Below are 57,671 nucleotides of genomic sequence, written 5' to 3' on the forward strand. Positions count from 1 at the left end.
CGTTCGACTTGCATGTATTAGGCCTGCCGCTAGCGTTCATCCTGAGCCAGGATCAAACTCTCCATCGTAAATATATATCACAGTCTCACGACTGCTTGCCCCATAAGGGGCTGTCTTATTGCCTAAATTAGTGCTTATTGCTGATGTCAATACGTCAAAGAACTTCTTCCCTTTCGGGTCGGCGGCCAACCGTTGTTGGCCTGTTTCATTGAATTGGACTGCAAAGGTAGTAGGTTATTTTTCCTTTGTCAAGACCCGCTTCAAAAGTTTTTTGGTTTTTTATTCCGCCTGCATAAAAGGGTAACTTATCTGTTTCGGCGGCACAAAGGTTTCCTTGATTGTTCGTGGAGATACCCAACGCAGCAGGTTGAGCAACGAACCCGCCTTGTCGTTAGTTCCTGAACCTCGGGCACCACCAAATGGTTGCTGGCCCACTACGGCCCCGGTCGGCTTATCGTTAATATAGAAGTTACCGGCAGCGTGCCTTAATTGTGTGGTAGCCTTCTCGATTATTTCTCTGTCTTTAGCGAATATAGAACCCGTTAGCGCATACGGTGACGTTTGGTCTACCAGCTTTTTGATTTGCTCAAATTCCTCTGGTTGATAGACATACACAGACAGCACTGGTCCAAAGATTTCTTCACACATGGTGCGGTAGGCCGGATCATCTACGCGCAGAATTGTTGGTTCGACAAAGTAGCCTTTTGAGTCGTCGTAGCTGCCACCGGCAATTACCTCAACCCCTTCGCTGTTCTTAGCTTCTTCAATGTACTGAGCTATTTTATCAAATGAGCGCTTATCGATAACGGCATTGATGAAGTTGGTAAAGTTTTCCACCCCACCCATTTTGCAGGTAGCCAGTTCAGTAACAAGCCTTTCCTTGAGTTGCGGCCACATGGTTGTGGGCACGTATGCTCGTGATGCAGCCGAACATTTTTGTCCCTGGTACTCAAAAGCACCCCGAATCAGGGCTACCACAACCTCATCTATGTCGGCTGATTCATGCACAAGCACAAAGTCTTTACCGCCTGTTTCGCCAACAATACGTGGGTAAGAATGATACTTATGAATATTGCTGCCAATTATCTCCCAAATTGTCTGAAACACTTTGGTGCTGCCGGTGAAATGGATGCCGCCAAAGTCCTGATGATTAAAGATAATCTCGCCGGCTACGGGACCATCTACATAAATCAGATTAATAACACCCTTAGGGAGCCCAGCTTCCTGGAGTACTTCCATAATCACCTTTGCTGAATAGATTTGCTGATAAGCAGGCTTCCAGACGACGGTGTTCCCCATCATTGCTGGAGCCGATGGCAGATTCCCGGCAATAGCCGTGAAGTTGAAAGGTGTTAAGGCAAAAACAAATCCTTCGAGCGGGCGGTATTCCTGCCGGTTCCAGACACCTGGCGATGAGTTTGGCTGCTGCTGGTAAATCTGCGTCATGAAATAGACATTAAACCGCAGGAAATCTATTAGTTCGCAGGCAGAGTCAATTTCTGCCTGGTACGCATTTTTAGACTGGCCGAGCATTGTGGCTGCGTTTATTTTAGCCCGGTATGGTCCGGCAATCAAATCAGCTGCTTTCAGAAAAATGCTGGCCCGGTGCTCCCACGACATGGTTTCCCAGGCCTCCTTAGCCTGTAATGCGGCATCAATGGCCTGCTGAATGTGTTCTGCGTCGCCTTCGTGGAAATACCCCAAGGTGTGTTGATGGTCGTGTGGGGGAGCAATCCGGATGGTTTTTTCGGTCCTAACTTCCTCTCCATTTATGTACATGGGAATGTCCTCTTCTCTGGAGCGCATGTCGGTCAGTGTTTTTTTGAGGTTCTCCCGCTCCGGTGAGCCGGGTCGATACTCCTTGACAGGCTCATTGACCGGCGTCGGAACATTGTAAAATCCGTACGTCATAGCTGGTTTTTAGTTTTAACAAAAATACAGATTAGGCGATGTCTTCGTTCACTCTTTTCGCGAGTAGGATTACTTTTAACCCCATCAGCATTTATGTTTCAGCAGGTTTTGCCGTAATTTGCTTAACTTTTCCAACACTTGTCATGCGCTTTTACAGTACAAACAATCCGGATGTAACGGTTTCGGCAGAAGAAGCTCTTTTTCATAGTATGCCCGCTGATAATGGGCTCTATATGCCCGCTGTTGTTCCCTACCGGAATGCTTCTTTCGTCGATCATATCGCAGAAGGCTCTTTAGCGGACATAGCGTTTGAGATTAGCCGCCTGTATTTTGGTGATACGGTTCCTGACCATGCCCTGGCTGATTTAGTGCAGCAGGCTTTTCCGTTTGATACGCCGGTGTATGAGCTTGAAAAAGCACGGAAGTATGTGCTTGAGCTATTTCATGGGCCCTCTCTCGCCTTTAAAGACGTAGGTGCGCGGTATATGGCGGCTTTTATGTCGTACTTCTCGCAGAAAACGGATAAGGAAATCAACATTCTGGTAGCTACTTCCGGTGATACCGGTGGCGCTGTAGCGATGGGTTTTCACAATGTTGAAGGTGTGCGTGTCTCTATTCTGTATCCGAAGAACCGGGTGAGTGACCTACAGGAGAAACAGCTTACTACGCTTGGTGGAAATATTCAGGCGTTTGAGGTGGATGGCTCTTTTGACGATTGTCAGGCGATTGTGAAGACGGCTTTTCTGGATGAAGAGCTAAATAAAGTGCTGTCGCTCTCTTCAGCTAATTCCATCAACATTTTCCGGCTTATTCCGCAGAGTTTTTACTATTTCCGGGCGTATGGGCAACTTAAGCAGGTCGGTACTCCTATTGTGTTCTCTACACCGAGCGGCAATTTTGGTAATCTGAGTGCCGGCGTATTGGCGCAGCGTATGGGATTACCCATTCGGAAATTTGTGGCCGCTACCAACCTGAATAACGTGGTGCCGAATTTCCTGGTGTCGGGATTATATGAACCTAAAGAATCGGTTAGCACCATTTCAAATGCAATGGATGTGGGTAATCCGAGCAATTTTGTTCGACTCTGTCACCTTTACGGCAATGACCTGGATACGATCAAGCAGAATATTGACGGGTATTTCTATACAGACGACGAGACAAAAATGGCGATGCAACAGATTTATCAACAGTATAGCTATATGGCCTGCCCGCATACCGCTGTTGGTATTAAGGGGCTGGAGCATTATCTTGAAAACGACGGTCAGGCCTGTGGTGTTGCGTTAGCTACGGCCCATCCGTCCAAGTTCAAACCGTTGGTTGAATCGGTATTAGGCCGGCCGGTAGACGTACCGGAGCGATTAGCCCGTCTGGCCGAACGCACTAAACAGGCCGTAGCTATTCCGGCGAATTTCTTCGCGTTTAAGGAAAGCCTGCTACAAACGGTAGCTTAGTTGATAATGTCACCCCGGAGTATACGGAAACGTTTTCTGGCATCGGCCACATGAATACTCCCTGGATACTCCTGGAGTAATTTTTGGTAAAGGGCCATAGCCGCCGGTTTGTCTTTCTTGCGTTCTTCCATAATGGTGGCGTACAGGAAGAGTGCATCGTCGCCAAGAATGTCCTGCGAATAGCCTGCTATAATTTTTTTCAGGTCGTCAATGGCTTCGTCATAGCGGCCCTGCTTCAGGTACGTATTGGCGCGTAACCAGATGATTTCATCGACGAGGCTGTGGTCTTTATACGTCACCTGCATTTTGTTTAGCTCAGCAATGGCCTGGTCTGTTTTGTTCTGGAACAGCATCAGGTCTATTGCTGCGTATTCCCGCATGGCTGCTTCGGTACTATCCAATCCGGTGTTATCCACAATAAGAAGGCTGAGCGATTCGGCATCATTGGCAATTTCGCGGGAAGTAGCCATTTTCAGGATGTCCAGCAGTTCTTTGGCCAGGACGAACTCGCCTTTGTAGTAATGCAGCTTGGCATTTTTCAGTTTGGCCTCATATCCCAGCAGTTCTTCTTTCTGCGACTTTTCAACTTGTGAGTACAACAATGTTGACTCCCAGGGCTCGCCCATCAGCAGATAGATGTCGCCCTTATCGATTTTACACTTATCCACAAAGTTCTTATCAGCCCTGCCCATTTCAATAGCCGTATTCAGGGCAGTGAGGGCCGAATCTTTTTCGTCGAGGTAATAGGCGTACAGATTGGCGGTATTGCGCAGCGCTTCCAGCGTTCTTGGGTTCAGGCCGATCTCCCGCAGCATTTTCTGGTAATCCCCAATTAGCTTGTGAATTTCCGACTTATCCACAGGATATGTGTATTTAACCTGCTCTTCGCGGGCGTTGATAACCATCCGGCGGGCAATTGGGTAAAGCTGGCCTTGTGGATACGTAGTCACGATGTACTCAAATGCATCGGCGGCCGTTTTGTAGTCTTTGCTGTTGAGCGCCATCTGGCCGAGGTCGTACACCCGCGAACCGTTCATTTTCATCCGGCGGTCCATTGCTTTTTCCTGGACAAGGGCCCGGCTAAAGCGTTGCTTCTGGAGCAGGTACCAACTCAGCACTTCGTTGTAGGCAAGTACGTTCGGGTTCTTCTGGATTTTTTCGTACACAACTTTCTCCAGTAAGGCTTCATCTTTGGAGTTTACGACGCTTTGCAGGCTATTGTAAACCACCTCCTTCTTCTCCCCCTGCTGCAGTACATTCAGCATTTCCTCGATGTACTTTTCTGTTGAACCTGTACTTCGGTATAAGGCCGCTAACTCTTCGCTGTGGGCACTTTCTTCTTTTGACACCATTCTGGCCGTCTCGTATGATTTAATTGCCCAGCGGGGCTCATCTACCTCTTTAAGCACTTCACCCAGGCGGGCCAGTCGATCGCCCGAATTTTTGGCGTCGGCAAAGGCAGCCGCAAAGGCGCTGTAGCTTTTAGTAGTGTCGGGTTGGTCTTTCAGCAGATAGCCGGTCAGTACATCGTAGTACAGCTTGTTGTCCTCATCGGCCTTGCCTTGCTTTTTCAAAAATTTGAGCGCTTCGTCCGACTTGTTGACGCGCTTGAGGCTATTCACATACCGGAAGAGCGTTTGCCAGGCCGCCCCCTTCCTGATCTGTTTGCTATATTCCAGGGCAGCTTTCTCAAAGTCGCCGTTCTTGTAATACTCGCCCGCCAAATCATCGGCACTTTGCGCAAACACCGTTAGTGAGGTCACCAACAGCAACAGATATGTGAGTATCCCCTTATTCATTTTATAATAAACTATCTTTTTAAACAAAAGCTATTATAAACCATTACCACTGTGGAAATGTGCATACTATGGTTATCCACCGAAGTTAACATTTAATTGTGGATTAAGTTGCATGCTTATCAACAGTGCTACTTTAGTTATCCACATACAACAAGTTGTCTTATAGGTACTTAATAAATTGTCCACATTTTTCTACTTATTCAATGGTTGACATGTGGACGAAAATTATGCACCAACCAGATGGTTGGATAACCTGTTTATTGAACGTTCAGAAACTGGAGTTTATGCTTTTATCCACCGGATAAAAATGTGGATAAGTGAATATACTAACTTTCATGAACAATTGGTGGGGATAACTGCCGAATTTATGCACATAGAAATGGGATTTATCCACATGGTTGTACACACAAAATTTGGCTATTTTTTATTTTGAATTGACCTTTTCCGAATACTCCAGATCGAAGCCTTCCAGTTGGAAATCGGCTTTTGCCTGTATGATGGCGGGGTAATAAATAATTGGCTCGGCTTCCTGTTTCAGTTGGTAATTACCCGTATCCCACCGGCCGTTTTTATTGCGGTCGATAATAAGTCGCAGGCGGTAGCGTCCGGGTTTAACATTGCGGAAGGTATAGGCTTTGGTGTTTAATACTCGGCTTACCACCTTGCCGGCTTCATTGACCAGTTCTACAATATAATTCGGAGCATCGGTAATTATTTCTCCCCTCAACAGACCAAAATCTTCGGCATTGAGAATCCGGTACGTTAGGGTGGTCTTCTTCAACGAGTCCTCCAGGACACTCATGAATGCGCCATCGTTCAGGGTAATCCGGATGTCTTTGCGGGCTGAACTAGTAATGGGGTACGTGAGAATCGACCGGCCGTTGCTCCACTGAATTTTACTCTCGTCGAATGGTTCCGTATTAGTACTATCACTTAAAATGGTAATGAATTGTTTGTTGATGCGCCCTACGGGTTTGGTGAAGGTGAGTGTCCAGTCAAACGCCTTTTCGACGGCTTCATTTTGTGCCGGGTCGGGTGTTACGGTAAAGGGCTCCGGTCTATCCCGCCGGCTTTGCCCCCGGAAAGAAAGGGTTTGTTTCAGTTCCGTTGTAGTACCTATTGAGTCGGTCACCGTAATAATGACCGGAATCGTATCTGGGGTAGCGCGGTTACGAAAGAATTTTAGCTGATTCGCTGAGGCCAGTGAAGATGGAATACTGTCTTCTTTCCGGCGGAAGGTTGCCTGATAGTTCTCGATACCTTTGTCCAGGGTTACGCCATAACTGTCCTGGCGGGATTCGGTCCGGCTGATTTTAGCGGGTGCGGTATTTTGGGAAAATAATTGCAGTTCGATACCGCTGATGTTGCCGGTGAGATTAATACTATCCTTTAAGAAGCCGATACGTTCGGTTTGCTGATTAAACAGAAAGTTGTTGTTGGCATCGTTGAACGCTAGTATCTCATAACCGCCGGCTCTAATATTCTCCATCGCAAAGTTTCCGCTGGTGTCGGTTTTGCTGTAGTAGATGGGTTTTTCTTTTGTGGCATTCAGCGTATCCCGTCGGGCATACAGACCTACCAGTGCATCGGCTACCGCATTTCCGGTTTTCAGGTCGGTTACTTTGCCACTTATGCTGAGGGAGTCGAGTTGACTGCCGGTACTGAAAACCAGTTTCAGATTGGTGGCCGGGTTCCGTTCCGTAGCGTCTTTAATCGCATCAGTGAAGCTTACCGTGTACGTTGTATTCTCCTTAAAGGGTTCATTAAACTTCAGGTAAACGCTCGTGGGCCGAATTTTGTAATTAAATGTATTGCCTGTGCCTGGCGTGACAATAACCTTTTGCGGCAGGTTTTCTACCGAAATGTATTCATTAAAGAAGAGTTCAATTTCCCTTCCTTTGAAATTTATCTGTTTATTAGTAGGGGTACTTTTTAGCAAAACAGGCGCCAGTGAGTCTTTCTTTCCTCCGGGTGGTTGCGCCACCTGCGCACACTGGTTGAAGAGAATGGGAAGGGTAATCAGAAACAAAAAATACCAGATTGAGCCGTTACAAAAACTCAGCCGGGAAGTGTTACTGGCGTTGGAAGACATAGGTTAAGCTTGAGTAGTTACCGGTGCGACGGGCGTTCAGATTGGATTTTAAACCGTTGATGACACTCTCGGCGTAATTGATTTTCCCATCCCGATATTTGGTGCTGAGCATGGAAATATAAAACGAGTCGAACAGCATAGGCTTGCGACCCACTTCTTTGAAGCCATTTTTCTCGACTAGCTTCCGCAGTGTAGCTGGGGAGAAGTGATACAGATGGCGCGGAACATCATAAGCGGCCCACCACTTTTTGTAGTACCCGGCATCCCAGGATTCAGCATTGGGTACGGCAATAATGAGGAATCCACCCGGCCGCAGCAGGGTATGGATCTGCTTCAACGATTCGTTTACCATCGGCACATGTTCCAGCACATGCCACATGGTAATCACATCAAAAGGCTGCCGGACTTCTATCTGATGAACATTCTCTTTGATGTGTTTTTGCAATCGCTTTTCCGCAATGATCTGGGCATCCTGGTCAGGCTCTACCCCGCTTACCTCCCACCCCGCTGCCTGGCACTGCTCCAGAAAACTGCCGGTTCCACACCCGACATCGAGTATGGAACCTTGGCCTTTGTTAACTCCTTTAATCAATTTTACCTTCTGCTGAAGCGTGTAGGTCCGGACAGTGCGGTACATCCGGTCGATTAGTCCGGCGCTACCGTCGGTGTGCGAGATGTAGTCCTGCGACTTGTAGTAGTGTCCGATGGAGCCAATATCCGGCCGTGGATTGGTCAGCAACAGATTACACGTGCTGCACTGCTGAATTTGGAATGGCTGGTTACTCACCAGGTAATCCTGACAGGTAAGGTAATCGGTGAAGGCGTGGTCTCCACAGGCCGGACACTCAGTAACGGTTTCGAGGCTCATTGATTAGCGGCCTAAGTAAACTAACAATACAGAAATATCGGAGGGACTAACCCCACTAATGCGGGTAGCTTGTCCGATGGTACCGGGCCGTTGCTTTTTCAGCTTCTCCCGTCCTTCGTGAGACAATGCCTTCAGGCGGTCGTAATCAAAAGCTGGGTTGATCTCCAGTCCCTCCCACCGCGATAGTTTATCGGCATTGATGCGTTCCCGATTCAGGTAGTCCTCGTATTTTATTTCTATAACGGCCTGTTCAAGGGCTTCGGTATCCAACGCCGGCAGGTCAGGTATAAAATTCAGGAGCGTTGGCGCTTCTTCCAAGCCAATTTCCGGGCGCTTCAAGAGTGAGAGCAAGGTGCTTTTTTCCCGTAACAGCGCACTTCCTTTTTCCTCCAGCCAGGTATTGATATCCTCTGGTTTTACTTTAGTTTCTTTTAGGTCTGCCAACAATCGGGCTGTATTTTCTTTCTTCTGTCGCAGCTTTGTTATCCGCTCTTCTGTAGCCAACCCAATCTTGTAGCCTCGTTCGGTCAGCCGAATATCGGCGTTGTCCTGACGAAGCAGTGTGCGGTATTCGGCGCGGGAGGTAAACATCCGATAGGGCTCCTCTGTGCCTTTTGTGGTTAGGTCGTCGATAAGAACTCCAATGTATCCTTCGGAGCGTTTAATAATAAACTCCTCTTTTTCGTAGACGTTGTTGTGGGCGTTTATACCGGCAATCAGTCCCTGGCAGGCGGCCTCCTCATATCCGGTTGTCCCATTGATTTGCCCGGCAAAGAAGAGATTAGTGACGAGTTGGGTTTCCAGCGTGAGCTTTAATTGTGTCGGCGGGAAGAAATCGTACTCCACTGCATAACCAGGACGGAACATCTTTGCGTTTTCAAAGCCCCGAATTTTGGTCAAAGCCCGATACTGAACATCTTCCGGCAACGAAGTTGAAAAGCCATTGACATACACCTCTACGGTCTCCCACCCCTCCGGTTCCACGAAAATCTGGTGACGGTCTTTGTCGGCGAAGCGGTTTATCTTATCCTCAATAGACGGGCAGTAGCGTGGACCTAAGCCTTTGATGCGGCCGGTGAACATGGGCGATTTTTCGAACCCTTCCCGTAAAACCTCATGTACGTTTTCGCTGGTATAGGTAATCCAGCAGCTACGTTGTTTGTCGAGTGGCTTTGTATCGAGGTACGAGAACTTGCCAGGATTTTCGTCGCCGGGCTGTTCTTCCATCACGCCGTAGTTTAAGCTGCGCCCGTCGATGCGGGGTGGAGTTCCGGTTTTCATCCGGCCAGACTCGAAGCCTAAGCTGAGGAGTTGTTCGGTTAATCCGGTAGCAGATCGTTCGGCGGTGCGTCCCCCACCGAATACTTTTTCGCCGATAAAGATTTTGCCGTTTAGGAACGTGCCGTTGGTAAGGACAACCGCTTTGGCTTCGATTTCCATACCCATAGCTGTTCTGACGCCACGCACGCGGCCATCTTTCACGATGACTTCGCTTACGGTATCTTGCCAGAAATCTACGTTGGATATTTGTTCGAGAGTGTTGCGCCATTCCTGCGCAAAAAGCATGCGGTCACTTTGGCAGCGGGGACTCCACATGGCGGGTCCTTTGGAGCGGTTGAGCATGCGGAACTGGATCATGCTCTTGTCGCTGATGATACCGGACTGTCCGCCCAGGGCATCAATCTCTCTTACTATTTGTCCTTTGGCTACGCCCCCCATCGCCGGGTTGCAGGACATTTGCGCGATGGTTTGCATATTCATAGTAATGAGAAGGACCCGTGATCCCATGTTGGCTGCGGCTGCTGCCGCTTCACAACCGGCGTGTCCTGCTCCTACTACAATTACATCGTATGCTGCAAACATTTTTGACGATTTTTGAAAAATGTTTCACGTGGAAACTTTTACAAAAATGTCAAAAAAGGAGAAAAGGTTCGTGAAGTTCTGTTAAATAAACTAAAACAAACCAGCCCATTAGCGTGTCACTTTTTGTAGGTACTTATTTGCTTCTTTCTTGTAATACTGATTGAAAGACGGATTCACTGTTCGCAACACTTCCGTTTGCTTCGACTGCTGTGGAACAAGGCTGTCCAGGTAAGAAGGATTACTGCGCTGCTGGCTCTTGGCAGCTTCAGCCTGCCGCTTAGGATCCTCTTCCTGTTGTTTAATCGCTTTCTCAGATTCCAGCAGACGAATCATAATCTCGCTCTGCCGATTCATGGTGTTCTGGTTAATGCGCTTATTCACCAAATCGGTTTCGGTTTCGTCCATCTTCTCCTGAAGCTCCTTCAACTGATTACCTAACTGCTTACCGAGTTCAGTGCCCTTGCTTTGCTCTTCAATTTCTTTCAGCATTTTACGAATCATGGCCTGCTCAGCCGCTAGACGTGAGAGTTCTTCTGACATACCGCGTCCACCTTTACCGCTCTGTTGCAACTGCTTCATGCGCTCGTTCAGCTCCTTTTGCATCTGGCCCATGCTCATCGATGGCTGCTGTCCTTTCTTATTGCCTTTGCTCTTACCCGGCATAGCCATTGAGTTCATTTGCGCCTGCATATTCTTCAGAACATCACTAAGCATCAGCGAAAGGTTGTTAATGGATGTCATTGCAAACTGCTGCTTACCGGTAGCCGGACCAAACCGACGTTCCTTCAACTGCTGAACGCTTTGGTCCATATAGTACTTCATATCCGTTAGTTCGCGGGTAACGAAGGACTGAATTTGAGGGACTCGGCCGGCTAAGGCAGTCAGGCTATCTTCAATAATTTTCGCGTCATCCTGAAGTTTAAGCTGCTCCTGCGATAACTTCGTAACACGAGGGTCCTGTGAATTAATACCCCGGAAATCTTTCATCACTTTCTCCTGCGAGAACGAAAGCGAAATCAGATTTTCCAGTAGCGCCCGCAGGTCATCAATGTTTTCCTGAAGTTCCTGCGCTTCGGCATTTGCCATAGATTCGGCCAGTTGCTGACTCATCTTCTTCATCGATTTCGCCGTTTTACTCTGCGATTCCGACGCCTTATTGTTCTGTTTTTGGTTCAGATTCTTTTGCGATTCTTTCATCTGCTCCTGAATCTCCTTCTGGGTATCCTCCTGTGTATCCGGCTTAGTCAGATCTTCTTTCTCCGCATTCTGTTCCAGTTCTTTCAACTGCTCAGCCGTTTTATTGAATTCCTCCGCGGCTTTTTCCTGCTGATTCTTCAGGTCTTCCTGCTTCTTATTATCTTCAGCGTTCTTGTTCTGCTCCGCTTCTTTTGCCAGTTGCTCCTGCTTCTCGGCCTGTTTTTCCAGGTTCTCGGCGATGTTGTTCAGCTTCTGCTCCATCTGAAGCTGCTTAAACATTTTCAGAGCCCGCTCCAGATCTTTCTCAAAATTGCGCTCTTTGCGACTTAGGCGGTCCAGCAATTCAGAAGCTTTTTCGTCCTGTTTCTTCTCCAGCAGGGACTTCAATTCTTCATAAAGCTTCTTCGATTCCGGGTCGAGCAACTCATTAAAAAGCTTCTGAAGCTGCTGTATTTTCTCCTGAATTTTGTTATTTTCGGAGAAGCGGTTCTGGATGTCGTTTGTCTGTTTGAACTGCTCCTGCAACTGCTGAATCTGCTGGATTAATTCCTCGCGCTTTTTCAGTACATCGGCTAGTTGCTTCTTGTCCTGGAAGTCGGTGCTCTTCTTGGTGCGCAGACGCTCTTCAATGCTATTCAGATCCTTCTTGATGCCCTGGGTTTTGTTCAGCGCATTCTCCATCTGCTGCTCTGCCTTCTGTGCCGATTGATCAATCTGCTTCTGTACCTCCTCGGGAGAGGGAACAGTGAAGTTCAACTGGGCCGTACGGGTAGACTTAGGGCCGTTAATGCCGTCATTATCCCAAACCTGCAGATAGTACTCCACACGGTCGTTTACCTGGAGCTTCAGGCTATCAAGAGCCCAGCCAAAGGAGTAATTCTGTGATAACGAGCTACGGTTGATTGGGATATCGCGGGTGATAGTGTTAGGTTTTTCTTTCCCCTCCCGTGTTACATTAGCTACCAGTCGCAGGCGGGTAAAGCCATAATCGTCGTTGATGGATCCTCCCAGCACAATATAGTTGTATGTGACGGTATCCTGCTTTTTCTCTACCGTTATCTGCGGGTAGCGGTCGGGAATGACCTGAATGTTATACCGCAAATTCGAGTTGTTGCTAGCAAACTTGTTCGCTAAATCAACTGAGTAGTTGATGTTCTGATTGATTTGACGGGTCAGAGAGAAGGCATTATCTTCTATCTTCCGAGCCACACCTACCGCGTTGCCGGGATGGAAACGGAGCAGCAACGAATCGGTATGGTCGGCGGTGAAGTTCCACGTGACAATTGTGCCCTGCGGGACAAGCAGATTACCCACGTTAGACAATTGTTCGGCCGGTTTATTGAGGTAAGCCGGATAAGTGAGCTTCACATCAAAGGAGAGCACAGAAGGTCGATCAATTAAGCCAATGGTGTATTTGGTTGATTTGTAACCCGATGCCTCCAATGAAAAATCAATATCGCGCTGAACGTTATCAAATGTATAGGAGAAGTTATTTCCTTTAGTATTCTCCAGCTTAAAGCGGGTACCGTCAACTACCAAATAGACCGTTTGCGGAACAGCATTGCCGGTTAATTGGACATCCAACTTAAAATCTTCATTTCGGTAGGCCTGAAGCTTGTCATTATTCACGACAAACTGGAAAGGGGCTTCCTCTACAAACTCCCGGTCGTATTGAACAATGCGGGCCGATGAGTTAGTAAAAAAGGATGGATTGAATAACAAAATAAATAAAATCAGCGCCATCGGTAACATCACGAACTTCAGAAAGCGCCGGTTTTTACTGAGCTCAATGGCGTTGGCAAACCGGTTGATGAGCAACTGCTGCGATCGCTGATTCAAGCTGGCGGTGAGCAGTTCGCCCTCATACGCAGTCATGTGTTTTAGCTGGAGCGTGTTAACCAGCTTATCCCCTACTTCCGGAAAAAAGCCTCCAATCTGCCGGGCGGCTTCTTCGTCCGACAGCGGCCTCCGCAAGCCATAAAGGCTCATTACCGGCTGCACAAGCCAGTAATAAGCTCCTCCGGCAATGAAAAGCAGGAAGCCGAAAAAGAAAGTTGCCCGCACGGGCGTGCTAAAGCGGCCGAAAAACTCAGCCGTGTTGATGAGCAGATAAAGCGAAAAAACCAGGGCCAGAAACATCAGGCTACCTTTGACCAATTGGTTCAGAAAGTAGCGCTTCTTATACTCCTCTATCCGCTGCAGGAGCGTAACGTACGAGTTGGTAGCTTCCATGATATGAGTATGGGATGTGTATTGGTAAAAGAGACAGATGTGGATAGCTTACTGAATTTGCTAGGATGCAAAATATTTAATCACATATGCCTTCAGCATATCTTCCTGAGCCAGCAAATCGGCATGGGGTACAGGACGCACTAATTGCCACTGCGGCCAGCCGTCGGGGTCGGTGCCGACCTGCTGGTAATATCCTCCGAGACTTAAAACCTTACAGACGGCAATGTGCATTAAATCCTGCTTTTGCTCCTTTGTAAAGTGACGAGGGCCTTTGCCCAGTTCCTGAACGCCGATGAGAAACAGAACCCCGTTTAGATCAGCCGGCCGTTTACCAACGATTCGCTGAATATGATCTAACAGTTGTTCCCATTCTTTCTCTATATTTACCTTCTCTTCCTGCTCCATTCGCACCAATCCAAATTATAGCTAAGTTACACTATTTAAGTCAATAACGATGGAGACCCTGCTACAGTTTATGAAGAGGGCGTGGAATAATTTCGTAGACCTCCTTTATCCTGTTTCCTGCCTCGGCTGTGGCGACAACCTGACCCCAAACGAGGAAGTTTTGTGCGTGCAGTGCCGGGTAAAATTGCCGGTTACCGACCTGTCAAAGACAAGAAATTCAGGGGTAGCGTTGCAATTTGCTGGAAAAGTGCCGCTCGATTTTGCCTACTCGTACCTGACTTTTTCCAAAAAAGGAATCGTTCAGCGGTTGATTCACCAGATCAAATACAAAGGGCGCAAAGAAGCCGGCGCGGTATTGGGCCGCTGGTTTGGCTATGAGCTAAAGGAAAAATGTGAAGAAATAGCGGAGGCAAACCTGCTCATTGGCGTGCCGCTGCACCCGGTCAGAAGACGCCAACGTGGTTTTAACCAGAGCGAATGGATTGCCAACGGTCTATCGGAAGCACTACAGATTCCGGTGAATACGACCGCCTTAAAGCGAACCCGATTTGAAGCCTCGCAAACCAAAAAAGGCAAGGGAGCCCGCTGGGAGAACGTACACGATGTGTTTGCTGTAGCCGATGCAGAAGCAATCCGGGGCAGGCGGGTTGTGCTGGTTGATGATGTTTTAACCACCGGCGCTACGCTGGAAGCCTGCGCTACGCAATTGCTGAATGCCGGTTGTGCGTCAGTAGGGATATTAACACTAGCGGCCGCCCGGTAAATCCGAACGGCCGCTGTATGCGTAAGCCTCTTAGTATTTCTTACCGATTCCGGCCACCGGCAATCATGGCGCACCGGAAACCGATGGTAGCTGTTGCTGAATCCTGATCCAGGAAACGACGCGTTCCCGGCGACAGCCAGTAGGCTACATCAGCCCATGAACCGCCTTTGTAGACACGAAGCTTATCGTCGATAACTGAGTTATTGCCTTTCTTATCGTAGTTCTTTGCTTCGTCCATATAACCGTTCCGACGGATCGGGTTCAGGTCGCTCACATCCATGTGTGACAGCGGACGATATACGTCATAGACCCATTCGTTTACGTTACCGGCCATGTTGTACAGACCGAAGTCGTTTGGCGGATATTCGTAGATTTCGGCGGTGATAATGGCTTTGTCATTAGCCCGGCCGGCAATACCGGCATAGTCACCACGACCACGCTTAAAGTTAGCCAGCATTTGGCCCTGTTTACGACCTTTCTTTGGATTCCGAACAGAAGAACCATCCCACGGATAAATTCGCTGGTTGGCCTGGTTTTCGTCCAGATATTGGGTTCCAATCAGCGCTTTAGCGGCATATTCCCACTCAGCTTCGGTCGGAAGGCGATAGTCGGGCAGAATAAGGCCACTTTCAAGGCCTAATTTCTGAGAAGGAGCCGCCGTTTCAGCAGTAGCAACGGCATTCCCTTCGGCCTGCTTCGATTTACGCTTCAGCGAAAATCCTTTCTTTTTACTACCCGAAGTGCCCTTTTTCGCCAAATCAGCGTTAATGGCATTTGTCCGCCAAACAGCGTAATCATTTGCCTGTACCCAGGAAACACCAACAACCGGATAGTAGCGGAAAGCCGGATAACGCAGGTATTGCGTCACGTACGAATCGTTAAACGAAAGTGGATTAGCCCAAACGGTCGTGTCGGGAAGCGCTGCTTTTACAAACTCTTCGGAAGAATCACGCGTGATCGCGTTTAGGTATTCCAGATAGTGAATGTTCGCGATTTCAGTTTCATCCATATAAAACGACTGGATGCTGACGGTACGCTCGCGGTTATCGCGGGAGTTAACCACATCTTCTTCCAAAGAGCCCATCGTGAAGCGTCCACCCTCAATAAAAACGAGGTTCGGACCTACCGGCTGCCCGTTAAATTTGGAAACCTGAAAGCCATCCTTTTCATTGTAGGCGATACCAGTTGCCGTACTCTTCTTACCAGGCTTCACACTGGTCGGGTGCTTTGATTTACAGGCAGCAAGCGCTACAACTGCCAAAAGCACATAAGCCATCTGTTGCAGGTGATACTTCTTGATCATTGCTTTTTGTGTACAAAAAATTCCAAGGTAGTAAAGTTAGCTGAAGTCCGTCAGTTTACCCAAAATTCCGCTCAGTTCATCAACAGCATAAATGTCGGAGTGGGTAAATACCAAACGGCTTTTCGTCTCTTTTAGTGAACATTTAGCCGGATGTTTTTTGATATAGTCGATTAACCGGCCAAATAGTTCTGATTTAAAGAACGCATCGCTCTCCGAAGAAACGAAGGTTCCTTTCATTATATTATTTTTGAGCGTCAGTTTTTCGAAGTGTAACTGCTCTGCTTTCCAGCGCACATTCACCATTTTTATCAGGTTTTCGACCTCCTCCGGCATCGGCCCGAACCGGTCGATAATTTCCTGCCTGAACTGCTCCAACTCAGTTGTCGTCTGAATATTATCTAAACGAGTATAAAGCGAGAGTCGTTCAGAAATATTGGCAACGTACTTTTCCGGTATTACTACATTCAGGTCAGTTTCGATTACCGTATCGGGCAGCGCAGGTTTCAGGTCTTCAGCTTTAGGCGAAAAAATATCCTTGAACTCGTTTTCGCGTAGCTCCTGAACGGCTTCGTCCAGAATCTTGTGGTACATTTCGTAGCCTAAATCATTGACAAACCCGCTCTGTTCAGCCCCCAACAGGTTACCAGCCCCCCGGATATCTAAATCCCGCATGGCAATTTTGAATCCTTCGCCCAGGTCGGAGAAATCCTCCAGGGTTTGCAGGCGTTTCCGGGAGTCGGAGCTGAGCGAAGAGGCTGGTGGGGTCAGCAGATAACAAAATGCTTTTTTATTAGAGCGCCCTACCCTGCCCCGCATCTGATGCAGATCGGAAAGTCCGAAATTCTGCGCCTGATTGATGATAATAGTGTTGGCATTGGGTATATCCAGACCCGATTCGATAATGTTCGTTGATACCAATACGTCGTACTCGCCTTCAATAAACAGGGTCATAACTTTCTCCAGCTTATCTCCCTCCATTTGACCATGCGCCACAGCTACGCGAGAGTCGGGAACGAGCCGTTTCACAATGTTGGCTATCGATTCAATATCGCTGATGCGGTTATGAACAAAGAAAACCTGACCGCCCCTGCGCAGCTCATAACTGATGGCGTCCCGCACAACGGCTTCATTGAACACATGTACTTCCGTGGTCACCGGTTGGCGGTTGGGCGGTGGGGTGGCAATAACCGACAGGTCACGGGCCCCCATCAGGGAGAAGTGCAGCGTACGCGGAATAGGCGTTGCTGTTAAGGTGAGTACATCCACCTCCACGCGCATTTCTTTGAGCCGGTCTTTGGTTTTTACGCCAAACTTCTGCTCTTCGTCGATAATCAGCAGACCGAGATCTTTAAACTTTACATCTTTGTTGACAATGCGGTGCGTGCCAATCAGGACGTTGATTTCGCCGGTCGATACCTTCCGTAGGATCTCTTTTATCTGCGTAGGTGTCCGGAAGCGGCTGATATAGTCAATCGTCACCGGAAAATCGGCCATGCGTTCGCTGAATGTTTTAAAATGCTGCATGGCCAGAATGGTGGTTGGTACCAGCACCGCTACCTGTTTGTTGTCGGTAACGGCTTTGAAAGCCGCCCGTATAGCCACTTCCGTTTTGCCAAAGCCCACGTCTCCGCAAACGAGCCGGTCCATCGGGTGCGGCTGCTCCATATCGTCTTTGACGTCGTTGGTAGCTTTAGCCTGATCGGGTGTATCCTCGTAAAGAAATGAGGATTCCAGTTCGGCCTGCAGGAAGCTATCGCGGGAGTAGGCAAAGCCAGGTGCCTGCCGCCGTTTAGAATACAGGGCGATCAGCTCTTTGGCTATGTCTTTAACCTGCTTTTTGACGCGTGATTTTTTGAGTTCCCACTCTTGCGAACCTAATTTGCTCATCATCGGCGGACCGCCTTCTCGTCCGCTGTATTTAGCGATCTTGTGCAAACTGTGGATGCTTACCAACAGAATATCGTTATCGCGGTAGATGAGCCGTATGGCCTCTTGTTCGCGGCCGCCAACGTCTACCTTCTCCATACCGGCAAACCGGCCGATGCCATGGTCGACGTGGGTGACATAATCGCCCGGCTGAAGCGTCTTCAGTTCGCGTAAGGTCAGCGCCTTTGATTTACTAAACTTGTCACGGATACGGTATTTAAAGTATTTATCAAATATCTGATGGTCGGTGTAGCAGGCAATCTTGAGCGTATCATCAATAAAGCCTTCCCGAAGGCCGATTTGCACCGTCTGAAACTTAACAAACGGGTCAATTTCCTCAAAAATGGTGCGCAGCCGCTCAAGCTGCTTGAAAGATTCGGCGGAAATAATATTAGTAAATCCCTTCGTTTGATTATCCGTCAGGGTATCAGCTAAGCGCTTAAAATCTTTATTAAAGGAAGGTTGCGGCTTGGATGAGTACGTGAGCCGGTTCTCGGTTTTGAAGTAGAACTTCCGCCCGAATTCAATGGAAGGCAGAGCTTTTACCTGATTTAAAAACGCCCGGCGGGTCTCAAACAGGTCCTCCGGGTTAAACACGACTTGTATGCCCCCGCTCCCTTCGAGCACTGCCGCCAGGCTCTTTTCGGCCCGTTCGAAGCTGTTCTCAATAATTTCGAGTGTAAACTCAATATCCTTATACCAAACGCAGGCGTCTTTGGGAAGAAATTCGAGGAACGGCTCTCGGGTTTCCTGAATCAGTTTGGTCTGAATATTCGGAATAATGTTGATAAAATCTACCTGGTCTGTAGATAACTGAGACTCCGGATTAAAGGCCCGGATGCTTTCTACCTCATCACCGAACAATTCGATGCGGTATGGGAATTCGCTGGCAAACGAGAATACATCAATAATACCCCCGCGAATCGAAAATTGGCCGGCTTCGTAGACAAAATCCGTTTTCTCAAACTCATAGGTTTGCAGCAGTTCCGAGACAAAGTTGGAGTCGACACGTTCACCTACCCGTACGGTAAAGGTATTGGCCTGTAGAGATCGTTTGTTTATTACTTTTTCGGATAGTGCCTCGGGATAGGTAACGACCAGCGTACCTTCTTTAAGCGGAGGACTTAGTTTATTCAGTACCTCAGCCCGCATCAGTACGTTGGCGTTCTCTACTTCTTCGTACTGATAAGGCTTTTTATACGACATAGGAAACAGGAGTACCTCTTGTTCCAGAATGTTCTGGAGATCGTTGAAGAAATAAGCGGCTTCGTCTTTATCGGTCATCACAAACAAGTGGGTACCCCCTACCTGCCGGTAAATAGCCGAGGCTAGCATGGCATCCAGACTGCCGGCAACGCCTTTAAACTGTAGCCGCAAAGGCTCCTTACCCCGCTGCCTGAGGGGCTCCGCCAGCGATCTGACGAAACTATCCTCCGTATATAATTGTAAAAACTCCTGAATTTTCAAAGTATAACAGGTTGTGACTATTCATGCAAAAAGCCGCAAAGAGAGAAAGTCTCAGCGGCACCTATGGAGAAACTGACTATATCTTTTTTTGTTCCTAACAGTGTTAGATTATTACAATGTTCTATCAGCCTGCCGAATCTGCATCCCTGGAAATAAACGCAAAGCCAATTTCCTCCTGTTTCAGCAAGTCACGCAGCCGTGGACTGTCCTCAAAGATAAATACTAACTCCTTGGCAAACACCTCTTCATCCTCGTCCAGCCATTTCCAGTCCTCGGCCGTCGCATCCAGCATATGAAGCAGGTTGCTAAGCTTTTCCGGATTGCGTTCCTGGCTGATAAAATCTTCGGTATGGCAAAAATAGAGGGCCAGTTTATGATCATCAATCCACTCCAGGTCATTGAGCAGTTCGTCGAGGGAGTCAAGATTAAACCCGAAATAGTCGGGAAATTCCAGCACCTCAGCAATATGCTCGTAAAACTGGCGAAGCGTCTTCGACTTCTGACCTTCTATTTTAACAATGGCAAAGTCAGGAAACTTTTTCAGGTCCTCTGCTGACGTTGCAACATAGATATTGACGCTCATTTTACTTCGACAAAGCTGTTATAGTGGTCACGCGTATACCAGGCCCGGCCGTCGGAGCCCGTCACCAGCCGCTCGGCACCCCGGTTGCGTCCCTGCACTTTCGGGTTTACATCCCACTCCTGGTACTCAATTCGTCGGCCGGATACATCCTGGCGTGGCAGGTGATTTTCAAAATTACCAAATCGGCGGCCACCGATATAGCCTTCAGGGGCTCGGTTGTTGGTCCGCACATAGCGAAGCACTTCATACACCTTCGCCGGAACGGTAGTTTGAGCCTGCTGACGGTTATTTTGTTCCCGACGCGTCTGTTTCTGGCGGTCGCGCTGCTGTTTCCGGCCGGAATTATTGTGTTGTTCAGTACGGTAGGCAGATGCATGCCCGGTCGTTTGCGACTGACACTGGCCAAAGACGAGCAGTTGCGTAATTACTAAGGCATATTGCAGCCAACGGCTAATACCAGCCCGGTTCATAGAAACAGAGGAACAAATTTTTACAAAAGTTGGCAGTACTGGCCGCAAAAACATCAATTTAACGAAAAAAGTGGGATGCGGGCTGCAATTACGTTGTTAAACAACAGCTCGGAAACAGCCGGTTCCATATAACCGATGAGCGGGAATTCGGAAATAATTTCCAGAACTTCAAACTCCGTATCGGCTTTTACCACACACCATAGCTTTTGCCGGTCCATAGAGAGCGCATAGGACATAATTTTTCCGTCTTCCATCAGCTCGTTAACCTTCAGGCGCTGCTGAGGAATCTTCATTATGAACTCTTCCGGCATCTCGTGCGGAAGGTCAAATTCTACCATGAACTGACTCATAAGCATACAATGGGTGTTTAGTTTATAACGGGCGAACCAGCAATCAATGTATTAACAATTTTTAGTTCATCTTCGTTAATTGAGTGCGGATAATTTGGGTAGAGCTTCGCCGTTACGTTCGCTTCCATCTGCCGGAACACACCTTCCGACTCCAGCACCCGCTGCTTTGGAATATGCGGGTCAATATCGCTGCAACCCAGAAAAACCGGAGCGCTTTCAAACGAACCTTCATACAGGCGCGAAGTACCTTCGGGGCCAATCAGGCCGCCACTCAAACCAAAAACGCCACCGTACGGCATGGCATTGCGGACCACAAACTCCAGCATCAGACAGGCACCCTGCGAGAAGCCCAGCCAATAAATCTGCGGAGCCTTAAAATTATAATCCGACTGCATTCGGGCGCGTACGCTGGTCAGCACCTGTAGCGCCGACGACAAATAGGGCTCATTCTCCTCCATCGGCCGCAGAAACGAGTACGGGTACCAGGTATTCTGGTTCGCCTGCGGAGCTACAAAAGCAAATGCCGGGTCCTGGATATGCTCGGCCAGGGACAGAATATCAGGGGCGCTGCCTCCCCGGCCATGCACCATAATCATAACCTTATTGGCTTTTTCCAGCGGCTTTCCGGCCGTAAACAGATTATTTGGGTTGTGAATCATAAATATGCGGTTTCACGGACGTGCGATGTTAGACTTTAGACGTTGGAAAATGTATTACGGATAACCGAGTTAACGACTTTCTGTTGTAACCTCCTATTCTCTTATGCTAGTTATTGGATAATTTCAGGTAAGGAACGAAAAGTGCTGCCAACTAAGATGTAGGAGAATTATGCTTTATCCTGCTCCGATAGGCTGCCCTAGCCGTTTCTGACCGTTTTCTAAGGTTGGAATTCGCCATACCGGTTTCTGTCAATTGGGCAAGCGTAAAAATAGGTTGAATTGTGAAGCCAAAGCGGTTATTCAGCGTCAATACATAGATAAGCTAACCAGCATTAGGCTTTTCGTCAATACCAGCTTCGGCCATTAACTCGCGACCGAACGTGCGAATTACCTCAATAATTGGAATAACCCGCCGGCCTTTGTCGGTAATGCTATACTCTACATGTGGTGGTACCACCGGGTACACTTTTCGGCTAACAAAGCCTTGCTTTTCCAATTCGCGAAGCTGGGTGGTCAGCATCTTATGACTGATGTGCGGGAGGAATTTCTTTAACTCGCTGTAGCGCATTACCTGTTTGTTCAATCGCCAGAGTATAGGCATTTTCCAGGTTCCGCCGATATGATCCATAGCCAGTTCGACAGGATTATAGTATAGCTTTCCGTTGTAGATAAAATCAGGCATAGTTTAACGTGCTGATAGTCAGATACTCTCTAAAAGTAGAGTATTATACTTCGTTGTACATATATTTACAAAGATACTAATACACCTTAGCTTAGCACAAGCATATAAGACAATTACCAACCAACGTATAACGCTTGTGATCATGAGCCTAAAAGATCCTAATGTAGTTAGTCCTAAGCACCCGAAGCGCGTTGCCATTGTTATATCTAACCCCGCCGTATCAACCACGACCGGCTGGCCGGTTGGTTTCTGGTGGAGCGAATTGACCCACCCATATTACGAATTTATCGAAAAAGGCTATGAAGTCGAGGTGTTTAGCCCGAACGGCGGTAAGTGCGAACCCGATGCCATGAGTGACCCAAACGACGTCAGTGGCTATTCGTCAACTGACCTGATTTCACAGGGCTTTATTCACACCGAAAACCTTCGGGCGCTGGTTAATGCTACCAAACGGATTTCTGAACTGGAGGTTGATAAATTTGATGCAATAGTTGTTGCGGGCGGCCAAGCACCCATGTTTACTTTCGAAAACGCGACTGATTTACAAAAGAAGTTTGTCGAGTTCTACGAAGCTGGTAAGGTTACGTCGGCCCTCTGCCACGGCACGGCCATTCTGCGCTATGCCAAGCTCTCTAATGGCGAGTACCTGGCGAAAGGGAAAACCGTAACTGGTTTTGCAAATGTAGAAGAAGATTTTGCCGATAACGCCGTTTGGGAATACGGTCTGCTTGCACGCGATAAACACGTGATGCCTTGGCGAATTGAGGATGAACTGAAAAAATTAGGTGCCAACTACGTGCAGGTTGGATTATGGCGGGGCTTTGCCATCCGCGATGGTAACCTCATTACCGGCCAGCAAAACTTCTCCGGGGCTGAAACAGCTAAAGCCATCATTGACGCACTGGGTGAATAAATCGACTCAACCTAACTGTTTGTTGGGTAAGTACATAAAGCACTGGCTCTGCCTAACTGTATTATGCCTGAGTGGAAGCAGGGCGAAAGCGCAGCTAAATGAAAGTGATACGACGCTGTTGCAGGTACGAATCGCACTGACCGGCAATTACCAGACCGGTAACGTAGAGATAATAAACCTGCGCGGTCGGCTGGATTTTACCGCTTCGTCCGGTCAGAACTGGGTGTTTAAGTCCCAAAATGCAAGTTTATATCAGGAATTTTACTCCGTCCGGGCAGATAATGATTTGTTCAGCCGTAACTATGTATACTTTCGACCGCACGGGCAGGTGTATCCATTCGCCATTGCATACATAAGCAAAAACTATCGGCGGCAGATCGACTTTAGCTACTTTGCCGGAGGGGGTCTTACCGTGCAGCTTTGGCGTACCCGTCAGAATGTAATCAAACTGTCGGCTGGCGGGGTATACGAAAGCACTCGCTTTATGGGGTCTACCTTTAATAGCGAGCGCTACAACGGTTCACAAACAATGGTGCTGGGGCGAGTCACTACCTGGCTGGGTGGCTGGCATTATCTGCTTGATAATCGCCTGCGTCTCTACTACGATGCTTTCTGGCAACCGGCTTTCTCAGACGCTACCAATTACCGCTGGCAGTTCGATGTGGGCGTCGATTTTCCGATCTGGCGAGGGCTTAATCTTAACGTAGCTTATACGTACACGCATGAGAACATTGTCATCCTTAAAGTTCGCCGGGACGACAAGCTGTTGACTGTGGGGCTATCGTATAACCTCCGTAAAAACCGTGTTCACTGATTGAGGACTAATTCTGCAAACTTTATGAAAATGAACACCCAGTTTCTGTTTATCCTTCTGGCCGTGCTGGCCGGAGCCATGATTCCATTTCAGAGTGCCATGAATACACAATTAGGCAAGAGTTTGCAAAGTCCTTATTATTCGGCTTTAACCGTATTTGTAGTAGCGGGTATCGGTCTGACGCTTTACAATCTGGTGAGTCGGCAGGCACTGCCGGGTAGTAATCAGTTTGCCAATGCCCCCCAGTGGAGCTACCTGGGAGGCATTCTGGGTGGGACTTACATTTTGCTGATCGTGATCTGTGCTCCTAAACTCGGCATTGGCAACGTAACGCTAATGGTATTACTGGGGCAGGTAATCGCCGCTCTCCTGATTGATCAGTTCGGGTTGCTTAACTCCCCGGTTCATACCATTAGCTGGCAGCGAGTGGTGGGTGTTCTACTTGTCATCCTGGGGGTGTATATAGTTCGACGGTTTTAACCCAATACCAAAATCAATCCGAGGTGCGATAATGGTAACGTCATCGGCATTGGTAATTACCGGAGACTTAGTCCAATGCGTTGCCCAGGCTCGTTATTTTGGGTAATGCTGATTCGATTTGTGACCGACGAGGCTCGTACCACTCCGGTAACTTCAACTCCTGGCCTAAAGTTGCCAGCGGTTCGTCAATGGCGAAGCCTGGCGGGTTGGTAGCAACTTCAAACAGAATACCGCCCGGCTCCCGGAAATAAATGCTGTGAAAATAATTGCGGTCCAGCACCGGCGTCGGGCTGAAACCGGCTTCGCGCAGGTTCTCCTGAATGGTTAGCTGGGTCTCATCGTTGTCGGTGGCGAAGGCAATATGGTGGACTGAGCCGGCGCCCTGCAACGCTCTAACATCGTTAGGCGCGTGCTGAACGTCGATGTAGGTGCCCGGACCGCCGTTGCCGGCCACAAAGCGGAAACGATCGGCTTCTTCGGCAACGAGCCGGTGCTGCATAGTTTCGGTCAGCAATGCTATTGTTTTATCAACGCGGAATTCATTCAGTGTAGCACTGTGGAAGCCTTTCACGGCATACTCCACGGGGATTTTACCATTTTCCCAGCCGGGGCGCTTGTCTTCATTGTTCGCTACCAGTTCAACCCCCATGCCGTCGTAGTCTTCAAAGCGGAGGTAGGTTTCGTTGAAGCGCTTATTCGGACCGGCATAGGGGATATTGTACTCCGCCAGCCGGTCCATCCAGTAGCTAAGTGAGGCTGTTGGCACTGAAAAGGCAGTGTAAGTCAACTGTCCCCCACCCTTTCGGCCACGTGGAATGTCACCGTAGGGAAAAAAGGTTATAATAGATCCGGGGGTGCCGGTTTCGTCACCGTAGTAAAAATGGTACACGTCCGGCGCGTCGAAATTGATCGTTTTTTTGACCATGCGCAGCCCTAATACACCAGTGTAGAAGTCGACATTGCGCTGAGCATCACCGGCTAAGGCGGTGACATGGTGGATACCATTGATTAGTGTGTTCATGGCTTCTGTAAGCTAAATTTCAAGATTATTGTTCAAACGCAGAAATTATATGCTGCTGTATTTAATGTATATACAATTAATTTTGATAAAAAGTTTAAAAAGCTTGCGTTTAAAAGTAACGGAGTTCGTAATTTTGTGCTGCTAATCTTATTTAAGGGGTGCCCTACCAACCGGGCTGAGATTATACCCATTGAACCTGCACCGGGTAATGCCGGCGAAGGGAACGATCCGAATAGGCCACCGTGGCCATCGGTAAATTTCGGTAATCAACCATCATATAAACCAAAGGATAGGTACAGCCCCTTTACCTGTTCTCGTCATTTTTCGTATGAAAAAAAGTACGACCTATCGCTTTGGCATGGCAGTAATTTCGTTTCTGTCATGCCTGCCAGTCTTTGCCCAATTTAGTATTTCGGGAACGGTACGAGAAACCGGTGGCAGCGCCTTGCCGGGGGCAGCCGTAACCCTGGAGGGAACCTATAAAGGAACCATTACGGATGCCGGCGGGAGTTTCAGCTTACCAAATTTAAAATCAGGCACCTATCAGGTCCGGGTAACACTGTTAGGTTTTGAGCCAATGATGAAACTAGTTGAGCTTCAGAAAAATACCATCCTCTCCTTTGAATTGCCGAGGAGTGTAGTCATGGTCGATGAGGTGGTTGTGAGCGCTACCCGCGCCAACCAGAAAACCGGTATTGCCTACACGGATGTGACTCGCAAAGAGTTGAACAAGCTCAATCTGGGGCAGGATATTCCGCAGTTGCTCAACTACACGCCCTCGCTGGTGGCTACATCCGATGCCGGAGCAGGGGTGGGTTATACCGGCTTCCGCATCCGGGGCTCCGACGCGACCCGCATCAACGTAACGCTGAATGGTATTCCGTACAACGATGCCGAATCACAGGGTACGTTCTTTGTAGATATGCCGGACTTTGCCTCTTCGGTGAGCAGTATACAGATACAGCGCGGGGTGGGTACATCGACCAACGGAGCCGGTTCGTTTGGGGCTACGGTCAATATTCAGACCAATACACTGGAGAAAGAGCCCTATGCCGAAAGTAATATCACGGCTGGTTCGTTCGGTACGTTCAAAGCTAATGTACTGGCGGGAACCGGGCTGCTGAACAATCATTTTGTGGTAGACGCACGGCTATCAAAAATTACCTCCAACGGCTATATCGACCGGGCTTCGTCGGATCTGAAATCGTATTACTTGTCGGCAGGGTATTACACCAACAAGAGTTTTATCCGGCTCAATATGTTCTCCGGTCAGGAGCGGACGTATCAGGCCTGGGGTGGTGTGCCGGAAAATATGCTTAAAACAAACCGGACGTATAATCCATATACCTACGATAATGAAGTAGACAATTACCAGCAGGACAATTACCAGCTTATTTCGGCCCATGAGCTAAGCCGAAACTGGCGGCTGAATGCGTCCCTGTTTTACACCAAAGGCCGGGGGTATTATGAGCAGTTCCGGCAAGCGGATAAACTGAGCCGGTATAAACTGCCGCCTGTCATCTTCGGTAGAGATACCATTCGGGTAACGGACCTGATTCGCCGGCGGTGGCTTGACAATGACTTCTACGGTACTGTATTCTCGCTTGACTATAATAGCTTCGGCAAACTGACGGCTAATGTTGGCGGGGGGTGGAACCAGTATACAGGCAAGCATTTCGGTGAGGTGATCTGGGCGCGGTTTGCCAGCACCGGAACTATCCGGCATCGGTACTACGACAACGATGCGGTAAAAACCGATTTCAATGTGTTTGCCAAAGCCTTTTATCAGTTTACGCCCAAACTGAACGCCTACGCCGATATGCAGGTTCGGACGGTTGGTTACTCCTTTTTAGGCTTCGACAATGATTTTCGTAATGTTCAGCAGGATGCTAACCTGACGTTCTTTAATCCCAAAGCCGGCTTTACCTATACCCTGAACGACCGCAGCAGTATCTATGCTTCGTACGGCGTCGGTAACCGCGAGCCGAACCGGAACGATTACACCCAGTCTACTCCGGCAAGTCGCCCGAAGGCGGAAACATTGCACGACTGGGAGGCCGGCTACAAATCGCAGACCCAGCGGCTGGCCTTTACCGCCAACCTGTATTACATGAAGTACCGCAATGAACTGGTGCTGACCGGGCAGATCAACGATGTGGGTGCGTATAACCGCGTAAACATCCCGAACAGCTACCGCGCTGGTATTGAGCTGGAAGCCGGCGCTTTGCTGGCCCGTCAATTACGCTGGAATGTAAATGCGACCTTCAGTCGGAATAAAGTGCAGCGCTTTACCGAATACCTGGACAATTACGATACCGGGGTGCAGGAAACGCGGGTGTATACCAACACCGATATTGCCTTCTCCCCTACCCTAATCGCCGGCTCACAACTGCTCTATACGCCGGTGAAAGGCCTGGAGGTAGGGCTACTGTCGAAATACGTCGGTAAGCAGTATCTGGATAATACCTCGAATCAAAACCGGAAACTGAATCCGTACTTTGTAAACGACATCCGGGTGATTTACACAATCAAGCCCCGGTTTATGAACGAGATTGCTTTTACGCTACTGCTGAACAACGTGCTGAATGAGCTGTATGAATCCAACGGCTATACCTTCAGCTACATTGCCGAGGGGCGGGTAGCTACTAAAAACTTTTATTACCCCCAGGCCGGCCGGAACTTCCTGGCTGGGGTGAGGGTGCGCTTTTAACGAGTAGGGCCAGCAGAAATGCTGGCCCTGACTTTACCCGATAGCCTGCTTCAGATCCTCAATCAAATCCTCTACATCTTCAATGCCGACGCTCAGGCGGATGAGGGTATCTTTCAGCCCATTTTTTTCCCGCTCTTCTTTTGGGATACTGGCGTGTGTCATGGATGCCGGATGGGTACAGAGGGATTCTACGCCACCCAGCGATTCGCCCAGCGAAAACACGGTAAAGCTTTCCATAACCTTCACCGCTTCGGGCAGTGAGTCGCCGTGGAGCGTGAAAGAGACCATACCCCCAAAGCCGCGCATCTGCTGTTTGGCCAGTTCATGACCGGGGTGCGACTCCAGTCCGGGGTAATACACCTGACTGACTTTAGGATGGTCCTGTAAAAAGCGGGCTATCTGTATGGCGTTTTCGCAGTGGCGCTGCATACGCACATGCAGGGTTTTGATACCCCGGAGTACCAGAAAGCAGTCCTGCGGCCCCGGCACGGCTCCGCAGGCGTTCTGGATAAACGCCAGGCGCTGGGCAATGGCATCATCGTTCAGAATGATGGCACCCATTACCGTATCGGAGTGGCCGCCGAGGTATTTGGTTACGGAGTGCATCACAATATCGGCCCCTAAATCGAGTGGGTTTTGCAGGTAAGGCGACGCAAACGTGTTATCGACTACTAGTAGAATATCGTTGTGCTGTTTGGTGATAGCGGCAATTGCCGGAATATCCACAATGCGGAGCAGCGGGTTGGTGGGTGTTTCTATCCAGACCATCCGGGTTGCGGGGGTAATGGCTTCTTCCAGAGCAGTTGGATTGTCGAGGCTAACAAATTTGAATTTCAGTCCAAACTCCTGAAACACCCGGACCATAATGCGGTAGGTGCCGCCATAGAGGTCACTGCTGGCAATAATCTCATCACCCGGTTTAAACAGCTTCAGGATGGCATCTGTGGCACCAAGACCCGAAGCGTAGCAGAGGCCATGTTTACCGTTCTCAAGTGCAGCCAGATTATTCTGTAGCACATTGCGGGTGGGGTTCTGTGTCCGGGCGTATTCATAGCCTTTGTGCTTGCCCGGCGACTCCTGCACATACGTAGAGGTTTGATAAATAGGCGTCATGATAGCGCCAGTGGTAGGGTCCGGTGTAATACCGGCATGGATAGCTTTTGTTCCGAATTTCATGCCCGAATGTACTATGCTTCTTATAAAACTAGCTACCCGTAGGCTCAATACCTTGCTTCCTCACCAGGTTAACAGTGTTAGGTTGGCTGATAAAAAGAGTTGCGGCTACCAATATCGTTGGTAATTTTGCAGCATGGAGGAGTTTTTGATTTACCTGAGCCTTGGTTTTGACCACATTACCGATCCTCAAGGCTACGACCACATCCTGTTCGTAATCGCCCTTTGCGCTATTTATACCATCCGCCAATGGCGAAAAGTGCTGATCCTGGTAACGGCTTTTACCATTGGGCATTCCATGACGCTGGCCCTGGCGACACTACGCATCATCGACTATAACACGAAGCTGATTGAGCTGCTGATCCCGATCACTATTCTCATTACGGCGGTTTCAAACTTTACCAGCAAAAAAGCAGATAACCGGTTTGTAGTTAGGGAGCAAAGCCCCATTCTCCGGTACGTACTGGCGTTGGCGTTCGGGTTAATTCACGGCATGGGGTTCTCCAATTATCTGCGGAGCCTGCTTGGCCGGGAGACTAACATCGTTAACCAACTGCTGGCGTTTAACATCGGGCTGGAAATTGGTCAATTATTTATTGTGGGGCTGGTGCTGATCGCTGCATTTGTGGCTATTGATCGCTTGCGGGTGCGGAAGCACGACTGGACGCTGGTCGTATCTGGTATCGTAGTTGGTATGGCGTTATCGCTAATTATCGGGAATGCGTATCTGGCAAATCTGTTTGGCTAACAGCCTGGTATAACAAATAATATGCTGCTTTTTTGTAAATTTACTGCCTTGTTTTAGTTATCAACCTAACCATAAGCAATGAGAAACCTAATGCCGGCGCTTGCGCTGGTGGTTGTGAGTCTGTCTGTACAGGCTCAGGTACCGTCCACTTCACCAACTTACAACGCCAATACCCGTTTTGAGCAGCTAGGTCCTGTGCTGCCTACTCCCAATACGTTCCGCACGGCGTCGGGGGCACCCGGCCGGGATTATTTCCAGAACCGCGCCGACTATGACATAAAGGCGGAACTGGACGATGCTACCCAGCGTATCAGCGGCTCCGAAACCATTACCTACTTTAACCAATCGCCCGATGTGCTGCGTTACCTGTGGCTGCAACTGGACCAGAATTTGTACAAGCCTGGTTCCGACGGTAATGCGAGCCGCACCGGCGGTCTCGACCCGCAGCGGGGTGCCGCTGCCGGTCAGTTAACGGCCGGGCAGACACTGGCCGCTAAAGATTACGGCCATAAGATCACGTCGGTTCGGGATAAGGCTGGTAAGCCGCTGCGGTACACCATCAATCAGACCATGATGCGTATCGACTTGCCTCAGCCGCTGGCACCGGGGCAGTCGGTGGTGTTTTCGGTCGACTGGAATTTCAATATCGTTGATGTAAGAACGACCCGCGCCCGGGGTGGTTACGAATACTTCCCCAAAGACGGTAATTACCTGTACGAAATTGCTCAGTGGTTTCCGCGCATGGCGGCCTATGATGATGTTAACGGCTGGCAGAACAAGCAGTTTCTGGGTCAGGGCGAGTTCACGCTCATTTTTGGTAACTACCGGGTAGCGCTAACCGTTCCGGGCGATCATATCGTTGCTGCTACGGGTGAGCTGCAAAATCCGCAGCAGGTGCTGACGGCCGCGCAGCAGAAGCGACTGAGCCAGGCCAAGACCGGCAAGAATCCGACACTTATTGTTACCCAGGCCGAAGCAGAAGCGGCTGAAAAGAGAGGAGCAGGGTCAACGGCCAAAAAAACCTGGATCTACCAGGCAAGCAACGTACGCGATTTTGCCTTTGCCAGCAGCCGTAAATTTATCTGGGATGCTATGCAGCCGGAGGTAGAAGGCAAGCGGGTCTGGGCTATGTCGTATTACCCGAAAGAAGCCAACCCGCTCTGGGGGCAATATTCGACCCGGTTGGTTGCACATACGCTGCAATCGTATTCGCGCCGGACGTTTGCCTATCCATATCCGGTAGCAATATCGGTACACGGTCCGGTGGGTGGTATGGAGTATCCGATGATTAGCTTCAACGGTGCCCGTCCGGAGCCGGATGGGACCTACCCGGAAAGCACCAAGAATTTCCTGATCGGTGTCGTTATTCACGAAGTGGGGCATAATTATTTCCCCATGATCGTTAACTCCGATGAGCGGCAGTGGTCGTGGATGGACGAGGGACTAAATACCTTCCTGGAAGGCTTGGCCTGCCTGGAGTGGGATCCTGATTTTCCGGCTGAGGGTATATCTCCGCAGTCGATTGTACCTTATATGAGAACAGATCCGACTGCGCAGGTGCCCATCATGAGCAGCTCGGATAACATCATGGCCTTTGGCCCAAATGCCTATAGCAAACCGGCAACGGGTTTAAACATCCTGCGGGAGACGGTGATGGGCCGCGACCTGTTCGACTATGCCTTTAAGGAGTACGCGCGCCGTTGGGCCTTTAAAACACCGACCCCGGCCGACTTCTTCCGCACGATGGAAGATGCCTCCGGCGTGGATCTGGACTGGTTCTGGAAAGGCTGGTTCTATGGGGTCGAACCCGTCGATCAGGATCTGGTCGAGGTGAAGTGGTTCCAGCTCAACAGCCAGAACCCCGAGGTGGTTAAAGCTCAGGCGCGGGCTGAGGCTGAGCGCCGGGCCAACACCATCAGCAAACAGCGCGACGCGGCTACCCGCAACCAGACCGTGGTGGCGCAGGACTCCACCATGCGCGACTTCTACAACAGCTACGATCCCTATGCCGTTACCGATGCTGACCGCAAGCAGTACAACGACTACCTCAGCACGCTCATGCCCGAGGAGCGTACGCTGCTGGAGAGCAAGCAGCACTTCTACACGCTGACGGTGAAGAACCGGGGCGGTCTGGTGATGCCGGTGATTGTGCGGATGGAGTTTGAGGACGGCACCGACTCAACGGCGCGTTTTCCGGCGGAGATCTGGCGTTTCAACGATCAGCAGTTGCAGAAGGTGATCGCCACCGACAAGAAGGTGGTGCAGTGGACGCTGGACCCCTACTATGAGATAGCGGACATCGACACGGAGAACAACAGTTTTCCGCGGAAGGCGGAGCCCAGCCGGTTGCAGTTGTTCAAGCAGCAGCAGCGGCAGGTGCGCCCGCAGAACCCCATGCAGCAACAGCAGCGCCAGAGCGGTGCCTCCCCGGCTACCCAGGGCAGCGGCCGAAACTGAAACGCACCAGTACGTATCCATTAAACCGATAAATAAATTACCTATAACCAACTATGAGAGCAAAACTGCTGGCGTTGGGAATGGCCCTGCTGAGCGTGGCTGCCCAGGCTCAGGTTCCTTCCCCCTCGCCGACCTACAATGCTAACGAGCGATTCGAACAGCTTGGCCCAATGCTGCCTACGCCGAACACCTTCCGTACGGCGGCTGGTGCACCCGGTCGGGATTATTTCCAGAACCGCGCCGATTACGATATTAAAGTAGAACTGGATGATGCCAATCAGCGCATTATCGGCTCCGAAACGGTGACGTATTTCAACAACTCACCCGACGAGCTTCGGTATATCTGGCTGCAACTGGACCAGAACCTGTTTAAGAACGATGCAATGGGAGCTTTATCCCGCACCGGTAGCATCAATCAGAATGGTATGTCTATTGGGGCTATTCAGTCGCTGAATACCGGTCGTGGTGCTACGCTGGATAAGGAGAAACCATACGGCTATAACATTACGAAATTGACGGACAAGACCGGTAAGCCGCTGCGCTACACCATCAACAATACAATGATGCGCATTGATCTGCCGACGCCCCTGAAGCCGGGCCAGAACTATGTCTTCAATGTGGACTGGAACTACTACATTACGGAATACTACGGCCGCTCGGGTTATGAGTTTTTTCCGAAAGATGGTAACTACAACTACTTCATTGCCCACTGGTTTCCGCGTCTTGCTGCGTATGATGACGTAAGCGGCTGGCAGAACAAGCAGTTCCTGGGAGGCAGTGAGTTTACCCTGATCTTTGGTAACTACCGCGTAGCCATTACCGTACCCAACGACCATGTGGTAGCCGCTACCGGCGAATGCCAGAACTATAAGCAGGTACTTACACCTACCCAGCAGAAGCGTATGGATCAGGCCAGCCGGTCTAAAACGCCGGTTGTGATTGTAACACAGGCCGAGGCTGAAGCGGCTGAGAAAGGTAAGCCGACCGGTAAAAAAACCTGGATCTACCAGGCAAGCAACGTACGCGATTTTGCCTTTGCCAGCAGCCGTAAGTTTATCTGGGATGCCATGCAGACGGATGTGTACAGTAACGGCCGCAAGATCTGGAGCATGTCGTACTATCCGAAAGAAGGAAATCCGCTTTGGGGACAGTACTCAACCCGTGCCGTTGAGCACACCCTGCGTTCGTATGGTAACCGCACATTTGAGTACCCGTATCCGGTAGCCATTTCGTGCCATTCGGTGCCGGGTGGCGGTATGGAGTATCCGATGATTAGCTTCAACGGTGGTCGTCCGGAGCCGGATGGTACATATTCAGAGCAGGTGAAGGCGGGTATGATCGGCGTCATTATCCACGAGGTTGGCCATAATTTCTTCCCCATGATCGTTAACTCCGACGAGCGGCAGTGGACCTGGATGGATGAAGGACTGAATACCTTCTGCCAATATCTGGCCGAAAAAGAGTGGGATTATAACTTCCCGACCCGCCGGGGTGAGCCGCAGCAGATTGTCGATTACATGAAAGCCGATAAGTCGCTCCTGGTGCCAATTATGACCTCCGGCGAAAACGTGATCCTGCTTGGACCCAACGCATACGCCAAGCCGGCTACTGCCCTGAACATCCTGCGGGAGACGGTGATGGGCCGCGACCTGTTCGACTATGCCTTTAAGGAGTACGCGCGCCGTTGGGCCTTTAAAACACCGACCCCGGCCGACTTCTTCCGCACGATGGAAGATGCCTCCGGCGTGGATCTGGACTGGTTCTGGAAAGGCTGGTTCTATGGGGTCGAACCCGTCGATCAGGATCTGGTCGAGGTGAAGTGGTTCCAGCTCAACAGCCAGAACCCCGAGGTGGTTAAAGCTCAGGCGCGGGCTGAGGCTGAGCGCCGGGCCAACACCATCAGCAAACAGCGCGACGCGGCTACCCGCAACCAGACCGTGGTGGCGCAGGACTCCACCATGCGCGACTTCTACAACAGCTACGATCCCTATGCCGTTACCGATGCTGACCGCAAGCAGTACAACGACTACCTCAGCACGCTCACGCCCGAGGAGCGTACGCTGCTGGAGAGCAAGCAGCACTTCTACACGCTGACGGTGAAGAACCGGGGCGGTCTGGTGATGCCGGTGATTGTGCGGATGGAGTTTGAGGACGGCACCGACTCAACGGCGCGTTTTCCGGCGGAGATCTGGCGTTTCAACGATCAGCAGTTGCAGAAGGTGATCGCCACCGACAAGAAGGTGGTGCAGTGGACGCTGGACCCCTACTATGAGATAGCGGACATCGACACGGAGAACAACAGTTTTCCGCGGAAGGCGGAGCCCAGCCGGTTGCAGTTGTTCAAGCAGCAGCAGCGGCAGGTGCGCCCGCAGAACCCCATGCAGCAACAGCAGCGCCAGAGCGGTGCCTCCCCGGCTACCCAGGGCAGCGGCCGAAACTAAACGTCTTAAATTTGCTTAAAAAAACCGGCCGACAGCCGGTTTTTTTGTTTCCCGCCGTTCTGCAGATGCAGAACGGCGGGATTTCAGTATATTTCCAGAATTATTCACTTTCATTTTCACAATTCACCATCACTTCATAATACTTTATGCGAACGAAAACACCGCGAATAGCCAGTCTGCTAAGCGGTATGCTCATCATGGGTTCTCTGGTTCAGGCCCAGGAAGTACCTACCCGTACCGAAGAACCCGCATCAACAACAACCGCCCCTGCTTCCCGAACCGGCACACCGGCCCCGGCTAGGAGCGGTCCCAAGCTGTACAAGGACGTTATTACCAAAAGTGCCCAGACCACCAAAGGGGTTTTTACCGTTCACAAAGTAGACGATAAGTACTATTTTGAAATTCCCGATTCGCTGATGAACCGGGAGTTTATGGCCATTACCCGCATTGCCAAAGCGCCAACCGGAGCCGGCTACGGTGGTGAACTCGCCAACCGGCAGGTACTGCGTTGGGAAAAAGGCCCGGACAAAAAGCTGTTTCTACGGGTAGTGCTTTACCAGAACGTGGGCTCCGATACCCTCCAGCCTATTTACCAGGCCGTCCGCAATTCCAATGTCGAGCCTATCGCGGCCGCTTTTGATCTGAAGGCCATCCGCAAGGATACCTCGGTGGTTATTGACGTGACTGATTTCTTCAAATCCGAAAACCAGATTGTATCGCTGGACCCGCAGACGAAAACCCGCTATCGGTTGGGTGCCCCCTCGTCGGATCGTTCGTACATTCAGCGCATCGGCTCCTACCCGATCAATACAGAAGTACGGGTGGTAAAAACATATGCGGCCACTACGGCACCGGCGGCAGCATCCCCCTCCCCTGCTCCTGCTACCACCCTTCCCGCCGGCAGCGCAGCCGGAGCGGTAACGATGGAGATCAACACCTCCATGATTATGCTGCCGAAAGTACCCATGCGGAAGCGGCTGTTCGACCCACGGGTAGGCTTTTTTGCCAATGGCTACACCGTTTACGATGATAACTCGCAGAAGACCGAGCGCGAAACCTTTGTAGTACGCTGGCGCTTAGAGCCGAAAAATGCCGCCGATGCCGAACGACAAAAGCGGGGCCAGGCCATTGAACCTAAAAAGCCGATCGTGTATTACATCGATCCGGCCACCCCAACCAAATGGCGGAAATACCTGAAGCAAGGCGTGGATGACTGGCAGGAAGCGTTTGAAAAAGCCGGTTGGAAAAACGCGATCATGGCGAAAGACTGGGACACCAAAGATACGACCATGAGTCTGGAAGATGCCCGTTACTCGGTGATCCGGTACTTTGCCTCCGATATCGAGAATGCCTACGGGCCGAACGTGCATGACCCGCGCACCGGTGAGATCATCGAAAGTCATATCGGCTGGTACCATAATGTGATGAACCTGCTCCGCAAGTGGTATATGGTGCAGGGAGCCGCCGTAGACGCCCGCGCCCGCAAGCCGAAGTTCGACGATGAACTGATGGGCCAACTGGTGCGGTTTGTTTCCTCGCACGAGGTAGGCCATACCCTCGGTCTGCGGCATAACTTCGGAGCCAGCCACGCAACGCCGGTGGAGAAACTGCGCGACAAAAACTACATCAAGCAGTATGGCCATACCGTATCTATCATGGACTACGCCCGCTTCAACTACGTGGCGCAGCCGGAAGACGGCATTACCGATCTGTTTCCCCGCATCAGCGTCTACGATAAATGGGCTATCGAATGGGGTTATAAGCCGATCTACGGGACCAAAACCATTCAGGATGATAAACTGGAACTGAACCGGTGGGTTAAAGTTCATGAGCAGGATCCGAAATACTGGTTCGGTACAGAAATCAACCCGTTTGATCCCCGCTCACAAAGCGAAGACCTGGGTGACAATGCCATGCTGGCCAGTGAATACGGCATCAAAAACCTGAAACGTATTCTGCCCAACCTGCCCGAGTGGACCCGCGAAGAAGCAGAAGGCTACGATAACCTGAAGACGATGTACGGCGAGGTGGTTGGGCAGTTCCGCCGGTATGTCGGGCACGTAACCAAATACGTGGGTGGTATTTATGAGACGCCTAAAACGTACGATCAGTCAGGAGTCGTGTATGAGTCTACGCCGGGCACCCTGCAAAAAGATGCGGTAGCGTTTATCAACCGCAACCTGTTTGAAACACCCACCTGGCTGCTGGATAACAACGTGATGAGCCGTATTCGCCCGGATCAGGGTGTGGATTATATCCGGACGTTTCAGGAAAGTACCCTGAACAGTATGCTGGACATTAGCCGCCTGAGCCGGATTATTGAAACCAATAGCCGGTCCGGCAGTGCTTACGCGCTCGATGATCTCTTCACCGACATCCGCACCGGTATCTGGACTGAGCTAAGCGCCAAAAAGCCGATTGATACTTACCGGCGCAACCTGCAAAAGGTACACGTGGAAAAACTGATTTCCATGCTCGATCCGAAGACGCCTTCTGCCACGGCGGGTGGATTTTCGGCTCCGGGTTTTAGCTTCAACGCCGGCCCGACGATGGATGCCCGCAAGTCTGACATTGTTTCGGTAACGCGGGCGCACCTGCTGGCGTTGCAGAGCGATATTAGGGCGGCCCTGCCAGGTACTACCGATAAGATGAGCCGCTACCACCTGGATGATGTGCTGGTGCGGATCAATCAGGCGTTGGAGCCATCGCGGGTCCCGTCTGAGATTGCGGTTAAGAACTAACCCGCCGATGTGCAATGACCAAACGGAGCAGAGGATGCCGGTATTGCAGGAAAATAACGCAAAACCTGGTTATGCCCTTGCTCCGTTTCGGTAATTCGCTTATTTTTGTCTCCTCATTGTTCGGGATGTAGCGCAGTCCGGTAGCGTGCTTGCATGGGGTGCAAGAGGTCGTGGGTTCGAATCCCGCCTTCCCGACAAACAATCTTAGGGAGTTACGGTAACGTAGCTCCCTTTCTTTTTGCCTGGTTTTCCGAATGGTAACGTGGTGCCATCTGATGATATTACCTAAAAACAGCCACACATAGCTAAACTAATCACGATACATACCGCTTTTACTTACCTTTATCCCGTGAAAATACACTGGCGATATTGGCTTATACCGCTCCTGACGATCGGCCTGTTCATTTCCATATTCGAAGTGAACACCGGTGGCATCGTCAATACCTGGGGTGATGCCTGGGATACCTACCTGCCGGCTGAGTTTATGCCCGACCCGGTACATTCGGTTAGTGGGGTCCATGATTGCCTGGCGGGAGCCAGCATCCGGCTGGTCCGGCAAATCGCTTTTCACACACCAGCGGTTCTGTCGCCTGCTCTTTCCAAAATTCCCGCCGATTGGGTTCGATGCCAGGAGTTATTCCTCCGATGGTGTCAGTGGCGGATTTAGACGGTTAGCATCGTCGTTACAACTCTTTCCCATTTGGGGAAGTAGCCTTGCTACACTGTTACATCTCCTCCATGAAAATACTCCTCTGGCTGGGGCTGCTGGTGACTACATCGGCGGCTGCCCAAAGCACCTTCCATGCCCGCATCGTAGATGCCCAATCCCGCGCTCCCCTACCCGGTGCTACCCTGCAAATCAGTCCGCTCAATTTGGGGAGCGCTGCCGATGAACAGGGGGTGGTTACTCTGGCTAATATTCCGGACGGAACCTATACCCTGCTGTTTCGCTTTATCGGCTACCAACCCACGGAACTGCGATACGCCTTTCCCCGACCAGTCGCAGACACCCTGCAAATCCGACTGGTGCCGTCGGGCGAAGAGCTGGGTGAAATCACCGTCTCGGCCACCCGCAGCAGCCGCACCATCAGCGATATTCCCACCCGCCTGGAAATTATCTCCGCCGGTGAACTGGAAGAGAAAGCCGTAATGCAGCCGGGTAACATACGCATGTTACTCACTGAGAGTACGGGAATTCAAACCCAGCAGACCTCGGCTACATCGGCCAACGCCACCATCCGCATTCAGGGACTCGACGGCCGGTATACCCAACTGCTTCAGGATGGCTTTCCGCTGTACTCAGGCTTTGCCGGCGGGCTGAGCATTTTGCAAATTCCTCCGCTGAACCTTAAGCGGGTGGAGGTGATCAAGGGCTCCTCGTCTACCCTCTACGGTGGAGGAGCCATCGCCGGGCTCATCAACCTGGTGACCAAAGAGCCCACCAGCGAGCGGGAACTTATGCTGCTGGCCAACGGCAACCAGACCAGAGCCCTGGACTTAAGCGGTTTCTACAGCCAGAAGCTGGGTAAACTGGGCCTCACCCTCTACGCAGCCCGCAACAGTCAGGTAGCGTACGATGTCAACGCGGATGGTTTCTCCGACCTGCCCCGGTACACCCGGTATACAGTCAGCCCGAAAGCATTCCTCTACCTCAATCCAACGACTACGGTCAGCTTTGGCCTCAACGGCACCGTAGAAGACCGCCTGGGAGGAGACATGCAGGTGATTGCCGGCCGGAGCGACTCTACGCACCGCTATATAGAAGGGAACCAGTCCGACCGGTTTTCTACCCAGTTTAAGCTGGATAAGATTCTGGCCACCGGCGCTGTGTTCACGGTCAAAAACAGCATCGGCTATTTCGCCAGGGAGATTACCCGCCCGGTCTACCGCTTTGGTGGTCATCAGCTCGCCAGCTACTCGGAGGTCAGTTACAGCCATCCGGCTACCGTTCTGGAGTGGGTCGCCGGAGCTAATCTGTGGACCGATACGTTCCGACAGGCCAACCCCAGTGGCCCTGCGCTGGATTATACTCTGAATACGATTGGGCTTTTTGGGCAGAGCAACTGGAAACCTTCGGCCCGATTTGTCCTGGAAACAGGCTTACGCCTGGATTATGTCCGGCGCGGTTCGTCGGGAAAGAGCAACCTGTTGGTGTTGCCCCGTATTTCTGCCCTCGTTAAGGTATCGGCTTCGGTAACCGTGCGGGCCGGCGGTGGGCTGGGCTACAAGGCTCTCACCATCTTTACCGAAGAGGCCGAGGAGCAGGGTTTTCAGAACCTCCGACCCGTTGATGGGGCCTCCACCCGGAACGAAACCTCCATCGGGGGGAACATGGATGTAAATTACCGAACCCCGTTGTTTGATGCCGTTAGCCTGTCGGTCAACCAGCTTTTCTTTTACACCCGGCTGAACCACCCCCTCCGGCTGAGCAGTCTGCCGGCTTCCGACGGCACCTATCGGTTTTACAACGCAGACGGCAGGACGTTATCGACGGGTATAGAAACGAATGTAAAGTTGACATACAACGAGGTAGCGGTGTATCTGGGTTACACCTACATCAATGCCCGCACGGATGAGCCCTTACCGCAGGGGCAGCGCGGGAGCCGACCCAACCCGTTTACCTCCCGCCACCGGCTCTATTCAACGCTCCTGTACGAACTCAACGAAAAACTTCGGATCGGGTATGAGTTGTTTTATGTTGGCCGGCAAACCATTCGGAACGGAACCGTCAAGCCATCCTACTGGATGATGGGTCTGTCGGCCGAACGGCGCTGGCGGCATGTCAGCCTGTTTGTCAATTTCGAGAACTTTCTGGATGCCCGCCAGAGCCGTTTTGAGCCGGTGTATACGGGTTCGGTTCAGAATCCGCAATTCGCTGACATCTGGGCACCCACCGAAGGGGTAATTTACAATGGCGGCTTTAAATTCACCCTGTAATGACAGACTGTCTGGGATAGGCAAGGTAATCGATTCATACGCCAGGTGGTTTATCTGGTTATACTGCCCCGCAAAAGAAGATGAAAAGAAGTTTGCTGTACGCGGCCATTCTGGGTCTGGTCGGATTTGTCACCTCCTTGGGCGCTCACATTATAGCCGTTAACCTGCCCGTGTATGCCAACCAGGCAGGCATTGGCCTGACCCTGATTGGGCTGTTGATTGCCGTCTTTGCTTTTGCCGAAATCGCGGCCAAACCCGTTTTTAACTGGATTGGCGACCGGAACAGCATGAAAATGACGCTGATGCTGGGCCCTCTGGCGGGCTATTGGGCCGACTGCATGCCGGTTACCGTGACCATTCGCCTGGGGCTGCTGCTGTCTGCCTCGACGCTGTTAGCCATTCCCTTTGTCGCCGGCCTGAGTCTGCTGCTGGTGGCTCTGCCGGCGCACAGTTGGGAACCACTATGGGTGCTGCGGGTTCTTTCAAAGAGTTAGGTGATATGCTGGGACTAATCTCTATCGGTTTTATTTCCCAGACGTTCGGGTTAACCACGGGCTTTGTGGTGTGTGATGTCTTAGGTGGTCTGGCTATCCTGTTGATTGGCCGCGAGCCTACCCAGCCTATTTCCAAAGAGACGCTACCCCACCCTGAACCCTGATGGCTATATCGGCTGCGAAATAGAGCGTGACAAGAACTAGAAACTTCCTATATAACGAGTATGACTATGCTATTGCTAACAAATTCTTGGCTGGAATGGGGTGGAACCGCTCTGGTGGCGGTGTTGGTATTTGTGGAAACCGGCTTTTTGCTGGGCCTGGTCGTACCGGGTGGCGAAACGCTTTTGTTTACGGCGGGGCTGCTGTGCGGGGTAGACCAACTAAAAATACCCATCGCTTTATTGGTTCCTCTCCTCATTGTATCGGCCGTGTTAGGAGATCTGACGGGCTTCTGGCTGGGTCAGAAACTAGGTAACCGGCTAGAGCACCAGCCCAATACGTTTATATTTAAACGACGCTACTGGGAGAAAGCCAAGAACTATTACCGGCAACATCCCCATCGGACGCTGCTGGTGGGCCGCTTCCTGCCCATTATTCGCACCTTCAACCCCTTGCTGGCGGCTAGCAGCGGTATGCCCTTGTCCCGGTTTTTAGGCCTAACCGGGGTGGGTTGCGTTGCGTATATATCGACCCTGGTGTTGGCCGGGTATTGGCTAGGTCAATTATTCCCCGAACTCGGTCAATACGTAGAATACATATTTATGGGAATTGTTGCCCTGGTCATCGGTACGCTGCTGCTGAAGGCCTACCAGGAACGAAATCAACCTGACGCATGAATCGTTTTCGCTTCCCAGCCCGGCTGCACCGGTTAGCGGCTCGCTATCCACGTCTTTCCCGGTGGCTGCTGAACCGCTTTGACCGAAGTCGTTTTACGGGGCTGCCGCTGATGCTGCTGGCTGGAATTCTGTTATTCAACGGCTATTTGTTTTCCGAAATTACCGAAAACATAATCAATGCCGAACTAATGGTGAAGGTAGATCAGCAGGTCACGCAGTGGTTGTTTCAGCACCGGTCTGTGGCTCTGAGCCAGTTCTTATACCGGCTTACCTTTGCCGGGCAAAATCTCATCGTGTTGCCCCTGGCTATTGGTGTATCAGGGCTTCTGTTGTGGCAGCGAAGGTGGTTTGACGCCCTGCTGATCTGGATTGTACTGGCCGGAATTGGTTTATCCATTGAGATAGGGAAACCTGTTTTTCACCGCGTCCGGCCCGCAAATATGGGCTACTATACGGTCAAAACCTTTTCTTTCCCCAGCGGCCACTCGGCCACGGCGCTGGGATTCTATGGACTGCTACTTTATTTATGGCTCCACGAGAAGATTCGGCCTTTGTGGCGCTGGACCGGTCTGCTGGCTTGCTTGGGATTGATTGGGCTGATCGGCTTTAGCCGGTTGTATTTAGGGGTTCATTTCCTGAGTGATGTGGCCGGCGGTTACTTGTTAGGCCTAAGCTGGTTAACCGTAGGAGCCGGTTTACGGGTCTGGCGTACCTTTCAGTCCAGAATTTACTCCAGAAACATAAAATCTACCTGATCCCGATAAAAGAATCGTAAGCGCAGTCCGGTAGCGTGCTTGCATGGGGTGCAAGAGGTCGTGGACGTTCGCAGTTGCCCGCCGGGAACGCTTCCTGTTGAATCCCGCCTTCCCGACGAATAAACCAAAGCCGACCACCAGGTCGACTTTTTCTTTTCCAGCTCAGGTACAAACGAAAAGCTATGGAGGCTCTCCACATTTTTTGTATGTTTATCGCTGATAACTAACCCTAACGCTATTCATGAAAGACGCATTTGCTTTCTCCCGTCGTGATTTCCTGCAAAAAATGTCGGCCGGCGTGGGTGCCTCGGCGCTCTCGCTGCCGTTTATGGCCCAGGCTGCGCAGGCCAACCCGCTTTTTCAGGACAGAAAGCTGGGTATCGCCCTGGTTGGCCTGGGCAGTTACAGTACCAACCAACTGGCCCCTGCCCTGCAAAAAACGCAGCACTGCCGACTGGCCGGTATTGTTACCGGAACGCCATCCAAAGCCGAAGCCTGGAAGCAGAAATACAATATTCCGGACAAGAACATCTACAACTACCAAAACTTCGACCGCATCGCCGACAACCCGGACATCGACGTAGTGTATGTGGTGCTGCCGAATAACATGCATGGCGAGTATGTAATCCGGGCAGCCCGGGCGGGTAAGCACGTCATTTGTGAGAAGCCGCTGGCCATTACCGTAAAGGAGTGCCAGGATATGATTGATGCCTGTAAAAAGGCAAACCGGCAACTGGCAGTAGGCTATCGCCTGCACTATGAGCCTTTTACGCTGGAGATGATGCGGCTGGGCCAGCAAAAGGTATTTGGAGCCGTAAAATTCGTGGAGGCTAGCGACGGCTTCAAAGCCGGTGACCCGAATCAGTGGCGCTTAAAGAAGTCGATGGCCGGTGGCGGTCCGTTGATGGATGTGGGCATTTATGCCGTAAACGGCGTTCGCTACGTAACCGGCGAAGAGCCTATTTCAGTAACGGCGCAGTTTGGCCCCAAGACGAATCCGGAGAAGTTTAAAGATGTAGAAGAAACCATGTTCTGGCAGTTTGAACTCCCCAGCGGGGCGGTGTCCAACTCCACCACCAGCTACAGCGCCGGCGTTGAGCGACTCTACGCAGCCGCAGAAAACGGCTGGTTTGAACTTCGCCCAGCGTTTGGGTATGGCCCTCTGAAAGGAAATACCAGCAAAGGACCCATTGAGCAGCCCATTGTCACGCACCAGGCCGTTCACATGGATGGCGTTTGTAAGACACTGCTGGACGGCCAGAAGCTGCCCGACCACATTACCGGGGAAGAGGGTCTTCGCGATGTGCGGCTGTTGCAGGCTATCTACCGGGCGGCTGAGACGGGGCGGAAGATTGATTTGCGGGAGAGTGGGTTTGTGAGTAAGTCGCCGTATTCGGGGGTTACGGCAAGTAAGTGAGGGGGCTGGTCGGGTAGTAAGCTATTGTAGATTTATTAACATTAAAAACGGTTTTCCAACCCGTTGTACAGATGAAGGCCGTACTTTGTCGCCAGTTTGGGCCGCCGGAGAGTTTGCAGGTGGCGGATGTTCCGTGGCCGGTTGCGGAAAAGGGAAAGGTGGTGGTGGAAGTAAACGCTTGCGGGGTTAACTTTCCGGATACGCTGATTATTCAGGGTAAATACCAGTTCAAGCCGCCATTCCCGTTTTCGCCGGGGGGCGAAGTGGCCGGTGTGGTGCGGGAGGTTGGCGAAGGCGTTACCCACCTGAAGCCGGGGGATAATGTCTTTGCCCTGACCGGCTGGGGCGGCTTTGCCGAGGGTGTGCTGGCCGATGGCTACCGGACCTTCCCCATGCCGCCGGGGATGGAGTACCAGACGGCGGCCTCGTTGATGTACACCTACGGCACCTCGTACCACGCCTTAAAAGACCGGGCGCAACTCCAGCCGGCCGAAACGCTGCTGGTGCTGGGAGCCGCCGGTGGCGTTGGTCTGGCGGCCGTATCGCTGGGCCACATCATGGGCGCAAACGTCATTGCCGCAGCTTCTACCGATGACAAACTGGACCTCTGCCGCCAATACGGAGCCACGGAGACTATCAATTACAGCACGCAGGACTTACGAGAGCGGATAAAGGAAATCACCGGCGGCAAGGGTGTCGATGTCGTTTACGACCCGGTTGGCGGTGATTTAGCGGAGCCCGCCCTGCGCTCCATGAACTGGCGGGGACGCTATCTGGTCGTGGGTTTTGCGGCTGGTCAGATACCAAATATTCCGCTGAACCTGCCTTTGTTAAAAGGCTGCTCCATCGTCGGCGTATTCTGGGGGGCCTTTGCCGAGCGACAACCAAAGGATAACGTCAAAAATTTTCGGGAGCTGCTCAGCTTTATTCAACAAGGAAAGCTAAAGCCGCACATTCATGCCACCTATCCGCTGGAGCAAGCTCCTGATGCGCTCAACGAAATGCTCAGCCGGCGGGTAATGGGGAAAATTTTGATTGTACCGTAGGTTATGTATGGGTCAGCCTCCGGCTGACCCATACATTGGCTATTCCTGCATCAGCAGAAAAGATTTGATAAACTCGTCCAGGTCACCGTCCAATACGGCTTCGGTGTTGGAGGTTTGGTAACCGGTGCGGTGGTCTTTTACCCGGCGGTCGTCGAGGACGTAGCTGCGGATTTGCGAACCCCACTCAATCTTTTTCTTGCTGGCTTCTACCTCGGCGCGGGCGGCATTCCGCTTTTCTACCTCAATCTGGTATAGCTTTGATTTCAACAGGCGCATGGCCACTTCCTTATTCTGCAACTGGCTACGTTCCTGCTGACATTCAATGATAATACCCGATGGCTTATGCCGCAGCCGCACGGCTGTTTCAACCTTGTTTACATTCTGTCCACCGGCACCACCCGACCGGAAGGTATCCCAGTCAATATCGGCCGGATTTACCTCAATCTCGATGGTATCATCAATCAGCGGGTAAGCGTAAACCGACGCGAACGACGTATGCCGGCGGGCATTGGAATCAAACGGTGAAACACGCACCAGACGATGTACGCCGTTTTCTGATTTCAAATAGCCATAAGCCAGTGGTCCTTCAATCTCGATGGTAGCCGATTTGATGCCGGCGGTATCGCCATCCTGGTAGTCGACCTGCTTCACGGTGTAGCCGTGCTTTTCGGCCCAGCGCAGGTACATGCGGTAGAGCATATCGGCCCAGTCCTGGCTTTCAGTACCGCCGGCCCCGGAGTTTATTTCCAGTACGGCGCTAAGCTGGTCTTCTTCGTTGCTGAGCATCTTCTTCAGCTCCAGTTCTTCCAGCGTGGCCGTAACTTTCCGGCCTTCTTCGTCCACCTCTTCTTCTGAAACCTCGCCGGCTTCGTAGAATTCGAAGAGTGTCTCGAGGTCGCCCATTTCGCCATCGAGCTTATCGTAGCCGTTGACCCAGCCTTTCAGGGCGCGGACCTGCTTCATGGTATTTTCGGCCCGTTCGGCATCGCTCCAGAACTCAGGCTGGAAGGTCTGCTGTTCGAGGTCGGCTAAGCGTTCTTTCTTGGTGTCGTAGTCAAAGATACCCCCTCAAGGCCTCAACTCTGGCCTTCAAGTCTTTCAACTGGTCTGTTGTCATCTCGTTGTTTGGTTTTACAAGGCTGCAAAGATAAAACAAATCCCGGCATAGCCCTTGTTTACGGCAACCGGCAGAATTTATGTGAACGGGTCCATCTGCCTAACCGGCCACTGCCGAAGATGATTTGGCAGTGGGTGCGGCATATCAACTTTTCGGCCTAACTTTGCGTTCCTCAAGCAGGTAATTGAGCTAGTTTATTTCTGACCACTATACAATCTGAAAGATGGCATCACCATACGATGTAATCGTTTTAGGCAGCGGGCCGGGTGGCTACGTAGCCGCGATTCGGGCCTCGCAGTTAGGCATGAAAACAGCCGTTGTTGAGCGCGAAAGCCTCGGCGGTATTTGTCTGAACTGGGGCTGTATTCCCACCAAAGCCTTGCTGAAAAGCGCCCAGGTTTTTGAATACATCAAACACGCCAAGGACTACGGCATCACCGTTGGCGATTCCAATGCTGATTTCAACGCTGTGATAAAGCGCAGCCGTGGAGTGGCGGAGAGCATGAGCAAAGGCGTTCAGTTCCTGATGAAGAAGAACAAAATCGACGTCATCTACGGAACGGGCAAGCTAAAGCCGGGCAAGAAGCTGGACGTAACCGATAAAGACGGCAAAGCCACCGAATATTCAGCCAAGCATATCATCATCGCAACCGGTGGCCGGGCGCGTGAATTACCGGCCGTACCTATCGATGGCCAAAAAGTGATTGAATATCGCAAGGCCATGGTGCTGGAGAAGCAGCCGGCCAGTATGCTGGTGATTGGCTCCGGTGCTATTGGCGTGGAGTTTGCCTATGTGTACGCCAGCATGGGTACCAAGGTGACCATTGTAGAGTTTATGCCCAATATTGTGCCGGTTGAGGATGAGGAAATCTCTAAAGAACTGGCGAAGCAGTACAAGAAGCTGGGTGTCGACATCTACACCAGCTCCGAAGTAACCAAGGTAGATACAAGCGGTAGCGGTTGTAAGGTGTTTGTCAAGACGAAAGAGGGAGAAAAGACGTTCGAGGTTGATGTGGTGCTCTCGGCTGCCGGTGTTGTGTCCAATATCGAGAACATTGGTCTGGAAGAGGTCGGTATCAAGACGGAAAAGGGTAAAATTGTGACCGACGATTTTTACCGGACCAACGTTGAAGGCTACTACGCCATTGGTGACGTGACCAAAGGGCAGGCGCTGGCGCACGTTGCTTCGGCCGAAGGGATCATCTGTGTCGATAAGATTGCCGGACACCATGCGGAGCCACTGAATTACAACAATATTCCGGGTTGTACCTACTGCTCACCAGAGATTGCATCCGTCGGCTACACTGAGAAAGCAGCCCGTGAAGCTGGTTATGACATCAAAGTGGGTAAGTTTCCGTTCACTGCTTCCGGCAAGGCAAAGGCCGCCGGGGCACCGGAAGGCTTTGTCAAGGTTATCTTCGATGCCAAATACGGCGAGTTCCTGGGTGCCCACATGATTGGCTATAATGTAACGGAACTGATTGCCGAGGTAGTAGCCGCCCGGAAGCTGGAAACCACCGGCCATGAAATCTTAACGGCCGTGCACCCACACCCAACTATGTCCGAAGCCGTAAAAGAAGCCACCGAAGTAGCCTACGGCGAAGCGATTCATTTATAAATTGCTGAGGCCATGGTAATGGCTTGGATTAGTCGGTAAGCTTTTGAATCTTGCGGTACAAACCTAGATGAACATGACCCCCGAACGGCGACTCGACCAGATTGAACCCGTCATTGCCGATATGGCCCGCAAGCAGGACCGTATGCTCGGTCAAATCGGTATGATTGTAGACCAGGTATCCCTGCATACCGTTAAGCTTGACGACCTGAACGACCGGGTTACAACGGTTGAGCGAAAAGTTGACAACCTGGAGAAACAGGTAGGTGACCTGAACCAGAAGGTAGGTGACCTGAACCAGAAGGTAGGTGACCTGAACCAGAAGGTAGGTGACCTGAACCAGAAGGTAGGTGACCTGAACCAGAAGGTAGGTGCTCTCGACCAGAAGGTAGGTGCTCTCGACCAGAAGGTTGGCCAGATGGATAAAAAACTCCAAACGGTTGCTGATGGTTTAGCTAATCTGACGGTTACTGTAGCCGAAATGCAGCAGAATGTAAATCAGCGCTTTGAAAGGTTGGAGCAGCGCTTTGATAAGTTTGAAGACACTCAGCAGGTGATTCTAAAGCTGTTGCAGGAACGCCTGAAATAATTGTGGTTACTCAAGCCCTCATCAGATGCTCCGGTGTCTGGTGAGGGTTTTTGTTTGTCCATACTTCGTAGAGTCCGTATCCTGCGACGACCAAGTATTCGACTGCCGTCAATAGCAGGTTCTCCCGGTATGGCAGTCCTCCCTGATAGGTAGCATAAGAGACCCAGATAAGGCCCGACCAGACCAGCGGGTAGCGGAAGTTGGTAAACACCGATGCCGCCACCAGCGTGGTAGCGTACCAGGGATGCACCGTGGTGGCCAGCGCAAAATAAAAGCTTAGGGTCAGCAGAAGGCGGGTAGACAGGGCGTGGGGTAGTTTAGTGCTAAACGCAATCCATAACACTCCTAACGTGGTAATAATCGAAAGCCATAGCCCGGCCTGCTCAATAATGTTGTAGCCTTTGATCCAGAAGCCAACTTCCCGGATGAGGTAGTAAATGCTGGCGTTGAACTCAAACTTCTGGAAGTAGAGATTAATGCTGGAAAAGATGTTCTGCACCAGCGCCACACTGGCAAATGGGAGAAACAGGATGCCGGTCAGTATCAGGGTTAGCATAGCATAGCTTATGCCCCGTCGCCACCCCAGGTAACGAATTGCCAACGGCAGAAAAAGCAGCGGCAAGAGCTTGGTACCAACGGCCAGCGCCAACGCCCCAGCCGACAGCACCCAGCGGTTTTTCAACACCAGCCAAACGGCAAGCAGGACAAAGAAGATAACCACAGCTTCGAAATGTACATTGCCGGTAAGCTCCAGAATAATCAGCGGGTTCAGCCCGTACAGCAGCGCCAGATTTGGGTTTCGGTTAACGTGCGTCAGCAAGCGGACCAGCAGCCATAAAACCCCCAGTTCGGCCAGCAGAATGAAAACTCGTAAGGCAATCACATTACCCAGCACATTACCCGGCGACAGCATAGCCGCCAGCCCGAACATGGCTTGGTTGAGCGGGGGATAAACGGTATAGTAATTGGGAGAATTAAGGTAGATAAACACATTACCGTCTAAACCGGCCTGCCCAGCCAGCGGTGTATTGATAATCCCGGTGGGTAAATAGAGGTACGGGTTAAACCCATGCGCCAGCAGCCGGCCATCCCAGATGAAGCGGACGTAGTCGTCTGATAACTTAGGCATCGCAAACAACAGCGTCAGCCGGAAGATAATGGCGGCCGCAAACAGCAGGCGGTCGGGTTCGTCCGGAAAACCGAATACTGAAGTCTGACTATTTCGGTGATACCAGAGCGGACGTACCCGCAGTAAATAACCCCAGAACAACAGGCCGTACAGCGAAAGAAGCAGGCCGAATTGCTCACGCGGCACGCCATAGGCGATAAAAATGTACAAACCGGCCGATAACGCAAGCCAGCCAATGCGGAACGGGGTTGGGGTCATGTGGTCAAACCCACCGGACTCGGCAGGGACCGGTCACTGGCTGTTGAGCCTGCTACCGGCGGTTGGTGCATCGAGTGGGTCAGCGAATATACGAAGACCATGCCAAAGCCAATCGTCAGCATGCTATGGAACATCAGCATCCGGTAATCGTGCAGGTAAAAACCCAGCGCAATACCACCCAGAAAATAGAACACCATCAGCCCTTCCAGCACGGTTAACAGCGTAATGCCCCGGTTCAGATAAATATTATGCTGCCAGCTATCCTGCGCCGTGTTGACGTTAAACTTGGGGGTACGTACAAACGGTGTTTTCCGGCCAATGTAGCCTTCTACAACCGCAATGGTATTGTGCAGCGACAGGCCCATCATCAGCGACGAGTACATGGGGAAATACCAGCCAAACTGCACCGGTTTCTGGTGGCCCGATAGCCAGAACGGAATGCCGTAGAACAGCATCAAAATAATCAGGTTGATTTGAAAGAAGTTAATCAGGTAGTACACCGAAGCCCATTCCGGGTGAATACTGCGGATGTACAATACGGGCACACTCAACACGGCCAATGCTAACACCAGTATAAATGTCGAGCTGCTGAACAGGTGGAAAAACGCGTGTATTTTGGCAACAACGGGTACGCCCGGTGCTTTCAAAACCTTCCACATAATTTTGCGGGCACATTCGGCAGCACCCTTCATCCAGCGGTATTGCTGCGATTTCAGGGCGTTCATGGCGACCGGCAGTTCGGCGGGGGAGCCGATGTCTTCGCGGTACACAAACTTCCAGCCTTTTAGCTGGGCGCGGTAGCTGAGGTCAAGATCCTCGGTCAGCGTATCGCTGCTCCAGCCCCCGGCGTCCAGAATGGTTTCTTTGCGCCAGACACCGGCTGTGCCGTTGAAGTTCATGAAGAAATCGGCTGCGTTGCGGCCACCCTGCTCAATAAAGAAGTGGGCGTTGAGCCCAAAGGCCTGTAACCGGGTAATCAGCGAATAATCTTCGTTGATGTGCGTCCAGCGGGTCTGTACAATGCCGATTTTTGGATTGGTAAAGTGCGGTAAGGTTTTCAGCAGGAAGTCTTTCTCAGGCATAAAGTCAGCGTCGAAGATGGCGATGAACTGCCCTTTGGCAAAATCCAGCCCGTAGGCGAGCGCCCCGGCTTTGAAGCCTTTTCGCTCCGGACGCCGGATGTGCTGAATGTCATAGCCCTGGCGCTGGTATTCGGCTACCTTGCGGGCCAGAATGCCGACGGTTTCGTCGGTAGAATCATCCAGCACCTGAATCTCCAGCTTTTCTTTCGGGTAACGCAGCTCACATACGGCGTCCAGGAGTCGTTCGACCACGTATAACTCATTATAAACCGGCAATTGTATAGTAACCAGGGGCCGGGTATTCCAGTCTGCCGAATCGGGTGTAATGATAGCGGCCTTCCGCTTCACCTTCGTTCGGAGGTAAATAATAATGAGGCTAAGCTGGCCGAGGTTGTACGTGAACAACAGCACCAGCGTAAGGCCGTATAGCGTTAAAATAAGTGCTTCCATGTGTTGGACAAATAGCGTCTATTTGCCGCTCCTCATGCCGGTGTCAATTGGCCTTACCAGTATCTGAATATAGTGGTAATAATTTTGTAGCCTGCCAATACCGTGCCTTTGACGGTTCCCGATATTTTGGAAAAACCAATGCGTTTTCGATAACTGACGGGCACTTCCATAATCCGCAACCCCAGCTTAGCGGCTTTCAATTGCATCTCAACGGTCCAGCCGTAGGTTGTATCCTGCATCTCCAGCGCCAGCAGTTTGTCAAATCGCACCGCCCGAAATGGTCCCAGGTCCGTATAGCGTACGCCGTACAACCAACGCAGCAGGGTGGTGGCTAACCAATTGCCAAACAATTGCTGCGGGGTCATAGAGCCTCGTTGTCGGTTACCCAACGCCCGTGAACCAATTACCAAATCAAAGCCTTCCTCAACAATCGGTTGGACCAAAGCCGTCATTTCGGCCGGGTAGTCTGAGTAGTCGGCGTCTAAAAAAACTACAATGTCGGGCTTTTGTTGGCGATTGTTAGCGTAGGCTATGCCCCGCAGACACGCCCGGCCGTATCCCTGTACCGGCTCGTCCAGCACTGTAGCCCCGGCCTGAGCGGCCTGAACCGCCGTTTGGTCGTTGGAATTGTTGTTAACGACAATGACCTCCTGCACCAGTTGGTTCGGAATTTCGCGGATAACATTGCCGACCGAATTCTCTTCATTAAATGCCGGAATAATGACGACTATGATCGGTTGTTCCAAAATCAACGATGCTTCATTCACCGTTCAAAACTACAACTTCTCCCTCAGAATCAGCTGTCCGGTTGCCGACATTTGGACGAATTAACCATATTTGGAACAAATTTAGATTGCTGTTGCCGCATACAGCCTGTCCCAATGGAAATATCCTTTATCGGAGCCGGTAATCTGGCCTGGCACCTGGCCCCGGCGCTGGAGAATGCCGGCCATCAAATCAACGAAGTGTACAGTCGGCGGCAGCAAAGCGCCCGGCAACTGGTCGGTATCCTGTATGATGCGCATCTGCAACCCGACCTGAACTTTGCCGATAGCTCCTCAGAATTATTCATCCTGGCCGTGCCCGACGATTCTATTGAGGCCATATGCACCGAAATGGTTCTGCCCGAAAATGCTATACTGGTCCATACCTCGGGCAGTAAACCGTTAAGCATCCTGCAGCAGTTCGTGGAGGTGTACAGCGACGTACCCGTCCGGACAGGGGTATTCTATGCCTTGCAAACCTTCAGCAAAGGACAGCCTTTGCTGGAGTTTGAGCAGATTCCGCTCTGCATCGAGGCTAGCGATAAAGCTACAGAAGAACAGTTGGTCCAATTAGGCCAGCAGGTGAGCACTATTGTGTATCTGGTCAATTCGGCCGAACGAAAAGTGCTGCATCTGGCGGCCATATTCGCCTGCAACTTCGCCAATCACCTGCTGGCGCTGGCCAAAGACCTGACCGATGCCGAAAACCTGGAGTTCGATCTGCTGAAGCCGCTGATTGCCGAAACCTTTCGTAAAGCCCTGAGTGCCGCCCACCCGGCCGAGGTGCAGACCGGCCCCGCCCGCCGGGGTGACCAGACCATTATGGTCGCTCATGCCGAGTACCTGGCGGCTCATCAGCCCCAATGGCTGCCTATTTACCGCCTGCTGTCCGAAAGCATTGAACGGAGGTATCGCGAGTAACGCTTGTAGATTTCAAAGTTCTAGCCTTCGAGCGATGATTTGAACACACTGGTTAGGATTGCTTATGCTTCCGGGTACGTACGAACCAGAAAAAGTTTTCATTACGAACCAGGTTTTTGGGCTTTAAATTGTAGATTTATATTTAAGCTATGGCTACGATTACCGCTGGGTCGCGTTCGGTAGTTGCAGTCAAGTTAGAGCCGGATAAGCCGATAACAGCCAATCAAAGAATGAAACAACGGTTTAACAATGGTCTCACAATACACCTCGAAATTACGGTTTATTAAGTGAGAAACAGCTAACGGCTCTTTGGAGTATCCCTATGTTTTTGACGGCCGTAATAATCCAGAGTTGAAAAAAAGACACTATAACGCTATTTATAAAGGTATTGCATAACTTGTTTTTTATAACTATGATTGCAGTAGACTGTAGATAAATAAAATGGCAAAAAGCCCTAATTGGTCACGAGAAGAGTTGATTTTAGCTTTCAATCTCTACTTAAAATTGCCTTTCGGGAAAATGCATAAAGGTAATCCTGAGGTCATTAAGCTGGCTACTTTGCTAGGAAGACGAACTCCAGATTCAGTCGCGATTCGACTGGTCAACTTCGCTAATATTGATCCATATCACCAACAACGAGGGGTTAAAGGTATGGATGGTGGCAGGAAACAAGTTGAGCCCATTTGGAATGAGTTTGTCAACAATCAGGAAAATTTGGTTTTCGAGAGTGAACGGATTTTAGCTAGATACCAGCATCAAACACTTGAAGAGCTTCACCCGGAAATAACGTTTGATTGGCAAAATTTACAAGGTGAAGTACGCGAGCGTACTGTAAAGGCTCGTGTTAATCAGAGTGTTTTTCGGCAAATGATTTTAAAAGCCTATACGAATCAGTGCGCCATTTCTGGAATATGTTTGCCTGAATTGTTAGTGGCAGGACATATAATTCCGTGGGCAGTGGACGCTCAGCATCGTCTAAACCCTCAAAATGGAATTTGCTTATCGAACCTCTATGACAAGGCTTATGAAAACGGCCTTATATGTATTGATACTAACTACAAAATATTAATCTCAAAACGTCTGAAAGAAGAGATTGCAAAGGATTTTTACAAAGAATTCTTTGGCCGTTTTGAGAATCAAACTATCAACTTACCCATTGAATATCATCCGTCCAAGGAATTTTTGCAATACCGGTTAAATCGTTTTAAAGGTTAGCTTTTATGAATATAAAATTTGAATACATGTATCGGGACGCAGGTAATTATAAGCTGTATAATACATGTGTACTGACTAATCGTTTTCATAAACCTGTTGATGAGTTGGAGACTCGAATACGAAAGTCTCTGATTGACGAGGAATACTTCAACCCCGTGAAATGCAAAATTCCTAAGTTAGAATTTCCTGACAATGATGATGACTTGGACCATAATTGGCACGAATTCCTTTCAATAAGCTCAACAGACGAAGCACCAGATTTACAGTTGGATATTCTGGAGTTCGTCCAGCTATCCACAGTTGCTCATTGCAAAGCTTTCCCGTAATTAGGCAGAGCCATTTAAGACAGTAATATTTTATTAGCTTCCCTGTCAAGGAAACCATACATTACGCTCGGAATGGGCAGGCCACAGGTAGAAAGTTTGCAACGCCCCTATACCTGACGTTTCAGGTAGTCTTAAATCCCAACCGAGACGGCGGACCGTTCCGAATTCCCCAATCCGAAATCCTCTTAGTTTTCCAGGTCAAGCAACTTTGATACAATCTGAACCGAGGAGTGTAATGTCCGGTGTACAGGGCACTTCTCGGCGATCTCCAGCAGGCGGTTACGTTGTTCGTCGGTTAAATCGCCCTCTATCTCAATTTCCCGCGAAATCTGATCGAGCATGGGTTGCTTTTCGGTATCCTCCGAGTCCTGTGCGTGGATTTTGTCGTGCTGCAGATGCACAATTACGTTCGTTACCGGCCACTGCTTCCGGTCGGCGTACATGCGCAGGGTCATGGCAGTGCAGGCTCCGAGACCAGCCGTGACCAGGTCGTAAGGTGTTGGCCCGAGGTCGTGGCCTCCGGCTACTTCAACCGGCTCATCGGCGAGCAGCGAGTGGTTACCCGCTTTCACCTCCGTGGTGAGGGAGTCTGGCCCTATGCGCACGGCCACCCGTTTATGTGAACTGAGGGGCTCGGCTTTCGGAATGTGAATGTAGCGCTTGACCCAACTGGCAATCATCTCACCGGCATAGAGCGAATCTTCCGACCTGGAGAGCAGATGGTCGGCCCCGTCGAGGGAGATAAAACTCTTGGGGTGGCGGGCGGTCTGGTAAATTGACGCGGCATTGTCGATACTCACCGTTCTATCCTGTGGAGAGTGCAGCACCAGCAACGCCCGACGCAGGGTCTTAATGTCTTTTTCCGGCTCAAACCGGCTCAAGTCGTCCAGAAACTGCTTTTGCACCGTGAAGTTACGGCCACCAATATTTACCTCAGCCTTCCCTTCCTTTTCAATCTGCGTCAGGTCGCCTTTCAGCAGATGCTTTACATGGTCGGGGTCACAGGGGGAGCCGATGGTCACTACAGCTTCAACGGACGGCAGTGAACCGGCTGCCATCAGGACCGCCGTACCGCCCAGTGAGTGACCAATAGCCAGGGCCGGAGCCTGGTATTCGGTTTTGAGGTACTCCGCAGCACTGAGCAAATCGGCAATATTGGACGAGAAGGTCGTCTCGCCGAATTCCCCTTCGCTTTCGCCCAGCCCGGTAAAGTCGAAGCGGAAAACGGCGATACCGCTCAGGCTGAGCGCCCGTGAGATGTTACGGATGGCCGTTAGGTTCTTGGTGCAGGTAAAGCAGTGGGCAAACAGGGCAAACGCGTGGGGCTTTCGGTCGACGGGTAATTCGAGCCGGCCGGAGAGTACGTGGCCGTCTTTATTCCGAAAATCAATCTTTACGGATTTCATAGGCGTAGCGCGGGGGTTGATGACCTAAGTTGCTCAAAAATGGGCACATGAAAAAGCCGGTATTTGTGCAGTACCGGCTCCTCGTCAGGGTGTTCAGTAAGTAAACCTCAGTGGGCAACAATTGTTCGCTCGATTTGTTCCAGCGAGGTGCCTTTGGTTTCGGGCATGATGCGCCAGACAAACAGCAGTTGCAGCACCATCATCAGGCTAAAGAACAGAAAGGTATTGCCACCCCCGAAGGTATCAGCAATGTACGGGAACGTAAAGGCAATGATAGCCGCCATCAGCCAGTGCGTAAAGCTGCCCAGCGCCTGCCCGCCGGCCCGCACTTCGTTCGGGAAGATTTCGGAAATAAATACCCAGATAACTGCTCCCTGCGAAAAAGCGAAAAAGGCAATGTAGATGAACAGATAAATGGGCACGGTCATGCCGCTGAAGTCCTGCGCGTAAAACGACCGGGCCACCAGGCCCAGCGTAACAATCAGCCCCACAGAGCCGATGAGCATCAGCACCCGCCGGCCAAAGCGGTCGATGAAGTTCATCGCCAGCAGGGTGAAGATAAAGTTGATGAGCCCCACACCCGCCGACGAAAGCAGCGCCGAACTGGTGCCCAGCCCGGTCATCTCGAAAATGCGGGGGGCGTAGTAAATGATAGCGTTGATGCCGGATACCTGATTGAATACCGCAAACAGCACCGCCAGCATTACCGGCGTCCGGTATTTGGCCGAAAACAGCGATTCGGAGGGCGACTCCTGCACCAACTGATGCGTAGTGATAATGTCGCTGACTATGGCATTGGCATTAGCCGGGTCAATCTGAGTCAGTATTGCCCGCGCTTTTTCTACTTCCCCTTTTTTGGTAATGAGCCAGCGTGGGCTTTCCGGGACTGCCAGCACCAGCACCAAAAACAAAAGTGCCGGGAACGCTTCTACGCCCAGCATCCACCGCCAGGCATCTGCGCCGATACCCTGCAACGCATAATTGGACAGGTAGGATATCAGAATTCCAAACACCACATTGAACTGAAACAAAGCCACCAGCCGACCCCTGGATCTGGCGGGTGAAATCTCCGTGATATACATCGGAGCCGCCACGGACGATGCGCCCACACCTAACCCTCCAATAAAACGCGAAAAGAGAAATACATACCAGTCGGTTGCCAGCGCCGAGCCGACGGCCGACAGCAGGTACAACAGGGCTATCCAGAAAAGCGTGGTTTTGCGGCCCAGCCGGTCGGAAGGAATACCCCCGAACAGGGCTCCAATCACAGTGCCGATCAGCGCAATGGATACGGTAAGACCATGTTCAAATACGTTCAGGTTCCAGTACTGCTGAATGGCTTTTTCGGCACCGGAGATAACGGCCGTGTCGAAGCCGAAGAGAAAACCACCGAGGGCTACAACAATCGACCAGAGAAAGACTTTGCGGTTATTCATACAGGGTTCATATTTCCGCTAAGATAAGCGCGATAGCCATTGACCGGTCATACGGCTCCGTAAAAATAGCGCCCTGGCTGAGGAGGGGGAACAATGTTATCCGGATGCCGGAAAACCAAACCGTTTACGAACTACTGTTACCCATTATTAATTCCAGTACAACTACGCAATTTGCAAATTGCGGGATTCTTCTCTATACACAGTCGTTCCGGTGGCGCTACCTTTGTCCTGCAAATTATCCACACCAAAAACGAACAGTAAACATGGAAAAGCAATTCTGGTTTAAATCGTGGGAGCTGGAGGGTCACTACACCAGCTTCCACCGCAAAGACATCCATCCTTATGTTATAAAACAC

General features: G+C 50.9%; 45 protein-coding genes, 1 tRNA gene, 1 rRNA gene and 1 riboswitch (1 of these 48 running past the window's edge). Of the genes, 24 read left to right on the plus strand and 23 right to left on the minus strand.

Annotation, left to right across the window (positions count from 1 at the left end; all coding sequences use genetic code 11):
- Nucleotides 1-68: ribosomal RNA gene (locus ABD931_RS18320) — 16S ribosomal RNA — on the minus strand; the annotation flags it as partial.
- Between the two features lie 211 nt (nt 69-279).
- On the minus strand, nt 280-1,911 hold the full coding sequence (gene pruA / locus ABD931_RS18325) for an L-glutamate gamma-semialdehyde dehydrogenase (protein ID WP_345269324.1): 1,632 nt from the start codon (nt 1,909-1,911) through the stop codon (nt 280-282).
- A gap of 143 nt (nt 1,912-2,054) precedes the next feature.
- Here pruA and thrC point away from each other — a divergent pair, with 143 nt between their 5' ends.
- A complete protein-coding gene (thrC, locus tag ABD931_RS18330) occupies nt 2,055-3,362 on the plus strand; it encodes a threonine synthase (RefSeq protein ID WP_345269325.1) in 1,308 nt (435 codons plus the stop codon).
- On the opposite strand, the gene ABD931_RS18335 is transcribed toward thrC, so the two are convergent.
- From ABD931_RS18335 to ABD931_RS18360, 6 genes are all read right to left on the minus strand, one after another.
- Nucleotides 3,359-5,161: a tetratricopeptide repeat protein gene (locus ABD931_RS18335; RefSeq protein WP_345269326.1), complete on the minus strand. Its 1,803-nt coding sequence runs from the start codon at nt 5,159-5,161 to the stop codon at nt 3,359-3,361. The two genes, thrC and ABD931_RS18335, sit on opposite strands and share 4 nt — an antisense overlap.
- A 424-nt stretch (nt 5,162-5,585) precedes the next feature.
- A complete protein-coding gene (locus ABD931_RS18340; protein WP_345269327.1) occupies nt 5,586-7,253 on the minus strand; it encodes an Ig-like domain-containing domain in 1,668 nt (555 codons plus the stop codon).
- Nucleotides 7,234-8,121, minus strand: coding sequence for a class I SAM-dependent methyltransferase (locus ABD931_RS18345; RefSeq protein ID WP_345269328.1), 888 nt, complete (start codon nt 8,119-8,121; stop codon nt 7,234-7,236). The genes ABD931_RS18340 and ABD931_RS18345 overlap by 20 nt, the downstream gene beginning before the upstream one ends.
- A gap of 3 nt (nt 8,122-8,124) precedes the next feature.
- On the minus strand, nt 8,125-9,984 hold the full coding sequence (gene mnmG, locus ABD931_RS18350) for a tRNA uridine-5-carboxymethylaminomethyl(34) synthesis enzyme MnmG (RefSeq protein ID WP_345269329.1): 1,860 nt from the start codon (nt 9,982-9,984) through the stop codon (nt 8,125-8,127).
- A 108-nt stretch (nt 9,985-10,092) separates the two neighbouring features.
- Nucleotides 10,093-13,413, minus strand: coding sequence for a DUF4175 family protein (locus tag ABD931_RS18355; protein WP_345269330.1), 3,321 nt, complete (start codon nt 13,411-13,413; stop codon nt 10,093-10,095).
- A 60-nt stretch (nt 13,414-13,473) separates the two neighbouring features.
- A complete protein-coding gene (locus ABD931_RS18360) occupies nt 13,474-13,818 on the minus strand; it encodes a hypothetical protein (RefSeq protein ID WP_345269331.1) in 345 nt (114 codons plus the stop codon).
- A 49-nt stretch (nt 13,819-13,867) separates the two neighbouring features.
- On the opposite strand from ABD931_RS18360, the gene ABD931_RS18365 reads away from it, so the two are divergent.
- Nucleotides 13,868-14,581 (plus strand): ComF family protein, encoded by a 714-nt coding sequence (locus ABD931_RS18365; protein ID WP_345269333.1) that lies wholly within the window; start codon nt 13,868-13,870, stop codon nt 14,579-14,581.
- A 40-nt stretch (nt 14,582-14,621) separates the two neighbouring features.
- Here the strand turns inward: ABD931_RS18365 and ABD931_RS18370 are convergent, their stop codons facing one another.
- From ABD931_RS18370 to ABD931_RS18400, 7 genes are all read right to left on the minus strand, one after another.
- Complete coding sequence (locus tag ABD931_RS18370; protein ID WP_345269334.1) at nt 14,622-15,884, minus strand: SUMF1/EgtB/PvdO family nonheme iron enzyme; 1,263 nt, start codon at nt 15,882-15,884, stop codon at nt 14,622-14,624.
- A gap of 36 nt (nt 15,885-15,920) precedes the next feature.
- Entirely contained in the window at nt 15,921-19,277 is a 3,357-nt protein-coding gene (gene mfd, locus ABD931_RS18375; RefSeq protein WP_345269335.1) for a transcription-repair coupling factor, read from the minus strand.
- A 124-nt stretch (nt 19,278-19,401) separates the two neighbouring features.
- Complete coding sequence (locus ABD931_RS18380; protein WP_345269336.1) at nt 19,402-19,860, minus strand: barstar family protein; 459 nt, start codon at nt 19,858-19,860, stop codon at nt 19,402-19,404.
- Nucleotides 19,857-20,330 carry a guanyl-specific ribonuclease gene (locus ABD931_RS18385; protein ID WP_345269337.1) on the minus strand — a complete coding sequence of 158 codons (474 nt, stop codon included), beginning with the start codon at nt 20,328-20,330 and terminating at the stop codon, nt 19,857-19,859. The genes ABD931_RS18380 and ABD931_RS18385 overlap by 4 nt, the downstream gene beginning before the upstream one ends.
- A 53-nt stretch (nt 20,331-20,383) precedes the next feature.
- Entirely contained in the window at nt 20,384-20,680 is a 297-nt protein-coding gene (locus ABD931_RS18390; protein ID WP_345269338.1) for a muconolactone Delta-isomerase family protein, read from the minus strand.
- 17 nt (nt 20,681-20,697) lie between these two features.
- A complete protein-coding gene (locus ABD931_RS18395; RefSeq protein ID WP_345269339.1) occupies nt 20,698-21,339 on the minus strand; it encodes an alpha/beta hydrolase in 642 nt (213 codons plus the stop codon).
- A gap of 322 nt (nt 21,340-21,661) precedes the next feature.
- Nucleotides 21,662-22,021, minus strand: a complete 360-nt coding sequence (locus ABD931_RS18400) for a winged helix-turn-helix transcriptional regulator (protein WP_345269340.1) — start codon at nt 22,019-22,021, stop codon at nt 21,662-21,664.
- Nucleotides 22,022-22,163: 142 nt separating this feature from the next.
- Between ABD931_RS18400 and ABD931_RS18405 the strand changes: the two genes are divergently transcribed.
- From ABD931_RS18405 to ABD931_RS18415, 3 genes are all read left to right on the plus strand, one after another.
- On the plus strand, nt 22,164-22,934 hold the full coding sequence (locus ABD931_RS18405; RefSeq protein WP_345269341.1) for a type 1 glutamine amidotransferase domain-containing protein: 771 nt from the start codon (nt 22,164-22,166) through the stop codon (nt 22,932-22,934).
- Nucleotides 22,935-23,052: 118 nt separating this feature from the next.
- Nucleotides 23,053-23,748: a DUF481 domain-containing protein gene (locus tag ABD931_RS18410; protein ID WP_345269342.1), complete on the plus strand. Its 696-nt coding sequence runs from the start codon at nt 23,053-23,055 to the stop codon at nt 23,746-23,748.
- Between the two features lie 24 nt (nt 23,749-23,772).
- Nucleotides 23,773-24,228, plus strand: a complete 456-nt coding sequence (locus ABD931_RS18415; protein ID WP_345269344.1) for a DMT family transporter — start codon at nt 23,773-23,775, stop codon at nt 24,226-24,228.
- Nucleotides 24,229-24,295: 67 nt separating this feature from the next.
- Here the strand turns inward: ABD931_RS18415 and ABD931_RS18420 are convergent, their stop codons facing one another.
- The gene (locus ABD931_RS18420) at nt 24,296-25,249 is read right to left on the minus strand and encodes a ring-cleaving dioxygenase (protein ID WP_345269345.1); all 954 of its coding nucleotides are present in this window, start codon (nt 25,247-25,249) and stop codon (nt 24,296-24,298) included.
- 144 nt (nt 25,250-25,393) lie between these two features.
- A riboswitch (TPP riboswitch) is annotated at nt 25,394-25,489 on the plus strand.
- A gap of 88 nt (nt 25,490-25,577) precedes the next feature.
- On the opposite strand from ABD931_RS18420, the gene ABD931_RS18425 reads away from it, so the two are divergent.
- Nucleotides 25,578-27,959: a TonB-dependent receptor gene (locus ABD931_RS18425; protein WP_345269346.1), complete on the plus strand. Its 2,382-nt coding sequence runs from the start codon at nt 25,578-25,580 to the stop codon at nt 27,957-27,959.
- 33 nt (nt 27,960-27,992) lie between these two features.
- On the opposite strand, the gene ABD931_RS18430 is transcribed toward ABD931_RS18425, so the two are convergent.
- Nucleotides 27,993-29,135, minus strand: a complete 1,143-nt coding sequence (locus ABD931_RS18430; RefSeq protein ID WP_345269347.1) for a cystathionine gamma-synthase — start codon at nt 29,133-29,135, stop codon at nt 27,993-27,995.
- A gap of 133 nt (nt 29,136-29,268) precedes the next feature.
- Here ABD931_RS18430 and ABD931_RS18435 point away from each other — a divergent pair, with 133 nt between their 5' ends.
- From ABD931_RS18435 to ABD931_RS18495, 13 genes are all read left to right on the plus strand, one after another.
- Entirely contained in the window at nt 29,269-29,880 is a 612-nt protein-coding gene (locus ABD931_RS18435; protein WP_345269349.1) for a HupE/UreJ family protein, read from the plus strand.
- A 78-nt stretch (nt 29,881-29,958) separates the two neighbouring features.
- Nucleotides 29,959-32,337: a M1 family metallopeptidase gene (locus ABD931_RS18440; protein ID WP_345269350.1), complete on the plus strand. Its 2,379-nt coding sequence runs from the start codon at nt 29,959-29,961 to the stop codon at nt 32,335-32,337.
- Between the two features lie 53 nt (nt 32,338-32,390).
- Nucleotides 32,391-34,778 carry a M1 family metallopeptidase gene (locus ABD931_RS18445; RefSeq protein ID WP_345269351.1) on the plus strand — a complete coding sequence of 796 codons (2,388 nt, stop codon included), beginning with the start codon at nt 32,391-32,393 and terminating at the stop codon, nt 34,776-34,778.
- Between the two features lie 146 nt (nt 34,779-34,924).
- Nucleotides 34,925-37,519 carry a zinc-dependent metalloprotease gene (locus ABD931_RS18450; RefSeq protein ID WP_345269352.1) on the plus strand — a complete coding sequence of 865 codons (2,595 nt, stop codon included), beginning with the start codon at nt 34,925-34,927 and terminating at the stop codon, nt 37,517-37,519.
- 121 nt (nt 37,520-37,640) lie between these two features.
- Nucleotides 37,641-37,714 (plus strand) — tRNA-Pro (locus ABD931_RS18455).
- A 154-nt stretch (nt 37,715-37,868) separates the two neighbouring features.
- Nucleotides 37,869-38,186: a hypothetical protein gene (locus ABD931_RS18460; RefSeq protein WP_345269353.1), complete on the plus strand. Its 318-nt coding sequence runs from the start codon at nt 37,869-37,871 to the stop codon at nt 38,184-38,186.
- A 71-nt stretch (nt 38,187-38,257) separates the two neighbouring features.
- Entirely contained in the window at nt 38,258-40,456 is a 2,199-nt protein-coding gene (locus tag ABD931_RS18465) for a TonB-dependent receptor (protein ID WP_345269355.1), read from the plus strand.
- An 80-nt stretch (nt 40,457-40,536) separates the two neighbouring features.
- Nucleotides 40,537-40,950 (plus strand): hypothetical protein, encoded by a 414-nt coding sequence (locus tag ABD931_RS18470; RefSeq protein ID WP_345269356.1) that lies wholly within the window; start codon nt 40,537-40,539, stop codon nt 40,948-40,950.
- A 5-nt stretch (nt 40,951-40,955) separates the two neighbouring features.
- Nucleotides 40,956-41,114, plus strand: a complete 159-nt coding sequence (locus ABD931_RS18475) for a hypothetical protein (protein ID WP_345269357.1) — start codon at nt 40,956-40,958, stop codon at nt 41,112-41,114.
- Nucleotides 41,115-41,180: 66 nt separating this feature from the next.
- A complete protein-coding gene (locus ABD931_RS18480; RefSeq protein WP_345269358.1) occupies nt 41,181-41,789 on the plus strand; it encodes a DedA family protein in 609 nt (202 codons plus the stop codon).
- Nucleotides 41,786-42,544, plus strand: a complete 759-nt coding sequence (locus ABD931_RS18485) for a phosphatase PAP2 family protein (protein WP_345269360.1) — start codon at nt 41,786-41,788, stop codon at nt 42,542-42,544. The genes ABD931_RS18480 and ABD931_RS18485 overlap by 4 nt, the downstream gene beginning before the upstream one ends.
- A gap of 241 nt (nt 42,545-42,785) precedes the next feature.
- Entirely contained in the window at nt 42,786-43,961 is a 1,176-nt protein-coding gene (locus ABD931_RS18490) for a Gfo/Idh/MocA family protein (protein WP_345269361.1), read from the plus strand.
- A gap of 71 nt (nt 43,962-44,032) precedes the next feature.
- The gene (locus ABD931_RS18495; protein ID WP_345269362.1) at nt 44,033-45,007 is read left to right on the plus strand and encodes an NADPH:quinone oxidoreductase family protein; all 975 of its coding nucleotides are present in this window, start codon (nt 44,033-44,035) and stop codon (nt 45,005-45,007) included.
- Nucleotides 45,008-45,046: 39 nt separating this feature from the next.
- Here the strand turns inward: ABD931_RS18495 and prfB are convergent.
- Nucleotides 45,047-46,124, minus strand: a protein-coding gene (gene prfB, locus ABD931_RS18500) for a peptide chain release factor 2 (protein WP_345269363.1) whose coding sequence is annotated in 2 segments (ribosomal slippage) — nt 45,047-46,063 and nt 46,065-46,124 — 1,077 coding nt in all. Because the reading frame shifts where the segments join, the coding sequence is not laid out codon by codon here.
- A 223-nt stretch (nt 46,125-46,347) separates the two neighbouring features.
- Between prfB and lpdA the strand changes: the two genes are divergently transcribed.
- Nucleotides 46,348-47,742, plus strand: a complete 1,395-nt coding sequence (gene lpdA, locus ABD931_RS18505; protein ID WP_345269365.1) for a dihydrolipoyl dehydrogenase — start codon at nt 46,348-46,350, stop codon at nt 47,740-47,742.
- A 67-nt stretch (nt 47,743-47,809) separates the two neighbouring features.
- Entirely contained in the window at nt 47,810-48,328 is a 519-nt protein-coding gene (locus tag ABD931_RS18510) for a hypothetical protein (protein WP_345269366.1), read from the plus strand.
- Between the two features lie 10 nt (nt 48,329-48,338).
- On the opposite strand, the gene ABD931_RS18515 is transcribed toward ABD931_RS18510, so the two are convergent.
- From ABD931_RS18515 to ABD931_RS18525, 3 genes are read right to left on the minus strand one after another with little or no spacing between them, the layout of a single operon-like run.
- Entirely contained in the window at nt 48,339-49,715 is a 1,377-nt protein-coding gene (locus ABD931_RS18515; protein WP_345269367.1) for an MptA/MptB family glycosyltransferase, read from the minus strand.
- Entirely contained in the window at nt 49,712-51,247 is a 1,536-nt protein-coding gene (locus ABD931_RS18520) for a cellulose synthase family protein (RefSeq protein WP_345269368.1), read from the minus strand. Before ABD931_RS18520 ends, ABD931_RS18515 begins: the two co-directional genes overlap by 4 nt.
- A gap of 53 nt (nt 51,248-51,300) precedes the next feature.
- Nucleotides 51,301-51,993 (minus strand): glycosyltransferase family 2 protein, encoded by a 693-nt coding sequence (locus ABD931_RS18525; protein ID WP_345269369.1) that lies wholly within the window; start codon nt 51,991-51,993, stop codon nt 51,301-51,303.
- Between the two features lie 120 nt (nt 51,994-52,113).
- On the opposite strand from ABD931_RS18525, the gene ABD931_RS18530 reads away from it, so the two are divergent.
- Together ABD931_RS18530 and ABD931_RS18535 are read left to right on the plus strand one after the other, a co-directional pair.
- Nucleotides 52,114-52,932 (plus strand): Rossmann-like and DUF2520 domain-containing protein, encoded by an 819-nt coding sequence (locus tag ABD931_RS18530; RefSeq protein WP_440590447.1) that lies wholly within the window; start codon nt 52,114-52,116, stop codon nt 52,930-52,932.
- A 441-nt stretch (nt 52,933-53,373) separates the two neighbouring features.
- Nucleotides 53,374-54,147: an HNH endonuclease gene (locus tag ABD931_RS18535; protein WP_345269371.1), complete on the plus strand. Its 774-nt coding sequence runs from the start codon at nt 53,374-53,376 to the stop codon at nt 54,145-54,147.
- Nucleotides 54,148-54,658: 511 nt separating this feature from the next.
- On the opposite strand, the gene ABD931_RS18540 is transcribed toward ABD931_RS18535, so the two are convergent.
- On the minus strand, nt 54,659-55,879 hold the full coding sequence (locus tag ABD931_RS18540; protein WP_345269373.1) for a bifunctional alpha/beta hydrolase/OsmC family protein: 1,221 nt from the start codon (nt 55,877-55,879) through the stop codon (nt 54,659-54,661).
- Between the two features lie 107 nt (nt 55,880-55,986).
- On the minus strand, nt 55,987-57,315 hold the full coding sequence (locus tag ABD931_RS18545) for a sugar porter family MFS transporter (RefSeq protein ID WP_345269374.1): 1,329 nt from the start codon (nt 57,313-57,315) through the stop codon (nt 55,987-55,989).
- Nucleotides 57,316-57,578: 263 nt separating this feature from the next.
- Here ABD931_RS18545 and ABD931_RS18550 point away from each other — a divergent pair, with 263 nt between their 5' ends.
- A protein-coding gene (locus ABD931_RS18550; protein ID WP_345269375.1) for a class I SAM-dependent methyltransferase crosses the window boundary here: on the plus strand, nt 57,579-57,671 show its beginning. 612 nt of this gene lie beyond the right edge of the window; 93 of the gene's 705 nt are visible here — the first part of the coding sequence; its start codon is at nt 57,579-57,581; its stop codon lies off the right edge, out of view.

Source organism: Nibrella viscosa (assembly GCF_039541875.1).
Lineage (GTDB): Bacteria > Bacteroidota > Bacteroidia > Cytophagales > Spirosomataceae > Nibrella > Nibrella viscosa.

Excerpts from the sequence above, each read along its gene's own strand:
- ABD931_RS18515 (WP_345269367.1), bottom strand. The coding sequence starts at position 49,715 with ATGACCCCAACCCCGTTCCGCATTGGCTGGCTTGCGTTATCGGCCGGT.
- ABD931_RS18385 (WP_345269337.1), bottom strand. The coding sequence starts at position 20,330 with ATGAACCGGGCTGGTATTAGCCGTTGGCTGCAATATGCCTTAGTAATT.
- ABD931_RS18490 (WP_345269361.1), top strand. The coding sequence starts at position 42,786 with ATGAAAGACGCATTTGCTTTCTCCCGTCGTGATTTCCTGCAAAAAATG.
- ABD931_RS18520 (WP_345269368.1), bottom strand. The coding sequence starts at position 51,247 with ATGGAAGCACTTATTTTAACGCTATACGGCCTTACGCTGGTGCTGTTG.
- mnmG (WP_345269329.1), bottom strand. The coding sequence starts at position 9,984 with ATGTTTGCAGCATACGATGTAATTGTAGTAGGAGCAGGACACGCCGGT.
- ABD931_RS18390 (WP_345269338.1), bottom strand. The coding sequence starts at position 20,680 with ATGAGTCAGTTCATGGTAGAATTTGACCTTCCGCACGAGATGCCGGAA.
- ABD931_RS18400 (WP_345269340.1), bottom strand. The coding sequence starts at position 22,021 with ATGCCTGATTTTATCTACAACGGAAAGCTATACTATAATCCTGTCGAA.
- ABD931_RS18510 (WP_345269366.1), top strand. The coding sequence starts at position 47,810 with ATGAACATGACCCCCGAACGGCGACTCGACCAGATTGAACCCGTCATT.
- ABD931_RS18365 (WP_345269333.1), top strand. The coding sequence starts at position 13,868 with ATGGAGACCCTGCTACAGTTTATGAAGAGGGCGTGGAATAATTTCGTA.
- ABD931_RS18475 (WP_345269357.1), top strand. The coding sequence starts at position 40,956 with ATGCTGGGACTAATCTCTATCGGTTTTATTTCCCAGACGTTCGGGTTA.
- ABD931_RS18360 (WP_345269331.1), bottom strand. The coding sequence starts at position 13,818 with ATGGAGCAGGAAGAGAAGGTAAATATAGAGAAAGAATGGGAACAACTG.
- ABD931_RS18405 (WP_345269341.1), top strand. The coding sequence starts at position 22,164 with ATGAGCCTAAAAGATCCTAATGTAGTTAGTCCTAAGCACCCGAAGCGC.
- ABD931_RS18395 (WP_345269339.1), bottom strand. The coding sequence starts at position 21,339 with ATGATTCACAACCCAAATAATCTGTTTACGGCCGGAAAGCCGCTGGAA.
- ABD931_RS18425 (WP_345269346.1), top strand. The coding sequence starts at position 25,578 with ATGAAAAAAAGTACGACCTATCGCTTTGGCATGGCAGTAATTTCGTTT.
- ABD931_RS18545 (WP_345269374.1), bottom strand. The coding sequence starts at position 57,315 with ATGAATAACCGCAAAGTCTTTCTCTGGTCGATTGTTGTAGCCCTCGGT.
- ABD931_RS18470 (WP_345269356.1), top strand. The coding sequence starts at position 40,537 with ATGAAAAGAAGTTTGCTGTACGCGGCCATTCTGGGTCTGGTCGGATTT.
- ABD931_RS18370 (WP_345269334.1), bottom strand. The coding sequence starts at position 15,884 with ATGATCAAGAAGTATCACCTGCAACAGATGGCTTATGTGCTTTTGGCA.
- ABD931_RS18485 (WP_345269360.1), top strand. The coding sequence starts at position 41,786 with ATGAATCGTTTTCGCTTCCCAGCCCGGCTGCACCGGTTAGCGGCTCGC.
- ABD931_RS18420 (WP_345269345.1), bottom strand. The coding sequence starts at position 25,249 with ATGAACACACTAATCAATGGTATCCACCATGTCACCGCCTTAGCCGGT.
- ABD931_RS18335 (WP_345269326.1), bottom strand. The coding sequence starts at position 5,161 with ATGAATAAGGGGATACTCACATATCTGTTGCTGTTGGTGACCTCACTA.
- thrC (WP_345269325.1), top strand. The coding sequence starts at position 2,055 with ATGCGCTTTTACAGTACAAACAATCCGGATGTAACGGTTTCGGCAGAA.
- ABD931_RS18415 (WP_345269344.1), top strand. The coding sequence starts at position 23,773 with ATGAAAATGAACACCCAGTTTCTGTTTATCCTTCTGGCCGTGCTGGCC.
- ABD931_RS18495 (WP_345269362.1), top strand. The coding sequence starts at position 44,033 with ATGAAGGCCGTACTTTGTCGCCAGTTTGGGCCGCCGGAGAGTTTGCAG.
- ABD931_RS18440 (WP_345269350.1), top strand. The coding sequence starts at position 29,959 with ATGAGAAACCTAATGCCGGCGCTTGCGCTGGTGGTTGTGAGTCTGTCT.
- ABD931_RS18435 (WP_345269349.1), top strand. The coding sequence starts at position 29,269 with ATGGAGGAGTTTTTGATTTACCTGAGCCTTGGTTTTGACCACATTACC.
- ABD931_RS18480 (WP_345269358.1), top strand. The coding sequence starts at position 41,181 with ATGCTATTGCTAACAAATTCTTGGCTGGAATGGGGTGGAACCGCTCTG.
- pruA (WP_345269324.1), bottom strand. The coding sequence starts at position 1,911 with ATGACGTACGGATTTTACAATGTTCCGACGCCGGTCAATGAGCCTGTC.
- ABD931_RS18340 (WP_345269327.1), bottom strand. The coding sequence starts at position 7,253 with ATGTCTTCCAACGCCAGTAACACTTCCCGGCTGAGTTTTTGTAACGGC.
- ABD931_RS18345 (WP_345269328.1), bottom strand. The coding sequence starts at position 8,121 with ATGAGCCTCGAAACCGTTACTGAGTGTCCGGCCTGTGGAGACCACGCC.
- ABD931_RS18465 (WP_345269355.1), top strand. The coding sequence starts at position 38,258 with ATGAAAATACTCCTCTGGCTGGGGCTGCTGGTGACTACATCGGCGGCT.
- ABD931_RS18535 (WP_345269371.1), top strand. The coding sequence starts at position 53,374 with ATGGCAAAAAGCCCTAATTGGTCACGAGAAGAGTTGATTTTAGCTTTC.
- ABD931_RS18445 (WP_345269351.1), top strand. The coding sequence starts at position 32,391 with ATGAGAGCAAAACTGCTGGCGTTGGGAATGGCCCTGCTGAGCGTGGCT.
- ABD931_RS18355 (WP_345269330.1), bottom strand. The coding sequence starts at position 13,413 with ATGGAAGCTACCAACTCGTACGTTACGCTCCTGCAGCGGATAGAGGAG.
- ABD931_RS18430 (WP_345269347.1), bottom strand. The coding sequence starts at position 29,135 with ATGAAATTCGGAACAAAAGCTATCCATGCCGGTATTACACCGGACCCT.
- ABD931_RS18540 (WP_345269373.1), bottom strand. The coding sequence starts at position 55,879 with ATGAAATCCGTAAAGATTGATTTTCGGAATAAAGACGGCCACGTACTC.
- ABD931_RS18380 (WP_345269336.1), bottom strand. The coding sequence starts at position 19,860 with ATGAGCGTCAATATCTATGTTGCAACGTCAGCAGAGGACCTGAAAAAG.
- ABD931_RS18450 (WP_345269352.1), top strand. The coding sequence starts at position 34,925 with ATGCGAACGAAAACACCGCGAATAGCCAGTCTGCTAAGCGGTATGCTC.
- lpdA (WP_345269365.1), top strand. The coding sequence starts at position 46,348 with ATGGCATCACCATACGATGTAATCGTTTTAGGCAGCGGGCCGGGTGGC.